General features: G+C 72.6%; 50 protein-coding genes and 1 pseudogene (1 of these 51 cut by a window edge). 41 read left to right on the forward strand and 10 right to left on the reverse strand.

Going from position 1 to position 57,018, the window contains the following annotated elements; translation table 11 throughout:
- Positions 1-227: 227 nt before the first annotated feature.
- Complete coding sequence (locus tag ACF061_RS02000) at positions 228-1,835, reverse strand: regulator (protein WP_392264834.1); 1,608 nt, start codon at positions 1,833-1,835, stop codon at positions 228-230.
- 200 nt (positions 1,836-2,035) lie between these two features.
- On the opposite strand from ACF061_RS02000, the gene lipB reads away from it, so the two are divergent.
- The 4 genes from lipB to ACF061_RS02020 all read left to right on the forward strand — a co-directional run bounded on the left by lipB (position 2,036) and on the right by ACF061_RS02020 (position 5,304).
- The gene (gene lipB / locus ACF061_RS02005; RefSeq protein WP_392264835.1) at positions 2,036-2,878 is read left to right on the forward strand and encodes a lipoyl(octanoyl) transferase LipB; all 843 of its coding nucleotides are present in this window, start codon (positions 2,036-2,038) and stop codon (positions 2,876-2,878) included.
- Between the two features lie 139 nt (positions 2,879-3,017).
- Positions 3,018-3,983 (forward strand): lipoyl synthase, encoded by a 966-nt coding sequence (lipA, locus tag ACF061_RS02010; RefSeq protein ID WP_392264836.1) that lies wholly within the window; start codon positions 3,018-3,020, stop codon positions 3,981-3,983.
- Between the two features lie 266 nt (positions 3,984-4,249).
- Positions 4,250-4,450 carry a hypothetical protein gene (locus tag ACF061_RS02015; RefSeq protein ID WP_392264837.1) on the forward strand — a complete coding sequence of 67 codons (201 nt, stop codon included), beginning with the start codon at positions 4,250-4,252 and terminating at the stop codon, positions 4,448-4,450.
- 152 nt (positions 4,451-4,602) lie between these two features.
- Positions 4,603-5,304: a DUF4191 domain-containing protein gene (locus ACF061_RS02020; protein WP_392264838.1), complete on the forward strand. Its 702-nt coding sequence runs from the start codon at positions 4,603-4,605 to the stop codon at positions 5,302-5,304.
- Between the two features lie 479 nt (positions 5,305-5,783).
- On the opposite strand, the gene ACF061_RS02025 is transcribed toward ACF061_RS02020, so the two are convergent.
- Positions 5,784-6,251 (reverse strand): RDD family protein, encoded by a 468-nt coding sequence (locus ACF061_RS02025; protein WP_392264839.1) that lies wholly within the window; start codon positions 6,249-6,251, stop codon positions 5,784-5,786.
- A 207-nt stretch (positions 6,252-6,458) separates the two neighbouring features.
- Between ACF061_RS02025 and glnA (ACF061_RS02030) the strand changes: the two genes are divergently transcribed.
- A complete protein-coding gene (glnA, locus tag ACF061_RS02030; protein ID WP_392264840.1) occupies positions 6,459-7,868 on the forward strand; it encodes a type I glutamate--ammonia ligase in 1,410 nt (469 codons plus the stop codon).
- 102 nt (positions 7,869-7,970) lie between these two features.
- Here glnA (ACF061_RS02030) and ACF061_RS02035 read toward each other — a convergent pair whose 3' ends face one another.
- The gene (locus ACF061_RS02035; protein ID WP_392264841.1) at positions 7,971-8,237 is read right to left on the reverse strand and encodes a hypothetical protein; all 267 of its coding nucleotides are present in this window, start codon (positions 8,235-8,237) and stop codon (positions 7,971-7,973) included.
- Between the two features lie 272 nt (positions 8,238-8,509).
- Between ACF061_RS02035 and ACF061_RS02040 the strand changes: the two genes are divergently transcribed.
- The 5 genes from ACF061_RS02040 (at position 8,510) to ACF061_RS02060 (ending at position 13,027) form a co-directional block, all read left to right on the forward strand.
- A complete protein-coding gene (locus tag ACF061_RS02040; RefSeq protein ID WP_392264842.1) occupies positions 8,510-8,767 on the forward strand; it encodes a hypothetical protein in 258 nt (85 codons plus the stop codon).
- Positions 8,768-9,123: 356 nt separating this feature from the next.
- Positions 9,124-10,047, forward strand: coding sequence for a zinc metalloprotease HtpX (gene htpX, locus ACF061_RS02045; protein WP_392264843.1), 924 nt, complete (start codon positions 9,124-9,126; stop codon positions 10,045-10,047).
- 2 nt (positions 10,048-10,049) lie between these two features.
- Positions 10,050-10,634: a hypothetical protein gene (locus ACF061_RS02050; protein ID WP_392264844.1), complete on the forward strand. Its 585-nt coding sequence runs from the start codon at positions 10,050-10,052 to the stop codon at positions 10,632-10,634.
- Positions 10,635-10,716: 82 nt separating this feature from the next.
- Entirely contained in the window at positions 10,717-11,460 is a 744-nt protein-coding gene (locus ACF061_RS02055; RefSeq protein ID WP_392264845.1) for an alpha/beta hydrolase, read from the forward strand.
- A 388-nt stretch (positions 11,461-11,848) separates the two neighbouring features.
- Positions 11,849-13,027 carry a winged helix DNA-binding domain-containing protein gene (locus ACF061_RS02060; protein ID WP_392264846.1) on the forward strand — a complete coding sequence of 393 codons (1,179 nt, stop codon included), beginning with the start codon at positions 11,849-11,851 and terminating at the stop codon, positions 13,025-13,027.
- Positions 13,028-13,258: 231 nt separating this feature from the next.
- Here ACF061_RS02060 and ACF061_RS02065 read toward each other — a convergent pair whose 3' ends face one another.
- Together ACF061_RS02065 and ACF061_RS02070 are read right to left on the reverse strand one after the other, a co-directional pair.
- The gene (locus ACF061_RS02065; protein ID WP_392264847.1) at positions 13,259-13,573 is read right to left on the reverse strand and encodes a hypothetical protein; all 315 of its coding nucleotides are present in this window, start codon (positions 13,571-13,573) and stop codon (positions 13,259-13,261) included.
- 196 nt (positions 13,574-13,769) lie between these two features.
- Positions 13,770-14,675, reverse strand: coding sequence for a polysaccharide deacetylase family protein (locus ACF061_RS02070; RefSeq protein WP_392264848.1), 906 nt, complete (start codon positions 14,673-14,675; stop codon positions 13,770-13,772).
- 95 nt (positions 14,676-14,770) lie between these two features.
- Between ACF061_RS02070 and ACF061_RS02075 the strand changes: the two genes are divergently transcribed.
- The 9 genes and pseudogenes from ACF061_RS02075 to ACF061_RS02115 all read left to right on the forward strand — a co-directional run bounded on the left by ACF061_RS02075 (position 14,771) and on the right by ACF061_RS02115 (position 23,582).
- Entirely contained in the window at positions 14,771-15,133 is a 363-nt protein-coding gene (locus ACF061_RS02075; protein ID WP_392264849.1) for an arsenate reductase family protein, read from the forward strand.
- Positions 15,134-15,709: 576 nt separating this feature from the next.
- The gene (gene glnII, locus ACF061_RS02080; RefSeq protein ID WP_392264850.1) at positions 15,710-16,738 is read left to right on the forward strand and encodes a glutamine synthetase; all 1,029 of its coding nucleotides are present in this window, start codon (positions 15,710-15,712) and stop codon (positions 16,736-16,738) included.
- Between the two features lie 226 nt (positions 16,739-16,964).
- Positions 16,965-17,087 (forward strand): hypothetical protein, encoded by a 123-nt coding sequence (locus ACF061_RS02085; RefSeq protein ID WP_392264851.1) that lies wholly within the window; start codon positions 16,965-16,967, stop codon positions 17,085-17,087.
- Positions 17,088-17,207: 120 nt separating this feature from the next.
- Positions 17,208-17,831: a winged helix-turn-helix domain-containing protein gene (locus ACF061_RS02090; RefSeq protein ID WP_392264852.1), complete on the forward strand. Its 624-nt coding sequence runs from the start codon at positions 17,208-17,210 to the stop codon at positions 17,829-17,831.
- A 298-nt stretch (positions 17,832-18,129) separates the two neighbouring features.
- Positions 18,130-19,401, forward strand: a complete 1,272-nt coding sequence (locus ACF061_RS02095) for a histidine kinase (protein WP_392265371.1) — start codon at positions 18,130-18,132, stop codon at positions 19,399-19,401.
- The gene (locus ACF061_RS02100; protein ID WP_392264853.1) at positions 19,386-20,039 is read left to right on the forward strand and encodes a response regulator; all 654 of its coding nucleotides are present in this window, start codon (positions 19,386-19,388) and stop codon (positions 20,037-20,039) included. Before ACF061_RS02095 ends, ACF061_RS02100 begins: the two co-directional genes overlap by 16 nt.
- 294 nt (positions 20,040-20,333) lie before the next feature.
- Positions 20,334-20,834, forward strand: coding sequence for a tetratricopeptide repeat protein (locus ACF061_RS02105; protein WP_392264854.1), 501 nt, complete (start codon positions 20,334-20,336; stop codon positions 20,832-20,834).
- Positions 20,835-20,884: 50 nt separating this feature from the next.
- Positions 20,885-22,801, forward strand: coding sequence for a hypothetical protein (locus ACF061_RS02110; protein WP_392264855.1), 1,917 nt, complete (start codon positions 20,885-20,887; stop codon positions 22,799-22,801).
- A 119-nt stretch (positions 22,802-22,920) separates the two neighbouring features.
- A pseudogene (locus tag ACF061_RS02115) lies at positions 22,921-23,582 on the forward strand (TetR/AcrR family transcriptional regulator).
- Between the two features lie 33 nt (positions 23,583-23,615).
- On the opposite strand, the gene ACF061_RS02120 reads toward ACF061_RS02115, so the two are convergent.
- On the reverse strand, positions 23,616-23,972 hold the full coding sequence (locus tag ACF061_RS02120; protein ID WP_392264856.1) for a 5-carboxymethyl-2-hydroxymuconate Delta-isomerase: 357 nt from the start codon (positions 23,970-23,972) through the stop codon (positions 23,616-23,618).
- 467 nt (positions 23,973-24,439) lie between these two features.
- Between ACF061_RS02120 and ACF061_RS02125 the strand changes: the two genes are divergently transcribed.
- From ACF061_RS02125 to ACF061_RS02155, 7 genes are all read left to right on the forward strand, one after another.
- A complete protein-coding gene (locus ACF061_RS02125; protein WP_392264857.1) occupies positions 24,440-25,393 on the forward strand; it encodes an urea transporter in 954 nt (317 codons plus the stop codon).
- A gap of 4 nt (positions 25,394-25,397) precedes the next feature.
- The gene (locus tag ACF061_RS02130; protein ID WP_392264858.1) at positions 25,398-25,703 is read left to right on the forward strand and encodes an urease subunit gamma; all 306 of its coding nucleotides are present in this window, start codon (positions 25,398-25,400) and stop codon (positions 25,701-25,703) included.
- A gap of 39 nt (positions 25,704-25,742) precedes the next feature.
- Positions 25,743-26,165, forward strand: a complete 423-nt coding sequence (locus tag ACF061_RS02135; protein WP_392264859.1) for an urease subunit beta — start codon at positions 25,743-25,745, stop codon at positions 26,163-26,165.
- Complete coding sequence (gene ureC / locus ACF061_RS02140; RefSeq protein ID WP_392264860.1) at positions 26,165-27,889, forward strand: urease subunit alpha; 1,725 nt, start codon at positions 26,165-26,167, stop codon at positions 27,887-27,889. Before ACF061_RS02135 ends, ureC begins: the two co-directional genes overlap by 1 nt.
- 119 nt (positions 27,890-28,008) lie before the next feature.
- Positions 28,009-28,695 carry an urease accessory protein UreF gene (locus ACF061_RS02145; protein ID WP_392265372.1) on the forward strand — a complete coding sequence of 229 codons (687 nt, stop codon included), beginning with the start codon at positions 28,009-28,011 and terminating at the stop codon, positions 28,693-28,695.
- A 49-nt stretch (positions 28,696-28,744) separates the two neighbouring features.
- Positions 28,745-29,452, forward strand: coding sequence for an urease accessory protein UreG (gene ureG / locus ACF061_RS02150; protein ID WP_392264861.1), 708 nt, complete (start codon positions 28,745-28,747; stop codon positions 29,450-29,452).
- A gap of 59 nt (positions 29,453-29,511) precedes the next feature.
- Positions 29,512-30,390, forward strand: a complete 879-nt coding sequence (locus tag ACF061_RS02155) for an urease accessory protein UreD (protein ID WP_392264862.1) — start codon at positions 29,512-29,514, stop codon at positions 30,388-30,390.
- A gap of 135 nt (positions 30,391-30,525) precedes the next feature.
- On the opposite strand, the gene pulA is transcribed toward ACF061_RS02155, so the two are convergent.
- Positions 30,526-35,970, reverse strand: a complete 5,445-nt coding sequence (pulA, locus tag ACF061_RS02160; protein ID WP_392264863.1) for a pullulanase-type alpha-1,6-glucosidase — start codon at positions 35,968-35,970, stop codon at positions 30,526-30,528.
- 634 nt (positions 35,971-36,604) lie between these two features.
- On the opposite strand from pulA, the gene ACF061_RS02165 reads away from it, so the two are divergent.
- The 6 genes from ACF061_RS02165 to ACF061_RS02190 all read left to right on the forward strand — a co-directional run bounded on the left by ACF061_RS02165 (position 36,605) and on the right by ACF061_RS02190 (position 43,766).
- A complete protein-coding gene (locus ACF061_RS02165) occupies positions 36,605-37,894 on the forward strand; it encodes an extracellular solute-binding protein (protein ID WP_392264864.1) in 1,290 nt (429 codons plus the stop codon).
- A gap of 129 nt (positions 37,895-38,023) precedes the next feature.
- Positions 38,024-39,028 (forward strand): carbohydrate ABC transporter permease, encoded by a 1,005-nt coding sequence (locus ACF061_RS02170; protein ID WP_392264865.1) that lies wholly within the window; start codon positions 38,024-38,026, stop codon positions 39,026-39,028.
- A 12-nt stretch (positions 39,029-39,040) separates the two neighbouring features.
- A complete protein-coding gene (locus tag ACF061_RS02175; RefSeq protein WP_392264866.1) occupies positions 39,041-39,958 on the forward strand; it encodes a sugar ABC transporter permease in 918 nt (305 codons plus the stop codon).
- A 92-nt stretch (positions 39,959-40,050) separates the two neighbouring features.
- Complete coding sequence (locus ACF061_RS02180) at positions 40,051-41,700, forward strand: glycoside hydrolase family 13 protein (protein WP_392264867.1); 1,650 nt, start codon at positions 40,051-40,053, stop codon at positions 41,698-41,700.
- Positions 41,701-41,725: 25 nt separating this feature from the next.
- Positions 41,726-42,757 carry a LacI family DNA-binding transcriptional regulator gene (locus ACF061_RS02185; RefSeq protein WP_392264868.1) on the forward strand — a complete coding sequence of 344 codons (1,032 nt, stop codon included), beginning with the start codon at positions 41,726-41,728 and terminating at the stop codon, positions 42,755-42,757.
- A gap of 169 nt (positions 42,758-42,926) precedes the next feature.
- Positions 42,927-43,766 (forward strand): phosphatase PAP2 family protein, encoded by an 840-nt coding sequence (locus ACF061_RS02190; RefSeq protein ID WP_392264869.1) that lies wholly within the window; start codon positions 42,927-42,929, stop codon positions 43,764-43,766.
- 115 nt (positions 43,767-43,881) lie between these two features.
- On the opposite strand, the gene ACF061_RS02195 is transcribed toward ACF061_RS02190, so the two are convergent.
- Complete coding sequence (locus ACF061_RS02195) at positions 43,882-46,887, reverse strand: bifunctional [glutamine synthetase] adenylyltransferase/[glutamine synthetase]-adenylyl-L-tyrosine phosphorylase (RefSeq protein WP_392264870.1); 3,006 nt, start codon at positions 46,885-46,887, stop codon at positions 43,882-43,884.
- A 402-nt stretch (positions 46,888-47,289) separates the two neighbouring features.
- Between ACF061_RS02195 and ACF061_RS02200 the strand changes: the two genes are divergently transcribed.
- Genes ACF061_RS02200 through ACF061_RS02220 form a run of 5 tightly spaced genes read left to right on the forward strand, consistent with a single transcriptional unit; the run spans position 47,290 to position 51,312 of the window.
- Positions 47,290-48,162 carry an alkaline phosphatase family protein gene (locus ACF061_RS02200; RefSeq protein WP_392265373.1) on the forward strand — a complete coding sequence of 291 codons (873 nt, stop codon included), beginning with the start codon at positions 47,290-47,292 and terminating at the stop codon, positions 48,160-48,162.
- A 1-nt stretch (position 48,163) separates the two neighbouring features.
- Positions 48,164-49,597: an MFS transporter gene (locus tag ACF061_RS02205; protein ID WP_392264871.1), complete on the forward strand. Its 1,434-nt coding sequence runs from the start codon at positions 48,164-48,166 to the stop codon at positions 49,595-49,597.
- Positions 49,594-50,613 carry a TolB family protein gene (locus tag ACF061_RS02210; RefSeq protein WP_392264872.1) on the forward strand — a complete coding sequence of 340 codons (1,020 nt, stop codon included), beginning with the start codon at positions 49,594-49,596 and terminating at the stop codon, positions 50,611-50,613. The genes ACF061_RS02205 and ACF061_RS02210 overlap by 4 nt, the downstream gene beginning before the upstream one ends.
- A 19-nt stretch (positions 50,614-50,632) precedes the next feature.
- Entirely contained in the window at positions 50,633-50,875 is a 243-nt protein-coding gene (locus ACF061_RS02215) for a type II toxin-antitoxin system Phd/YefM family antitoxin (RefSeq protein WP_392264873.1), read from the forward strand.
- On the forward strand, positions 50,872-51,312 hold the full coding sequence (locus ACF061_RS02220; RefSeq protein WP_392264874.1) for a PIN domain-containing protein: 441 nt from the start codon (positions 50,872-50,874) through the stop codon (positions 51,310-51,312). The genes ACF061_RS02215 and ACF061_RS02220 overlap by 4 nt, the downstream gene beginning before the upstream one ends.
- Before the next feature lie 108 nt (positions 51,313-51,420).
- Here the strand turns inward: ACF061_RS02220 and glnA (ACF061_RS02225) are convergent, their stop codons facing one another.
- Entirely contained in the window at positions 51,421-52,782 is a 1,362-nt protein-coding gene (gene glnA, locus ACF061_RS02225) for a type I glutamate--ammonia ligase (RefSeq protein ID WP_392264875.1), read from the reverse strand.
- 542 nt (positions 52,783-53,324) lie between these two features.
- Between glnA (ACF061_RS02225) and ACF061_RS02230 the strand changes: the two genes are divergently transcribed.
- The gene (locus tag ACF061_RS02230) at positions 53,325-54,518 is read left to right on the forward strand and encodes a globin domain-containing protein (RefSeq protein ID WP_392264876.1); all 1,194 of its coding nucleotides are present in this window, start codon (positions 53,325-53,327) and stop codon (positions 54,516-54,518) included.
- A gap of 167 nt (positions 54,519-54,685) precedes the next feature.
- Here ACF061_RS02230 and ACF061_RS02235 read toward each other — a convergent pair whose 3' ends face one another.
- Positions 54,686-55,129, reverse strand: coding sequence for an RrF2 family transcriptional regulator (locus ACF061_RS02235; protein ID WP_392264877.1), 444 nt, complete (start codon positions 55,127-55,129; stop codon positions 54,686-54,688).
- Positions 55,130-55,306: 177 nt separating this feature from the next.
- Here ACF061_RS02235 and ACF061_RS02240 point away from each other — a divergent pair, with 177 nt between their 5' ends.
- The 3 genes from ACF061_RS02240 to ACF061_RS02250 form a co-directional block, all read left to right on the forward strand.
- Complete coding sequence (locus ACF061_RS02240) at positions 55,307-55,996, forward strand: DUF3105 domain-containing protein (RefSeq protein ID WP_392264878.1); 690 nt, start codon at positions 55,307-55,309, stop codon at positions 55,994-55,996.
- Positions 55,993-56,628 carry a DUF305 domain-containing protein gene (locus ACF061_RS02245; protein WP_392264879.1) on the forward strand — a complete coding sequence of 212 codons (636 nt, stop codon included), beginning with the start codon at positions 55,993-55,995 and terminating at the stop codon, positions 56,626-56,628. Before ACF061_RS02240 ends, ACF061_RS02245 begins: the two co-directional genes overlap by 4 nt.
- Before the next feature lie 238 nt (positions 56,629-56,866).
- Positions 56,867-57,018 carry the 5' end (the start) of a protease pro-enzyme activation domain-containing protein gene (locus ACF061_RS02250; RefSeq protein WP_392264880.1) on the forward strand. It continues 1,789 nt past the right edge of the window, so only the first 152 of its 1,941 coding nucleotides appear in the window; it begins with the start codon at positions 56,867-56,869; its stop codon lies beyond the right edge, outside the window.

Below are 57,018 nucleotides of genomic sequence, written 5' to 3' on the forward strand. Positions count from 1 at the left end.
GGCCGGGGGGGGGGGGGGGGGGGGGTCCCGGGGGCCCCCCCCCCCCGGGCCGGGGGGGGGGGGGGGGGGGGGGGGGGGGGGGGGGCGGCCCCCCCCCCCCCCCCCCCCCCTCGCCGTCTCCGGTGACCCCCGGCCTGAGCATCGAGGTGAGCGACCCGGGAACCTCACCCCGTCCGCCCCCGCCGGGCCACGCCCCCGGTCCGACCGTCACGGTGCCGCCGACCGGGTCAGCCCAGTGCCGCGGTCCTGTCCCGGTAGGCGCGCGCCGGCGCCGTGTCCTTGTACGGCTCCAGGCGGCGTTCGAAGTCGCGGACGTACTCGTCAGCGCGGACCGAGCGCATCTCGGCGGCCTGGCCCGCCGCCTCGGCGCCCAGACGGCAGGCCTGGTCGAGGTCGCCGAGGCCGAGGCGGGCGGTGGCGAGGACGACGCGGCAGAACAGACGGCTGCGGGCGTACACCGGGGCGCGCAGTTGCAGCGAGCGCTCGGCGTACTGGGCGGCGGTGCGGTACTGCTGCAGGTCCCGGTGGCAGTGCCCGAACTCGTCGGCGAGCTGGGCCTCGTCGAAGAAGCGCGCCCAGAACGGCACCTCGTCGCCGGGCCGGGCGTTCTCCAGGGCGCGTTCGGCCCGCACCAGGGAGGCGGTGCAGGCGCGCACGTCGCCGAGCGTCGCGTGCCCGCGCGCCTCGGCGGCGTGCAGCAGCGCCTGGACGACGGGCGGAACCGAGGCGCCGACCCCCTGCTGCGCCACCCGCGCGAGCTGGACCGCCTCCCGTCCGTGCGCCAGGTAGACGGCCTGGCGGCTCATGGTGACCAGCACGTAGGCGCCGTAGGGCCGGTCCCCGGCGGCCTGGGCGAGCCGGAGCGCCTGGACGAAGTAGCGCTGGGCGAGCCCGTGCGCGGCGATGTCGTACGACGTCCAGCCGACGAGGCGGGTCAGGTCGGCGGCCGCCGCGAACAGGCGGCGGCCCGTCTGCTCGCCGTAGCCGCCGCGCAGCATCGGCTCGCACTCGTGCTCCAGGTAGCGCACCAGGGCCTGACGGGCGTGGCCGCCGCCGTACATGTCGTCGAGCGTGCGGAACAGCTCCCCGACCGAGCGCAGCGCGGCGATGTCGCCCGCGGTGACCCGCTGGCCCGGCTCGCGCTCGGTGCGGCCGCGGTCGCCGCGGCCCCGCTGCCGGGGAACCCCGCCCGCGGGGTTCCCGGCAGCGGGTTGCCCGGCTGCCGGCCGCCCGGCTCCGGCCGACGACGGCCCCGCGGCCGGAACGCCGCTTACGCCCTGGCCCGCGGGTACGCCCTGGCCCGCGAGCGTGCCCTGGCCGGCGTGGGCGCCCTGTGCTCCCTGGCTTCCCTGGGCGGGCAGCCGGACGGCGGGCGTCTCTCCGCGGGCGACCCGGTCGTCGGCGCGCCCGATCAGCCAGTCCCGGCTGGGCACCACCAGACCGGCCGGGGTGAAGGCGATCTTGCGCAGCTCGGCGTGGCTGCCGGAGTCCTTGCGCCACAGCCCGCTGACGATGTCGACGGCCTCCTCCGGGGCGGCGGCGAACTCCAGCCCGGCGTACACCGGGGCGCAGGCGTCGAGGCCGAGGTCCTGGGCGGTCAGCCGACGGCCGAGGCGCCGGGTGAAGACCTCCGCGATCAGGGCGGGCGTGGTCCCGCGCGGCTGCTGGCCGCGCAGCCAGCGGGTGACCGAGGTCTTGTCGTATCTCAGGTCCAGCCCGTGTTCGAGACCGAGCTGGTCCACGCGGCGGGCCAATCCCGCGTTGGAGAATCCCGCTTCTGCGATGAGCGCGGCGAGCTGGCGGTTGGGAGTGCGCTGCGCGGGTCGTTCCGTCATCTGCGGTGCGGTCTCCTGCCTTTCGGGCGCCCGCGCGGCCGCGTGGACGCCCGGATTGCCTGTGAGCAGCCCTTATGGCCCTGTGAACGGCGCGAATGTAGCGGAGAGTGAGCACCCGACCGCGGTCTTCGTCCAGCATTCATCCGATCGTGTGAGGATTCCCCGCGCGGCTGACGTTCGACGGCCGGACGTACAGTGGCGTGGGCACGCTACGTGCCTTACGACTCTCCAGGGAGGCGCTTGCCGTGAGTGAGCTGCGGTTCGTCCGCATGGGATTCGGTGCCGAGGCCGTGGACTACCAGGAGGCCTGGGACGAGCAGCGCCGGGTGCACGCCGCCCGGTTCACGGACGAGGTCCCCGACACCGTGCTGCTCCTCGAGCACCCGCCGGTCTACACCGCCGGCCGGCGTACCCAGGACAGTGAGCGGCCGCTCGACGGCACGCCCGTCATCGACGTGGACCGCGGCGGCAAGATCACCTGGCACGGTCCCGGCCAGCTGGTCGGCTACCCGATCCAGAAGCTGCCCCGCCCGGTGGACGTCGTGGCACACGTGCGACGCCTGGAGGAGGCGCTGATCCGCAGTTGCGCGGAGTTCGGCCTGGAGACCACCCGGGTCGAGGGCCGCAGCGGAGTGTGGGTGCTCGGCGACCCGGTCGAGCGGCGGCCCGCGCTGGGCGGACTGTCCCTCGACTTCGACCCGCGGCTGACCGACGAGGAGTTCGACCCCCGGCTCAACGGCCCGGAGTACGCCCCCTCCAACGCCGGCCAGCGACGCGAGGACCGGAAGCTGGCGCAGATCGGCATCCGGGTGGCCAAGGGCGTCACGATGCACGGTTTCTCGCTCAATGTGAATCCGGACACCACCTGGTTCGACCGGATCATCCCGTGCGGCATCCGGGACGCGGGCGTCACCTCGATCGCCCACGAGCTCGGCCGGGACGTCACCATCGCCGAGGTGCTGCCCGTCGTCGAGCGGCATCTGCGGGAGATCCTGGAGAACGCCGAGCCGAAGCCGCGCGAGATCGAGCGGCTGACCGCCTGACCGGGGCCGGGGACGGCCGGGCCGGGCCCCGGGGGAATGATCCCCGCCCCCCGCGGGTTGGCCTCACCGGCAGGGCAGGGCGCACACAACACGGGCGTACGCTGGGTACGCCGAAGAATCGAAGCTACAGGGAGCCGACGTGTCCGCAGTCGCACCCGACGGACGCAAGATGCTGCGCCTGGAGGTCCGCAACAGCCAGACCCCCATCGAGCGCAAGCCCGAGTGGATCAAGACCCGGGCGAAAATGGGTCCCGAGTACACGAAGATGCAGAACCTCGTGAAGAGCGAGGGCCTGCACACGGTCTGCCAGGAAGCCGGCTGCCCGAACATCTACGAATGCTGGGAGGACCGCGAGGCGACCTTCCTCATCGGCGGCGACCAGTGCACCCGGCGCTGCGACTTCTGCCAGATCGACACCGGCAAGCCCGAGGCGCTGGACCGCGACGAGCCGCGCCGCGTCGGCGAGTCCGTGGTCACCATGGACCTGAACTACGCCACCATCACCGGCGTCGCCCGCGACGACCTGGCGGACGGCGGCGCCTGGCTGTACGCCGAGACCGTGCGCCAGATCCACCAGCAGACGGCGGGGCGCGAGGGCGGCCGGACGAAGGTGGAACTGCTCGCCCCCGACTTCAACGCCGTCCCCGAGCAGCTGGCGGAGGTCTTCGCCGCCCGTCCCGAGGTCTTCGCGCACAACGTCGAGACGGTGCCGCGGATCTTCAAGCGCATCCGCCCCGGTTTCCGCTACGAGCGCTCCCTGAAGGTCATCACCGAGGCCCGCGACTACGGCCTGGTGACCAAGTCCAACCTCATCCTCGGCATGGGCGAGACCCGCGAGGAGGTCAGCGACGCGCTGAAGCAGCTGCACGAGGCCGGCTGCGAACTGGTCACCATCACCCAGTACCTGCGGCCGAGCGTGCGCCACCACCCGGTCGAGCGCTGGGTGAAGCCGCAGGAGTTCGTCGAGCTGAAGGAGGAGGCCGAGCAGATCGGCTTCTCGGGCGTGATGTCCGGACCGCTGGTACGGTCCTCCTACCGCGCCGGGCGCCTGTACCGGATGGCCGTCGAGAAGCGCGGCTCCTTCGTCGCCTCCCAGGCGGTCTGAGACACCGTCAGCCTCCGTGCCCCGCACGGGCCGGGGCCGCGTGTGAATTCGCGCACAAGAACCTACTGTCAAGTAGTGGCCGATACGACGCGGCCCCGACCGTCGCCGCAGATGAGGGCGCCCATCGGGGCCGCGTCACCCTTTTGGCCTGCGACGTCGGCACTTCATGGGCGTTTGACCGGTCGGTCATCCCCTGGTAACACCAATCAGTGACCCTGGACTCACGCCACGTACACCCGGAGCCGTTTCGAGGGGGGACCTCCACCATGCAGGCCGCGCCCGTCCGCGCCACAGCCATCCCGTCCTTCACCGGCGCGCTGCGCGCCGTCGAGTCGCTGCTGATGAGCGGCGGCCAGCGCACCGCCCGCCGCAACGCCTGGACCTCCGTCCTGGAGGACCGCCGCCGCGCCAAGGACCGGGTCGAGGCCCAGCGCGTCCTCGACCAGTTCCCCGCCGTCCGCCCCTGAGCGGACCCGCCGACCAGTTCCCCGCCGTCCATCCCTGAGGGAACCCCGTCCGTCTCTGAGCGGACCCGCCGTCCGGCACCGCTCGCCGCTCCCGCGGCCCGCGCGGGCACTGCCGTCGTCGGCCGCTTCCTCGGCCACGTAGACTTCGTGGCATGGCGAGGAAGGAACCCGCAGCCGAGGCTGCCAACTCGGGGCGACTGAAGCAGATCGCTCTGACGTACAAGATGACTCGCAAGGCCGATCCCAAGATCGGACTTGTACTCGCGGCTGTCGGCATCGTCACGTTCGGTGTCCTCCTCGGGATCGGCTTCCTGATCGGCCACCCGGTCTACCTCGGCATCCTGGGCCTCCTGCTCGCCCTCCTGGCGATGGCCGTCGTGTTCGGGCGCCGGGCCGAGCGGGCCGCCTTCGGACAGATGGAGGGCCAGCCGGGCGCGGCCGCGGCGGTGCTGGACAACATCGGCCGCGGGTGGACCACCACTCCGGCGGTCGCCATGAACCGCAGTCAGGACGTGGTGCACCGCGCGGTCGGCAAGGCCGGCATCGTGCTGGTCGGCGAGGGCAATCCCAACCGGGTGAAGTCCCTGCTCGCCGCCGAGAAGAAGAAGATGTCCCGGATCGTGGCCGACGTCCCGGTGCACGACGTGATCGTCGGCAACGGCGAGGGCCAGGTGGAGCTGAAGAAGCTCCGCACCACGATGCTGAAGTACCCGCGCGTGCTGAGCGGCCCGCAGGTCACCGCGACCAACGACCGGCTGCGCGCCCTGGGCGACCTGATGAGCAACATGCCGCTGCCGAAGGGGCCGATGCCCAAGGGCATGCGGATGCCTCGGGGCGGTCCGCGGACCCGCTGACACCACCGTACGAAGCACCGTACCGAAGCCTGTGCCGAAGGGGCGCCCGGAGTGGACCGGGCGCCCCTTCGGCACAGGAACGCCGGCGGTGGGGACGTCGGCCGGCGACGCCGCCGATGCCCTGGGCCCCGGGCAGGCCGTCCCCCGCGGGGGTCGCGCCCGCCCCTGCCGGGTGTGTGCCCACAACCGAAGACACTTACGGGCCGAGTGCTCTCGCACCTCTCAGATGAGCGTCACGAGGACATGCATCGCCTGAGTGTCCTCGGTTTCCGGCACGCATACCCCCCGGCGGCGACCTCCACGGACGGCGGACGCCCCACGCGTGAAGCCGGGCCCTGCACGCGCAGGCGGGACGTACGGGGGAAGGTGGCACGCCTCGTACGGACACGCGGGACGTACGCGGGACGTACGCGGGACGTACGCGGGCGAGCGGGTCGCACACAGGCGCACCCGCGGTCCCGGGATCACCGCGGAGCGGTCTAGCCGCGCACCTCCACGGTGCCCGCCAGCCGGTCGTGCAGACCACGGCCGTCGCGGTCCCAGATCAGCGCCGGGATGGCGACGCACAGCAGGACCGTGCGCAGCAGGGCGCGCAGCGGCTGCACCCCGCCGGTGCGCAGGGCGACCACACGCAGACCGAAGAGGCGCTTGCCGGGGGTGCAGCCGACGGTGCCGACGGTGAGGACGCCGAGCACGAAGAAGATGAGCAGCGCCCAGTTGCCGGTCGCCTGGTCGTAGCCGTGGGTGATGAGACCGTACGCGATCAGCATGCACAGGGCCCAGTCGACGGCGACGGCGCCCAGCCGCCGCCCGGGTCGGGCGATCGAGCCCGGTCCCTGCTCCGGCAGCCCCAGCCGTTCGCCCCGGTAACCGAGGTCGGCGCCGGCGTCCTCCATGGCCGCGCGCGGCCCGGAGAGCCACGATCCCACTGCTTGCCTGTTGTCCACCCGACCACGGTACTGCGAGGCTGGAGGGAGGCAGGCCGCCGGGGTGTCCACGGACGTGACCCCACCCGGGTCGGTTAACTTCTGCGAAACAAATGGGTCACGCCCGAGAAATCACCCGTCCCTAGGGTCGAGGGAGCGTGTGCCACCGCACTGGCCGCACGAACGATCTACCACCCCGGCGGGACGGTCGGGAGTAGGAGGAGCTGGATGTTCCAGAACGCCGACGAGGCCAAGAAGTACATCGCGGACGAGGACGTCAAGTTCATCGACGTCCGCTTCTGCGACCTGCCGGGCGTCATGCAGCACTTCACGTTGCCCGCCGAGGCGTTCGACCCCGACGAGGAGCAGGCGTTCGACGGGTCCTCGATCCGCGGCTTCCAGGCCATCCACGAGTCCGACATGTCCCTGCGCGCCGACCTGTCCACCGCGCGCGTGGACCCGTTCCGCCGGGACAAGACCCTCAACATCAACTTCTTCATCCACGACCCGATCACGGGCGAGCAGTACTCCCGTGACCCGCGCAACGTGGCGAAGAAGGCCGAGGCGTACCTGGCGTCCACCGGGATCGCCGACACCGCGTTCTTCGGTCCCGAGGCCGAGTTCTACGTCTTCGACAACGTCCGGTTCCGGACCGCCGAGAACGAGGCGTTCTACCACATCGACTCCGAGGCCGGAGCCTGGAACACCGGTGCGCTCGAGGACAACCGCGGTTACAAGGTCCGCTACAAGGGCGGCTACTTCCCGGTCCCGCCGGTCGACCACTTCGCCGACCTGCGCGCGGAGATCTCCCTGGAGCTGGCCAAGGCCGGTCTGAAGGTGGAGCGCCAGCACCACGAGGTGGGCACCGCCGGCCAGGCCGAGATCAACTACAAGTTCAACACGCTGCTCGCCGCCGCGGACGACCTGCAGCTGTTCAAGTACATCGTGAAGAACGTCGCCTGGCGCAACGGCAAGACGGCGACCTTCATGCCGAAGCCGATCTTCGGCGACAACGGCTCGGGCATGCACGTGCACCAGTCGCTGTGGAGCAACGGCGACCCGCTCTTCTACGACGAGGCCGGTTACGCGGGCCTGTCGGACACCGCCCGCTACTACATCGGCGGCATCCTCAAGCACGCGCCGTCGCTGCTGGCCTTCACCAACCCGACGGTGAACTCCTACCACCGCCTGGTGCCGGGCTTCGAGGCGCCGGTGAACCTGGTGTACTCGCAGCGCAACCGCTCCGCCGCGATGCGTATCCCGATCACCGGTTCGAACCCGAAGGCCAAGCGCGTCGAGTTCCGCGCCCCGGACGCCTCCGGCAACCCGTACCTGGCCTTCTCGGCGCTGCTGCTGGCGGGCCTGGACGGCATCAAGAACAAGATCGAGCCGGCCGAGCCGATCGACAAGGACCTCTACGAGCTGGCTCCCGAGGAGCACGCCAACGTCGCGCAGGTCCCGACCTCCCTCGGCGCCGTCCTCGACCGCCTCGAGGCCGACCACGAGTTCCTCCTCCAGGGCGACGTCTTCACGCCCGACCTGATCGAGACGTGGATCGACTTCAAGCGCACCAACGAGATCGCCCCGCTGCAGCTGCGTCCGCACCCGCACGAGTTCGAGCTGTACTTCGACGTGTGATCGACGCGCCTCACCAGCGTTTCGGTCCGCCCCCCGTGCGATGCACGGGGGGCGGACCTCGCTCGTCGTGGGCTACGGGCCCACCGCCGTCGCCGGACGGCGTCAGAGCACGATCACGACGACGGCGCCCTGGTTGCCGAAGCCGTAGCCGTACCCGTACCCGGGTCCGTAGAAGGTTCCACGGCCGCCCCGGTCGCCGTAGCCGCAGCCACCGTTCCACCCGTGACCGCAGCCATGACTCGTGACGGTCGGTGCCTTGGGCGGTGTGACCGCCGCGGCCGTACCCGCCGTGCCGATCGCCGCGCCGCCCGCCAGCAGAACACCGGCGGTGGACAGTGCGAAGAGACGCCTCGCGCGTGGTGTTTTCATGGAAAACCTTCCTTCCACCCACTCGTGCAGCTTCTCGGGGAACGTGACGGAAGGCCGCGGCCGCAGCGCGATCACTCCCAATCGAGGCTAACCGTCACCCCGCGACTCGGCATCCTGGGCCGTTCGGGGGACGACCTCGGGCCGCAGCGGACACGGACACCGCGGAGCGCGGTCCGGGCTCCCGGTGACGTGCAACCTTCCGGCGTCTCGTGTGTCTCCTAGTGACGGGAGATGATCCCTCGTCGACATACAGGAGCGGAAGGGTAACGGGGATGACGGAACACGATGATTTCCCGAGCGAGTTCGATCACAAGTGGGCGAACGCCGCCGAGCACAAGGAGCCCTCCGCCCGGGCCCGGATGCTCGCCGCCCGCTGGAAGGACAACCCGCCGGGCCCGGTCCCCTTCCGCGGCGACCCCGACCCGGTCGCCCCCCGCCGCTCCTCGTGGATATCCACGGCCGTGGTCCTCGGCTGCGTCGCCGCCGTGATCCTGCTCATCGGGTACGCCCAGACCCGCGCACTGTACTGAGCGGCACCCCGCGATCCCCGCGCCGGCCCGCCCGCGCCCGGTGTCGTGCCCCCCGGGACGACCGTGAACCCGCCGCCCCCGTCACCCGCCGCCCCCGTCACCCGTCGCGCCGTCCGGCCGTACAGGGCCGGACGCGCTACCGGCGGGTCCCGAGGACCGGCTGCCGGCCCGGGCCGGGTGGCGTGGGTGGGCGAGCCGCTGGACCGGGTCGCCTCGCGCGGCGGCCGGCTCCGATCCGTACCGGTTCCACCGCGACCGGCTCCGGACCGTACCGGTTCGGATCCGCGCCGGTCCGGGAGGGTCGGCAGGTGCACACTGGATGTCGGGACGAGTGCCTGACTGCGGGGTGATGCAAAATGCAGAGCCGCTTCCGGAGCGACCGGCGGCTGACCGTGCGCATGGGGGTCACGCTGTTCCTGCTCGGGTTGCTGTACGTGGCGTTCGTGGCGGCGCTGATCGTGCTGCTCAAGTCGTGGGTGCTGGTCGTGGTGATCGCGGCGGCCGTGCTCATCGCCCAGTACTGGTTCTCCGACCGGATCGCGCTGTTCGCGATGCACGGCCGGGTGGTGGAACGGGAGGAGTTCCCGGAACTGCACGCGGTGGTCGACCGACTGTGCGCCATCGCCGACATGCCCAAACCGGTGGTCGCCGTGTCCACCCTGGACATGCCGAACGCATTCGCGACCGGGCGGAACCCGGACAACGCCGTGGTGTGCGTGACGACCGGTCTCCTGCGACGGCTGGAACCGGCAGAGCTGGAGGGCGTGCTCGCGCACGAGCTGTCGCACGTGGCGCACAAGGACGTCGCCGTGATCACGGTCGCGTCCTTCCTCGGCGTCATCGCGGGGCTGGTCGTGCGGTTCGCCTTCTACTCCGAGATCTTCGGCGGCCGGGGCCGCAAGGACCAGAACACCCTGGCCGTGTTCGCCATGGTCATGGCGGTGTCGGCGGCGGTGTACGCGATCAGCTTCCTGCTGATCAGGGCCCTGTCCCGGTACCGGGAACTCGCCGCGGACCGTGCTGCGGCCCTGCTGACCGGGCGGCCCTCCGCACTGGCCTCCGCACTCACCAAGGTCACCGGCGACATCGCCCGGATCCCCTCCGAGGACCTGCGCACGGCCCAGGCGTTCAACGCCTTCTACTTCACACCGGCGCTGGGCTCCGAGCCCGGCGTCTCCCGGCTCTTCTCCACCCACCCGAGCCTGGAGCAGCGGCTGGCACAGCTCGGGCGGATCTCCGCCGAGCTGGGCGAGGCCGCGACGCCGGGGAAGGCCGGCTGAGCATGGGGCTGCTGGACATCCTGCTCGGCCGTACGAAACCCGCCCTGCCCGATCTCGACCAGTTGTTCGGGCTGCCGTCGGCGGCGGTGACGCTGCAGGCGGCGGCCGGCTTCACCCCGACCGGGCAGGGCGCGGTGTGCTTCGCGACGGTCGAGGGCGCCGCCTTCGAGCAGACGCACCGCGAGGTCCAGGCGCTGCTGGACGCCGACGCCGGCCGCACGGGTCCGCCGGTGGAGCTGACCCAGGACTCCTACGGGTACTCCTGGCTGGTCTCCCGTCGCTCCCCCGACCAGTTGCCGGAACTCGTCAACGACCTGCACGCCGTCAACAGCGCCATGGAGGTCAACGGCTTCGGCCCCCAGCTCCTGTGCTCGCTGGCCGCCTTCGGTGACGACACCGGCCGCCGCCTCGCCCTGGTGTACCTGTACAAGCGCGGCACGTTCTATCCGTTCGCGCCGCTGCCCGGCCAGGCGCAGCGACGCGACAACGCCCTGGAACTCCGGGTGAAGGCCGCCCTCGTGAACGACCTGCGCGTAGAGGAGGACCTGGGCCGCTGGTTCCCCGTCTGGGGGGCGCCCGGCCTGTAGGACCGCTCGTCACGACCATGCCGGGCTCGCGGAGTCCGGCATCGACCGTACGAAGGCACCGCGGCCGTGAGTGAATGGCGGCATGAACGCGTCCCCGCCCTTCACACCCTTCACGCTCGAGTACGACGGCGAACGGCTCAGCGGTGTGCGCGACGACGGCGGCACGGGCTTCGAAGGGCGCACCGCCGTCCTGCTGCACGGTGCCGGCAACGGCGGCAAGGAACAGCTGCTCCCGCTGCTCGCCGAGTTCACCGCCCGTGGCTGCGGGGGCATCGCGTTCGACTTCTCGGGGCACGGCGACAGCAGTGGCTCGCTGCGCGAGCTGAGCCTGCGCCGCCGTCTCGAGCAGGCGGTGGCGGTGATCGACGGGCACGTGCCGCCCGGCGGGCCGCTGGTGCTGGTGGGATTCAGCATGAGCGGGCAGACCGTGGCCGACCTGGTCGGGCACTACGGGGAGCGGGTGGCGGCCCTCGGTCTGTGCGCTCCGGCGGTGTACGCCGGTGAGGCGTGGGACGTGCCGTTCGGCGACGGGAAGGGACCCTTCAGCGAGATCATCCGCCGTCCCGGCGGCTGGCGCACGGCCCCCGCACTCGACCTCCTACGGGCGTACCGGGGCCGGGCGGTGCTGGCCGTGCCCGGCACGGACGCCGTCATCCCGCCCGCCGTCACCGAGGCCGTCCAGGACGCCCTTTCCACCGGTGCGCGGTTCACCCGACTCGACCTGCCCGACGCGGATCACAAGCTGGGCCGGTGGCTCTACGAACGCCCCGCGGAGCGGCGGCTCTTCGTCAAGGCGGTGCTGGCGGGAGCGGGCGACCGCGGCTGAACGGCGACGAAGGCGTGGGGGCGAAGCGACTGCCGCCGGGGCGCGCGGTCAGCCGTACCGGTCGGCCACGCGGCGGCCGGAACTCCCACGAGGCCGGGGGCGGACGCCCCCGGCCGACGGCCCCTGCCCTCTGTACCGGCGGCTGCTCGACGCCCTGCGCCACTGCCCCGACACGGCGGAGCGCGCCGGTCCGTGGCGCGGCCTCGGCCGCCGGCCGCACGCCCGGGGTGCTGGGCGCCCGGCTGGAGGGGTGTGTGGCCGGGCTGCCGGAACGCCACGGCTGAGGGCCGGTTGTCAGTGGCGTCGGCGAGGATCGCCTCCGGGCGGCCACGTCGTGGGAGTGCCCGCGAGGCGCGTACGGCCGCGGACGGCGACGGGTGGAGGACGCATGGGACGGCGGCACATCGACGTGGCGGAGCGGCGGGCCAGGCTGGCCCTGCGGCACCGGCTGGCGGCGCGGGCGCGGGCGGCGAGTCCGGAGGAGGTCGCGGACTCCCTGGTGGCGCTGCACGGCACGGATCCGGCGACGGTGTACCTGGGGGTGGGCGCGCGTCTGGCGGAGCCGGCGAGGACGGTGCCGGAGACCGAGCGGGCACTGTACGAGGACCGCACGCTGGTGCGGATGCACGGCATGCGGCACACGGTCTTCGTGTTCCCGGCAGAGCTGACGGCCGTGGTGCACGCCTCGACCGGCGTCGCCGTCGCCGCCCGGGCCCGGGCCGCGTTGATCAAGGACATGGCGAAGGCGGGCGCGCCGGACGCGGCCTGGCTGGCGGAGGTGGAGGAGTCGGCGCTAGCGGCGCTGGCCCGGCGCGGTCAGGCCACGGCGGCCGAACTCGCCGAGGACGAGCCGCGGCTGCGCGAGCAGTTCGTGTACGCGGCCGGAAAGCGCTACCAGGGCGTGCACACGGTCTCCTCACGGCTGCTGCGGGTGCTGGGGGTGGAGGGCAAGGTGGTACGCGGGCGGCCGCTGGGTTCCTGGACGTCCACGCAGTTCCGCTGGGCCCTGTCGCCCGAGCATCCCGAACTGGATGTCGCGGGCGCCCAGGCGGACTTGCTGCGGCGCTGGCTCACGACCTGCGGCCCGGCCACCGAGGCCGACCTGAAGTGGTGGACGGGATGGCGGGTGACGGAGGTACGGCGGGCGCTGACGGCGACGGGAGCCCGGGAGGTGTCCCTCGACGAGGGCACGGCGTACGTGGTCGCCGATGACACCGACCCGGTGGCCGGGCCCGCGGAGCCGTGGGCGGCCCTGCTGCCCGGTCTCGACCCGACGGCCATGGGCTGGCAGCAGCGCGACTGGTACCTGGCACCGGGGCTGCGGCCCCGGCTGTTCGACGGCAGTGGCAACGTGGGCCCGACGGTGTGGTGGGACGGCCGGGTGGTCGGCGGGTGGGCCCAGCGTCCCGACGGCGAGATCGTCTGGCGGCTCCTGGAGCGGGAGGGAGTGGGGCGTGACGCGGAGGCGGCGGTCGCCGAGCAGGCGGAGCGCCTGCGCGACCGGCTGGGGCCGACCAGGGTGACGCCGCGCTTCCGCACGCCCCTGGAGAAGGAGCTGACGGCGTAGGCGCCCCGGGGCCCCGCGCCGGGCGGCTCGTCCGCGTCCGGAACCGTGTCCGTGTCCCGGAGACGGCGCTTCCCGGAGGCCCCGTGACCGGACCACCCGCGTCCCGGACCCGCATCCCGGACGCCCCGCGACCGGACCCGCGGACCCGCGGACCCGATGCCGGGTGCTGGGTGCCGGGTGCCGGGTGCCGGGTGCCCCCCAGCTCTCCTGGTGAGGCACCCGGCCGCGGAGTCAGCGCGAGTAGCGCATCAGCGCCCGCACCATGTGGCACGTGGTGTCCGACGGCGGGTGCACGCCGATGAGTTCGGCCGCGCTCCGTATCGTCTCGTTGCGGGCCTGACCCGGCAGGTGGACCCCGGAGTCGAGCAGGGCGATGGCGAGCCGCATCGCCTTCAGACGGCGGTTGTGCGTGACGTACCACTCGCGCGGCCGGCCGGCCGGCAACGGCCGTTTGGCCACGGGCTCGTACGGCAGGTCGAGCGGGACGGGACGCTTCGCGGTGGACTGGGTCGGCAACGGCTTCGGCTTCAGTGCGGCAGCGGGCACAGGCATCCTCCTGGCGCGGTGGGGGCGCCGCCCGGAGACCCTGACGACACCCTCGAACACTGCTTCCATTCTACTGCCGGGCACTGACATCCGGGAGCTCTGAAGACGCACAAAAGCCCAGGTGGAAGAGGTACGTGTCGATGCGTCACCCCGGATGCGCATGATGCGTCCGGGACGGCAGAAAATCGAACACCCGCTATCGGGCCGGTGCTTCGATGTAGTCCTCCAGGCGGGCCACGGCGAAGCCCTGTTCCCCTATGCGCCGGAGCAGGTTGGCGAACATCCGGGTCATCGTGGTGCCCTTGAGCTCGCTCGGCCCGCGGAAGTGGGCCAGGATGATGTCGCCGGGGCGCAGCTTCCGGTCCGCCGTCTGGTACTGCATGTTCTTGATCTGCATGGTCTCCCGCCACCAGACGATCGCCCGGGGCCCGCATTCGCCCACCGCGGTCCTGGTCCCGGTGTCGTACGCGCCGTAGGGCGGACGGAACAGCAGCGGCGCGGTGCCGTACCGCTCGGTGAGGACCTTCTGGCCGCCGCACACCTCCTCCTTCTGGCGGGCGAGCGGGAGGGTGTTCATCGCGGGGTGGTGCAGGGTGTGGTTCTGGATGTGGTTGCCCATCGCCCGGAGCGGCTCGAAGTACGCGTAGTCCGATTTGACCGCGTCGTTCGTCAGGAACATCGTGATCGGCACCTTCAGGTCCCGCATCATCTCTATGAACCTGGGGTCTTTCTCCTGTCCGTCGTCGACGGTGATGAAGACGATCTTCCGCGGGGTGGGTATGTGCGCGAGCACGGGAACGGTCCCGGTGGCGGAGAGCTTGACGGGCTTGTCCGCCGGGGGCTCCGGGGGCGCGGGCAGCGGCTTGAGACCCCACTTGTGCCAGGCCGCCGCGGTGGCGCCCGGCGCTGTCCCGCGGGGGCCGCCCGCGGCGGTGGACGACGGGGGGCCGCCGACGGCGCCGGTCCGGCCGCCGCCCCCGCCGCCGTCTCCCGCACCGGCGCCGCCCCCACCGCATCCGCCGGCCGTCAGGGCCACCGCTGCCATGCACGCCACCACCCCGTGAAACCCGTACGACCTGTCGCGCCCGCTGTGCCGGCTCATCCCTCGGTCCCCCCTGTGACTGAGCTGTGGATGTCGATCATGGGGAACGGTACGCGCCCGCGTGGGACAGGCGTTCGGTGGCTACCGTGGACGGCATGGAGATCTGGATCAACCCGGCCTGTTCCAAGTGCCGCAGCGCCATCAGCCTGCTCGACGCCGAGGGCGCCGACTACACCGTCCGCCGCTATCTGGAGGACGTCCCGACCGAGGACGAGATCCGGGCGGTGCTGGACCGGCTCGGACTGGAGCCGTGGGACATCACCCGCACCCAGGAGACCGCCGCGAAGGAGCTCGGGCTGGCGCAGTGGCCGCGGGACGCCGGCGCGCGCGACCGCTGGGTCACCGCACTGGCCGAGCACCCGAAGCTGATCCAGCGTCCGATCATCACGGCCGACGACGGCACGGCGGTGGTGGCGCGGTCGGAGGAGGCGGTGCGGGACGCGCTCGGGCGAGGCTGAACGGCGCCCGACCCGCCTGTGGCACGGGCTGCCCGGGCCGCGTTCCGCGGGTCGGGCAGCGGGGCGGGGTCCCGGTCCGGCACACGGGGACCGGGCAGCCGGGGTACGGCCCGGCCGGGGCCGTCGAGACGGCGACGGAGCCCGCCCCACCCCGCGGTTCCCGGGGCCCGCTGTTCCCGGCCGGGAGCGGCGCGCCACCCACGGGCCGGGAGCGGGGGCCACGGACCGCGAACGGCGGGCCCGCCCAAGGGCCGGGGGGCGGCCGTCCACGGTTGCCGCGAACGGCAGGCCCACCCGCGAACAGGGACGGCAGGCCCACCCGCGAACAGGGACGGCAGGCCCACCCGCGAACAGGGACGGCGGACCACCACGGGCCGCGAACGGCGGGCCCGCCCGCACCGCCTCGGCGGCACCGCGTGAGACGTGCCACAGCCGGGGCAGGTAACACGGGGTTCACACTCGGGCAACGGCCGGGAAACCGGCCGTTGACAGGCTTCGGGCATCCACCGCGACGCCCCAGTGCCGCAGCGCCGCAGCACCCGCAAGTGCGCCCGAGCTAGACCGAAGGATGGCCCCGTGAGCTTCAAGGCTGAGTACATCTGGATCGACGGCACCGAGCCGACGGCCAAGCTGCGCTCCAAGACGAAGATCCTCGCCGACGACGCCAAGGGTGCCGAGCTGCCGATCTGGGGCTTCGACGGGTCCTCCACCAACCAGGCCGAGGGGCACGCCTCCGACCGTGTGCTCAAGCCGGTCTTCACCTGCCCCGACCCGATCCGCGGCGGCGACGACATCCTCGTGCTGTGCGAGGTCCTGAACATCGACATGACGCCGCACGAGTCCAACACCCGTGCCGCGCTCGTCGAGGTGGCCGAGCGGTTCGCGGCGCAGGAGCCGATCTTCGGCATCGAGCAGGAGTACACCTTCTTCAAGGGCTCGCGCCCGCTGGGCTTCCCCGAGGGCGGTTTCCCGGCCGCGCAGGGCGGCTACTACTGCGGTGTCGGCTCGGACGAGATCTTCGGACGTGACGTCGTCGAGGCGCACCTGGACAACTGCCTCGACGCGGGCCTGGGCATCTCCGGCATCAACGCCGAGGTCATGCCGGGCCAGTGGGAGTTCCAGGTCGGCCCGCTCGCCCCGGTGACGGTCGCCGACCAGCTGTGGGTGGCCCGCTGGCTGCTCTACCGCACGGCCGAGGACTTCGACATCTCCGCCACCCTCGACCCCAAGCCGGTCAAGGGCGACTGGAACGGCGCCGGCGCGCACACCAACTTCTCCACCAAGGCGATGCGCGAGGGCTACGACGCGATCATCACCGCGTGCGAGGCGCTCGGCGAGGGCTCCAAGCCGATGGACCACGTCAAGAACTACGGCGCCGGCATCGACGACCGCCTCACCGGCCTGCACGAGACCGCCCCGTGGAACGAGTACTCCTACGGCGTCTCCGACCGGGGCGCGTCGGTCCGCATCCCCTGGCAGGTCGAGGAGGACGGCAAGGGCTACATCGAGGACCGCCGCCCGAACGCCAACGTCGACCCGTACGTGGTGACGCGGCTGCTGGTCGACACCTGCTGCACCGCGCTGGAGAAGGCCGGCCAGGTCTGATCCGCACCCGACCGCCCGAGGGGCGTCCACCGTCACGGTGGACGCCCCTCTCGTCGTCGGCGGGGCCCGTCACCGTGAGGGCGTGGGGATCGCGGACGGGATCGCCGTCGAGGCTCGGCGGACGGCGGACGACGGACGGGCGTACCGGCCGACTCCACGTCAGGAAGGGCGTCCAAGCAGTGAGAGGAGGGTCCTCGCCGGGCGCGGTCTCTGCTTCAATGGGGGCATGGCCGGTTTCCAGAAGCAGCACGCGACGGGTCGTCATGACCTCGAGCCGTTCTGGCCGTCCCGTCAGCACCACGACTTCGACCGGGTGTGTTGCCGCGCGGTGAACGCGCGGGCCCTCTAAAGCCGTACACCCCGGCCTTCGGCCAGCGCGAAACGACGTACGTCCCGCGGCGCGCCCGACCACGAACTCGCGGCCGCCGCTCCTTCCGACGAACCCCTCGCGCGAAAGAGCTGACCTCTCATGGCGACCACCCGTTCCCTGACCACCGCCGCCCTCACCGCCCCGGACCCGTCGTCCTCCGCCCCGCCCGCCGCCCCGCGGCACCGGCTGCGGGCCGTGGACCGGGACGAGGTCGTCGACGTGCCGGACCTCGACGTGGCGGACCTCCTGCCGCCGGGCGCCACCTGGCTGCCCGCTCCCCAGCACACCCTGCCCGCCCTGCCGGGCCGGCCGCCGATGATCGGCTACCTGGTGCTCGTCCCGGCCGACCAGCAGCCGCACCTCCCGCCCGTCGTCGCGGTGCCCGACCCGGCCGCGGCCGGGCCCGACGGGTCCGGCGCCGAGGACGGCGACCCGCTCGTACGCATCGACACGGCACGGCGCACGGCGGTGGTGTCGGGACGCCAACTGGACCTGACCTACCTGGAGTTCGAGCTACTCGCCCATCTCGTCGCGCATCCGCACCGGGTGCACACCCGCGACCAGCTGGTCACCACGGTCTGGGGTTACGGCCACGTGGGCGACGGCCGCACCGTCGACGTCCACATCGCCCGGCTGCGCCGCAAACTGGGCGCCGAGCACCGCGCGGCGATCCAGACGGTGCGCCGTGTGGGCTACAAGTACACGCCCCCGGTGGCCGGCTGACCGGCCGCCGGCTCCCGTCCGGCGGCGGATCCCGGTTCCCTCCGGCCGCCGGACGGCGCTCGGTCACCGGCATGGGACTCGTGGTGCCGGACGGTACGGAGGCCGCGGGACGGACCGCCGCCGAGGCGGCGGCCGGGCGCCGCCGGGACGTGACGGTCCCGACGAGGCGAAGGCGCTCGGCCGCTGAACGGCCGGGCGGGAGGTGGTGCCAGGTACACCCGCGGACCGGGTGCTGATCCCCCTGCCCCGCGCCGCCGCGCCCGGCAGACTGGTCCCCGGACCGGGAGGGGTGGGGGCCATGGACGGGGCACGGGTGAGGGACGCGCTGGTGGCGGGTGCGCGCGGGCTGGCGCTGTCGCTGACGGGCTGGACCGTGTCGCTCTGGCTCTCCCTGGCGGCCACCTTGTCGATCGCGTTCATCCCGCTGGGGGTCGGCGTGCTGACCACTCCGCCGGTCCTGCTCGCGGTGCGGGCGCACGCGGACCGGCGGCGGCTGCGGGCCGAGCGGTGGGCGGGGATCCACGTCCCCGCCGCGCCGTACCGGCCGCTCGCCCCCTCGCGCGGCCGGCTCATGGGCCGGGCCGGTCTCACCCGGCGTCTGCTGGCGGACCCGGCGACCTGGCGGGACCTGCGCTGGCTGGTCGTGGACGCGACCGCCGGCGCGGCCGTCGCCGCCCTCGCTCCCGGCATGCTCGCGGAGGGCCTGTTCGGCGTGCTGCTGGCGGCGGGGCTGTGGCGGCCGGTCACCGCCGCCTCCGACGGCTCGTACTGGTACGAGTTCGTCCCGGTCTCCGGACAGGGCACCGCGCTGGTCGCGGGCGCGGTCGGCTGTCTGTGGTTCGCGGCCGCCGTGCTGTGGAACCCGACGCTGGTCCGCGCCCACTTCCGGCTCACCCGTGCCCGGCTGGCCCCGACGGCCGAGGCCGAGCTCGCCCGCAGGGTGGTGAGGCTGACCGAGACCCGCCGCGACGCCGTCGACGCCTCCGCCGCCGAACTGCGCCGCATCGAACGGGACCTGCACGACGGGGCGCAGGCCCGGCTGGTCGCCATGGGCATGGACCTGGGCACCGTGGAGGCGCTCCTCGACAAGGACCCGGAGCAGGCCAGGCGGCTCCTCGCGCAGGCCCGCCGGAACTCGGCCGAGGCCCTCGGCGAACTGCGCGACCTGGTGCGCGGCATCCATCCGCCGGTGCTGGCAGAGCGCGGACTGGGCGACGCCGTACGGGCGCTGGCGCTGCGGCTGCCGCTCGCCGCGGAGGTGACCGTGGACCTCCACGGGCGCGCCGACGCTCCGGTGGAGTCGGCGGCGTACTTCGCGGTCAGCGAGGTGCTGGCCAACGCCGCCAAGCACTCCGGCGCGGAGCGCCTGTGGATCGACCTGCACCACGCCGACGGCATGCTGCGCGTCTCGGTCACCGACGACGGCCGGGGCGGGGCGGTGATCGGCGCCGGCTCAGGACTGGCCGGGGTGGAGCGGCGGCTGGGTACATTCGACGGTGTCCTGGCCGTCAGCAGCCCCGCGGGCGGCCCTACCGTCGTCACGATGGAGATGCCGTGCGCGTTGTCCTAGCCGAGGACCTGTTCCTGCTGCGGGACGGGCTGGTCCGGCTGCTGGAGGCCCACGGTTTCGAGATCGCGGCGGCCGTCGGGTCCGGCCCCGAACTGGCCCGGGCGCTCGCGGAGTCGGACCCGGACGTCGCGGTGATCGACGTACGCCTGCCGCCCACGCACACCGACGAGGGGCTGCAGTGCGCGCTGCGGGCCCGCCGGGAGCGGCCGGGCCTGCCGGTGCTGATCCTCTCGCAGCACGTGGAGCAGCTCTACGCGCGCGAGCTGCTGGCCGACGGCAGCGGCGCGGTCGGGTACCTGCTCAAGGACCGGGTGTTCGACGCGGCGCAGTTCGTGGACGCCGTGCGCCGGGTCGCGGCCGGCGGCACGGCGATGGATCCGCAGGTCATCCAGCAGTTGCTGGCCCGCCGCGCGGGTCCGGACCGGCGGCTGGCGCGGCTGTCGCCGCGCGAGCTGGAGGTGCTGGAGCTGATGGCGCAGGGGCGCTCGAACACGGCGATCGCCGACCGGCTCGTCGTCACGGAGCGGGCGGTCGCCAAGCACACCTCCAACATCTTCACCAAGCTGGGTCTCGAGGTCTCGGACGACGACAACCGGCGCGTACTGGCCGTACTGGCCCACCTCGACCGCGACCGCTGAGGCGGCGGCGAGGTCCCGGGCCCGGGGGGGGCAGCCGGTGTGCGCCTGGTGGCCGGCGCCGGTCTCCACGTCACCGCCGAGGAGGCCGCGCGGCGCGTGGACCACGTCGCTGTCGCCGACGGCGACCCGCTTGCGGCCGACGAGGCAGGAACCGCCGTGATCCTCGGCCTCGTCGATCCACTCCCGCCGGCCCCGGTCGGTGGAGAAGGTGGGCCCGGCCCTCCATACGGCTGTGCGGCGCGGGCATCCCTCGATTCCCGTGCCGCGCAAGCACACGTGTGCGAAAGTGAGCCGGTGAACCAGGACTGGGAAGACCGCGTGGCCGCTGCCTGGGCCCGCTTCGGCGACTACCCCGAGCACCGGGCCGGCGAGTTCCGGACGCTGATCGACGCCCTCGTCGCCGAGTTGCCGCCGGGCAGCCCCCTCGCCCCCTTCGAGCGGGCCTGCGCGTGGGACTCCACCGGCCACTCGGACCGGGCCGTGCCGCTGTACCGCCAGGCGCTGGCCGGCGGGCTGGACGGCTACCGGGGCCGCCGGGCGAAGATCCAGCTCGCCAGCTCGCTGCGCAACACCGGGCAGCCGGAAGAGGGCGTGGAACTGCTCACGCCGGAACTGGACGCTCCGTCCGACGAGCTGGACGACGCCGTGCGCGCCTGCCTCGCCCTGTGCCTGTCGAGCCTCGGCCGCGACCGCGAGGGCCTGTCCCTGGTCCTCGGCGCCCTCGCTGCCCACCTGCCCCGCTACCAGCGCTCGATGGCCGACTACGCCCGACTGCTGGTGGAGCCGGAGGACTGACCGCGCCGGGGCGGTGGTGACCAACCGCCGGACCGCTCGTTCTGCTGAACGTGCAGTCACAGGATGTCGCCCCGCGCCCCCCGTCCGCCTCCGCGCCGGTGCTCGACGTCGGGCAGGCCGAAGCCGCTCTCGTCGAGCACTACCCGCGGCTCGTCCGGCTCGCCTATCTGGTTCTGCCGCCGGGCCTCGGCCGCGGCCGCCGTGTCCTCACCGCCCACGCCCTCGCCCAGCGCGCGCTGCCCCGGGGCCGGCCCTCGGCGCCCGTGTCACCGGGCCTGCCGGCCGACGGCGGCGCCGACCCGGCCTACGCCTTCCTCCGCCTGAAGGTGGTCCGTACGGCGCTGGCGGCTGACCCGGCGCGCAGGCGCACGCCGCGCTCCCGGCGCGCCCAGCTGCCGCCGCTGCTCCCCCAGGTGTGGGGCCTCAAGCTCTTCCCGCGCTCCGGCGGCGCCGACGAACTCGCCCTGGACCAGCAGCTCGCGACCCTGTCCGGCCCGGCCCGCGCCGCCTACGTCCTGCGCGGCCTGGAGCAGCTCCCGGACGACGCCGTGCGGCAGGTGCTGACCGCCGCGGGCGTGGGCGACCCCGCAGCCGCGCTGAGCCAGGCCGACCGGGTTCCCGCCCGGTACGCGCTGCTGGACGCCGCCGAGTTCGACCCCTGTTCACTACAGGTCCGGCCCACCGACCTGCTGCGGCGCAGGCAGCGCGGCAAGGCCGTGCTCGCCGCCGCCGCGGCCCTCGCGGTGTGCGGGACGCTGGCCGCGCTGCCCGGCGGCGGCTGGGGCCCGGACGGCGCCGCCGCCCCCGTATACGCGCGCAACGCCGCCGCCGAGGCCGCCCTCGACCCGGCACGGCTGACCAGCGTCGCCCCCACCGCCTGGCGAACCTCCACGCGCCTCGACTTCGCCGCGTGGCCCGCGCGCGGCGACCGCACCGGCGACACGGCCCTGCTGCGCCGCGCCCTCGCCGTCTGGGCCCGCCCCGGCTCCTCGGTCCGGGTCTCGGCCACTCCCGGCACCGCCACCGGCGGCCCCGCCGGACCGCCACAACTCCTCTACGCCGGCGACGTCGACGACGCCCACGTGGTGGTCCTCTACGACGGCCTGCGCATCGCCCGCTACGCCGAACCGAAGGGCTCCACGGCCGCCGCCGCGCTCGACCTCGCCCGCGTCGACGGCGCGACCCAGGCGGAGGCCGCCGCGGTGGTGCTGGACCGCGGCGACGGCAACGTCCGTTATCTGACGGCGCCCTGGGTGACCAAGGCCGCCCAGCGCGATCTGCTGAAGCCCGGGTCCGAGCCGCTGGACCTCGGGCTGAGGAACGGCGTCACCGGGCCGCTGGCGAGCCCCGCCCGACGCACCGGCGGCTGCACCTCCTGGCAGGTCCTCCAGCTCACCGGCGACTCGGGCGCGCACCTGCTCGGCGACCTGGGCGAGCTGGTCCCCGCCCGGCTCACCACGGGGCGCCCCTCCGCCCCGCACGAGGTGTCGAGCGCGTCGGCGCGGCGCTCCTGGGCGCCGTTCGTCTGCTCGCTGGCCCTCGTGCGCTCGCAGGGCGTGCGGTCGGTCGACGCCTGGCAGTACGCCCGCCAGCCGATGCCGGACGACAGCGGCACGGCCACCTGGGTGTGCACCCGGGCGGAGACCTGGCGCGGCACCGGCTCCCGGGTGCTGGCCCAGCTCCGGGTCCCCGAGGGCGAGTACGGGGCGGTCGTGGCGAAGGCCGACGACGTCCCCGCCTGCGGCCCCCGGGATCCGCACGTGCTGGCCGGGGTGCTGTGGAAGTCGAAGGCGGGCTCCTGGTATCTGCTCGCCGCCGGCAGCTCGCACGTGCGGTCGATCACCGCGTCCGGCGCGGTCGAGACGACCGTCGAGGACAGGCTGCTCGCCGTGGCGGCCAAGCAGGGCGCGCGGCCGAAGCTGAAGGCCACGCTGGACGACGGCCGGCCCCTGGGCACGCTGCGCTAGTGCGGCGGCAGGCGGGGTTCACCCCGTCGCGACGCCCCGTCACGCCTCTGCGGTCGGGACCGATCGGGGTCGGATCCCGTCGGTAGGGTGTTCGTGCGACTACCGGGGTCCGACGCAGAATGGGAGTCGAGGAACGGCGACAGCAGTTGATCGGCGTCGCCCTCGAACTGTTCGGCCGCCGTTCGCCCGACGACGTCTCCATCGACGAGATCGCGGCGGCCGCCGGTATCTGTCGTCCGCTGGTCTACCACTACTTCCCCGGGTCAGCCTCTACGAGGCCGCGTCGCGGCGTGCCTCGGAGGACCTGGCCGACCGGTTCGTGGAGCCGCGCGAGGGCCCGCTCGGGGCGCGGCTGCTGCGGGTGATGCGCCGGTTCTTCGACTTCGTGGACGAGCACGGGCCCGGCTTCTCGGCCCTGACGCGCGGTGGTCCGGCGGTCGGCTCGACGACCACCGACGCGCTCGTCGACGCCGTCCGGCAGGCCGCGTACGACCAGATGCTCGCCCATCTGCGCGTCGAGGACCCGCCCGCGCGACTGGATCTGGTCGTCCGCTCGTGGATCTCGCTCGCGGAGTCGACGGCGCTGATCTGGCTGGACGGCCGGCGCATCCCGCGCGCCGAGCTGGAGGTCCAGCTGGTGCGCGACTTCGCCGCGCTCACCGCGGTGGCCGCCGCCCACGACGAGGAGCTGGGCGTGCTGCTGCGCGGGGTCTTCGAGGACGAGCCGGGCGACGGGCCGTTCGGCGGCCTGGTCGACCGGCCGGCCGCCCTCGCGTCCTGAGACCCGGCCCCGGCCGGACCCGGACGGGAGACCTCAGCCCTCGAACTTCCGGTACGACGGGTCGAGATCGCTCACCACGGCGGAGGCGTGCAGCGCCACACCCGCACCGGGCTTCACATAGCGGCGCAGCAGTCCCAGGGCCGCTTCGGTCAGCTCGGCCTTGGTCTCCTCGGTGCGCCCGGCCAGCAGGGCGATGTGGACGTGCACGATCGCCTGGCCCTCGCTGTCCTCGCCGACCACGCTGTCCTCGGTCCGGCGGAACTGCGTCTTGCACGCGGCCGACGAGGCGGCGGCGATCTCGACGGTGGCCGCGTGCAGCGCGCGGGCGAAGCCGGGCCGGTCGAAGTCGTCCGCCAGCTCGGCGGAGTAGTCGACGGTGATCTGCGGCATGGACACTCCAGCTCTGGTCGGACGGCGTCGGACTCACCCTAGCTCGCCACCCGGCCCGTCCGGCGGGGCGCCGGAGGGCGAGCCCCCTGTCGTCCGTCGTTCCGCCACGGGTGTCGCGCGGGCCGTGCGGACGTGGCAAGTCACAGACCGGGTGCTCCCGTGGCCCGGCGAGCTCCAGGGGCGTTCGGGGGCTCCCGGTCCCCCACTCTTTGGTCGTCTTTTCACCTCGAACAGTCCAAGGGCTCACCAAGGTTTCGGATTCAAGATCAAGATCTCGCCGTGTCCGGCCGTCCGCGCCCCCCGTTCAGCAGCGGTGATCCCGGTGCGTGACGGATAGCTCACCCATCGCGTCCGGGTATCGCCCGGAAAGTGCGGGCGTAGCCTTCAACAAGATGTTGATCAAGCAGCATCTCGTCGCGCGTCAGCGGGTGTTGGCGCCTCCAGGCGTTCCCGGACAAGGAGAAGGCATGCCTGCACAGGGGCGGGTGGAACGGCGCGGGAGCCGGGTTCCCGCCGAGGTGGGACTGACGCAACTGCGGGGGATCGCGCAGGTCGCCCTCAGCTCCAGTCCGTGGACCGGGTTGCTGTTCACCGTGGGCCTGTTCGCGGACTCCTGGCGGATCGGTGTGTACGGACTGCTCGGCGCGGCGGCGTCCGCCCTGGCCGCGGCGGTGCTGGGCGCCGACCGGCGGGGCCTGGCCAACGGGCTCGAGGGGTACTGCGGTTGCCTGACCGCCATCGCCGTCGTCGTCCGGCTCGGCGCCTCGTGGCGGACCGCGGTGCTCGCCGTGCTCGCCGCAGCGGTCTGCGCGGTGGTGAGCGCCGCGGCCGGCCGTCTGCTGGGCCGGGCCGGGCTCCCCGCGCTGACCGCCCCGTTCTGCCTGGTGGCCGGAGCGCTGGCGATCGCGCTGCCGCCCGCGGCCGCCGCCGCCGCGCCGCCGGCCGCCACGGACCGGTTCACCACCCTGTCGGCCACGCAACTCGGCCACGCCTTCTGCAACGGCGTCGGCCAGGTCTTCTTCCTCGACAAGTGGTACGCGGGCCTGATCCTGCTGGCCGGGCTGCTGGTCGCGTCCCGGACCGCCGCCGTCGCCGCCGCCTGCGGCAGCGCCGTGGCGATCCTCACCGCCTGCTCCTTGGGCCTGCCCGCGGACCGGATCAGCGCGGGCCTGTACGGCTACAACGCGGTGCTCGTCGCGATCGCGCTGGGCGCCACCTTCCTGACCCTCACCCCGTGGACCGCCGGGTACGCAACGCTCGCCGCCGTCGCCTCGGTCCCCTTCACCGCCGCCTGGCAGGCCTTCGCCCAGCCCTCCGGCGGATCCCCCTTCACCTGGCCGTTCGTCGTGACGACCTGGCTCTTCCTCGCGGCCGCTCCAGCGCTGGACCGGCCCGGCATCTCATTCGAGAAAGCGAAGTGACGCCATGAACCTCTCACCGCGCGAGATCGACAAACTCCACGTGTACGTCGTGGCCGACCTGGCCCGCCGCCGCAGGGCGCGGGGCACGAAGCTCAACTACAGCGAAGCGGCCGCCCTGATCACCGAGGCCGTCCTGGAGGCCGCCCGCGACGGCCACACGGTGGCCGAGTGCATGGAGCTGGGCCGCAAGGTCGTCACCGCCGACGACGTCATGCCCGGGGTGCGCGAGATGCTCACCGTCCTGCAGGTGGAGACGGCGTTCGTCGACGGGACGAAGCTGGTCACCTGCCACGACCCCATCAGCGCCTGAAAGACCGCCGGAATCACCGCCTGGAACTAGGAGACAACGATGTCGGGTGGAGCCCACTACCTCTACGGGGACGACCCCGTGGAGATCAACTCCGGCCGGGCCAGGGTCGCGCTGACCGTCGCCAACACCGGTGACCGCGCCGTCCAGATCGGCTCCCACTACCACTTCTTCGAGGTCAACCGCGCACTGCGGTTCGACCGCGAGTCCGCGTACGGCATGCACCTGGACATCCCGTCCGGCACCGCCGTGCGCTTCGAGCCCGGCGACACCCGCGAGGTGGAGCTGGTCGCCTTCGGCGGAACCCGGCGGCTCGTCGGCTTCGCCGGACTCGTCAACGGCGGCCTGAACGCCGACGACACCCGCCGCGCCGCGCTGCGCCGCGCCGAGCAGCTGGGATTCGCCACCACCGGCGCCGACACCGCCGGCGACGCCGGCACCGAGAACGAAGGGGCGGACAACTGATGGCGATCATTCCGCGCAAGCAGTACACGGACCTGTTCGGCCCCACCGTGGGCGACCGGTTCCACCTCGCCGACACCAATCTGGTGGTCGAGGTCGAGTACGACCACAACGCCGGCTCCTACGGGGACGAGGCCGTCTACGGCGGCGGCAAGGCCATCCGCGACGGCATGGCCCAGGACCCCGCCGCGCTCAACCGCGAGGGCGCCCTGGACCTGGTGATCACCAACGTGGTGGTGCTCGATCCGGTGCTGGGCGTCGTCAAGGGCGACATCGGCGTCCGCGACGGTCTGATCGTCGGGGTCGGCAAGGCCGGCAACCCGCACGTGCAGAACGGGGTGGACCCCAAGCTGGTCATCGGCCCGGGCACCGAGGTGATCTCCGGCGAGCACCTGATCGCCACCGCCGGCGGCGTCGACACCCACATCCACTTCATCTCGCCCCAGCAGGCCCAGGAGGGTCTGTCCAACGGCATCACCACCTTCTTCGGCGGCGGCACCGGACCGACCGACGGCAGCAACGGCACCACCTGCACCCCCGGCCCGTGGAACATCCACCGGATGCTGGAGGCCGTCGAGGACCTGCCGGTCAACGTGGGTCTGCTCGGCAAGGGCAACGGCAGCCTGCCCGAGGCGCTGCGCGAGCAGGTCGAGGCGGGCGTGGCCGGACTGAAGGTGCACGAGGACTGGGGCGCCACCCCCGCCACCATCGACACCGCGCTGCGCGTCGCCGACGAGTACGACGTGCAGATGGCCATCCACACCGACACCCTGAACGAGGGCGGCTTCTTCGAGGACACCCTGTCCGCGATCGACGGCCGGACCATCCACACCTTCCACACCGAGGGCGCCGGCGGCGGTCACGCCCCCGACATCATGCGGGTCTCCGGCGAGCCCAACGTCCTGCCGGCCTCCACCAACCCCACCCTGCCGTACACCATCAACTCGGTGGACGAGCTGCTGGACATGGTGATGGTCTGCCACCACCTGTCCCGCGACATCCCCGAGGACGTGTCGTTCGCCGACAGCCGGGTGCGCGCCGAGACCATCGCGGCCGAGACGGTGCTGCACGACCTCGGCGTGATCAGCATCTTCTCCTCCGACTCCCAGGCCATGGGCCGGGTCGGCGAGTCCTTCGCCCGCGCCTTCCAGACGGCGCACCACTGCAAGGAGATGCGGGGCGCGCTGGCCGAGGACAGCTCCCGCAACGACAACGCCCGGGTGCTGCGGTACCTGGCGAAGCTCACCATCAACCCGGCGATCGCGGTGGGCGCCGCCGATGTGATCGGCTCGCTGGAGCCCGGCAAGCTCGCCGACATCGTGCTCTGGCCGATCAACTCGTTCGCCGCCAAGCCCAAGCTGATCATCAAGGGCGGCATGGTGAACTGGGCGCTCATGGGCGACCCCAACGCCTCCCTGCCGACGCCGCAGCCCGTGTACTACCGCCCGATGTTCGGCAGTCACGGCCGGGCCCGGCAGCGTACCTCGGTCACCTTCATGTCCCAGGCGTCCATCGCCGCCGGAGTCCCCGGCGAGCTGGGGCTCGGGCGGCGGATCGAGCCGGTGCGGCGCTGCCGGACCGTCGGCAAGCAGCACATGGTCCGCAACGACGCGCTGCCGCGCATCGAGGTGGACCCGGAGACGTACAAGGTCACCGTGGACGGCGAACCCGCCACCATCGAGCCGGCCGAGCGCCTCCCGCTCAACCAGCTCTTCTACATCGCCTGACGCACCCTGGCACACATCCCCGCGAGTCCGCGGGGCGCCGCGCGCGCCCCGCGGCCCGTCCGGCCGGACGGCGACGGACGGCCACCAGGCAGGAGAGGACACCCGGCGTGAACGACCCGATGCCGATCCCGGCGCTGCTGACCGGGCTCCAGCTCACCGACTCGGCCTTCCCCAGCGGCTACTACACCCTCTCCCACGGGCTGGAGGGTTTCCAGCAGGCCCGCGCGGTCACCCCGCGCGGCCTGCCCGCGCTCCTGCACGACCTGCTCCGCCACAGCGCGGGGCCGTCGGACGCCACCGCCCTCGCCCTCACCCACCGCGCGGTGGGCGCGGGCGACTGGGACGAGGTGGTGGCCGTGGAGCGCCGGCTGCACGCCACCAAACTGGGCCGGGAGGCCCGGCAGGCCGCCGTACGCACCGGACGGCAACTGCTCGACCTGGCCGGCGAGGTCTACGGCACCGCGCCGATCGAGCGCTACCGGACGCTGTACCGGGACGGCTCGGTGCGCGGCTGCCAGCCGGTCGTCGCCGGCGTCGTCCACGCCGGCAACGGCCTCACCGCGCGGCAGGCCGTCACCTGCGAGCTGTTCGCCTTCGCGGCCAGCTTCGTCGGGGCCGCCCTGCGGCTGCGGCTCACCGACCACCGCCGGGCCCAGGTCGTCCTGCACGGCGCCGCGCCCGTGATCGAGGAGACCGTGACCGCGGCCCTCGACCGGGACCTGGCCGACCTCGGCGGGTGCGTGCCGGTGGCCGACGTCATGTCCGGCCGTCACGAGCGCGCCGAGGCGCGGCTCTTCGCGAGCTGACGCCGGGCCCCACCACCGTCGAGAAACCCCACTGAGGACAAGGATCACCATGCACGACCCCACACAGGTCCGAGGCTCCCACCACCACGACCACGACGAGTTCGCCCGGCGTCCCGCGGACGGCGTCCTGCGCGTCGGCGTCGCCGGACCGGTCGGCTCCGGCAAGACCGCGCTGATCGAGGCGCTCGTCCCGGTACTGATCGGACGCGGCCGGACCCCCGCCGTGATCACCAACGACATCTACACCTCCGAGGACGCCGCGCACGTGCGGCGCACCCTCGACGGCATCCTGGCCGCGGACCGCATCGTCGGCGTGGAGACCGGGGCGTGCCCGCACACCGCGGTCCGGGACGACCCGACGATGAACCAGGCCGCGGCCGACGAGATCCTGGAGCGCTTCCCCGAGGTGGACACGCTGCTCTTCGAGAGCGGCGGCGACAACCTGACCCTCACCTTCAGCCCCGCGCTCGTCGACCTCTTCCTGTTCGTCCTGGACACCGCCGAGGGCGACAAGATGCCCCGCAAACGGGGCCCGGGCATCACCGAGTGCGAACTCCTCGTCATCAACAAGATCGACATCGCCCAGTACGTGCGGTGCGACCTGGACCGGATGGAGTCCGACGCCCACCAGGTCCGGCAGGGGCGGCCGGTGGTGCTCACCAACTCCCTGACCGGCGAGGGCCTGGACACCATCGCCGACTTCCTGCTGGCCCACGACGCCGCCCAGCGGACCGGAACGCCGGCGGCGTCCGCGTGAGCCGGGCGCCCGCGCGGCTGGACCCCGCACACTACGAACCCCGGCGGGTGCCGGCCCGGATGCTCGACCTGACCGGCACCGCGGACACCCTGGCCGCCGGGCGCCCCGGCAAGGTCGGCCTGCTCGAACTGCGCTACGCCCGGGCCGGCGACCGCACCGAACTCGTCGACCGCTACCAGAAGTCGCCGTTGCAGATCATGCGGCCGCTCTACGTGGACCCGGGGCGGCCCGACATGCCGGTGACCTACCTGATGTCCACCGGTGGCGGCATCGTCCAGGCCGACCGCAACCGTGTCGACATCGACTGCGGTCCCTCGACCGCCGTGCACCTGACGACCCAGGCCGCCACGAAGCTCCACCGCATGGAGTTCGACCACGCCACCCAGGTCGTCCACCTCACCGCCGGAGCCGGCAGCTACGTCGAGTACCTGCCCGACCCGCTGATCCCGTACCGGGACGCGCGCTTCTACCAGCAGACCCGGGTGACGGCCGACCCCACGGCCACCGTCCTGCTGGGCGAGACGATCGCGGCCGGCCGGCTGGCCCGCGGCGAACGGCACGCCTACCGCCTGTTGTTCAGCGATCTGGAGATCGCTCGTCCGGACGGCGAGCCGCTCGTGGTGGACACCGTCCGCCTGGATCCGGGCGAGCCCGGCTCGGTGACCGGGCCGGCGGTCTTCGCCGGGCACGATCTGATGGCCACGCTCTACGCGGTCACCGGGCTCGCCCCGGCGGCGCAGGTCGCCGACACCCTGCACGAGGCCCTGCTCACCACCGGATCGGCGTTCGGCGTGAGCGTGCTGCCCGACGACTGCGGAGCGTGGGCGCGGATCCTGGGCAGCGACTCCCCCGCCATGGCCCGCGCCATGCGCACCGCCTGGGACGCGCTGCGCCGCCTGCTCATCGGCGTCCCCGCCCCCGACCTGCGCAAGACCTGACGCGAGGGGTCCGGCGGACCTGTCGCTCCCGCCCTCCGGTCGAGAGGACGGGGGTGCGACTGCGGGGTCCGGCCGGCGACGACGCGGAGGGGGGCGGGCCGTCCCACGGCCCGCCCCCCTCTTCGCCTCGTCCGCTCAGGCGCCCCGGGTGAACACCGCCACCGTGCGCGCCGGAACGGTGAACGTGCCGGTCCTCGCCGTGTAGGAGGAGGTCTTCACGACCGGGTCCGCGCCCGATGCCTGCACGGGGTGCAGGCGGTAGCCGGTCCCCGCGAGCGCGGCGACGCGCTGCTGCTGCCGCTCGGGCGTCGCGTTGAACACCACGACCAGGTCACCGAGGGTCATGGTGATCACGCCGGGCGTCTCGTCGGCGCCGGACAGCGGGAAGGACAGCGCCGACTGCACCTGCGCCGCCGTGGCGAGGGAGAAGGCCTTCTCCGTCGTACGGATCCGCAGCAGGTCCTGGTAGGCGGCCGTGGTGGCCCGGATCTGCGGGCAGCCCACCTTCACGGTGGTCAGCAGCGGTGCGGCGTAGGGCCACTTGGCCTGGTTGGCCGCCGCGACGGGCAGGCCGCGGCCGAAGCCGTTGCCGTCCGCGCAGTTCCAGTGGATGGCGTTGAACCAGTCGCCGCTGTCGAACGAGTCGCGGTCGAGCGACTTCGAGCGCAGCAGGTCGGTGCCGGCCTGGGAGAGCGCCGGTCCCTGCGAGAGCGCCGCGGTGGCCATCGCCAGCACCTGCATCCGGGCCCGGTCGGCCGCGGAGGTGTCCTTGGGCAGCTTGTAGGCGAGGGTGTCGAACAGCGTCTCGTTGTCGTGCGCGTCCACGTAGGCGAGGGCGTCGCCCGGCGCGTGGGCGTATCCCGCGGGTGCGCCGTTGTAGTCGATCTCGGCGCCGGTGACCTCCTTGCCGTCGGTGTCCGTGAACCGGTACTCGGCCAGGCTGCCGGTCAGACCGACCTTGACCAGGTCCTGGTAGTGCAGCAGGCGGGCCTTCTGCTCGGCCTCGGTGCCGTTGGCGGTGGAGGCGTCGGGGTCGGTGTAGAGGCCGGAGGCGAAGCCCTGCACCCCGGGGTCGGCGTCGAAGGGGCTGCCGCCGCGCACCGCGTCCCGGGCCCGGTCGGAGAAGGTGGCGATGCCGGTGCCGGCCATGTTCTTCTGGGTGGCCTGCACGAACCGGGCGTCGTCGGCGACCTCGCCGAAGTTCCAGCCCTCCCCGTACAGGACGATCTTCCTGCCGTCCACGCCGTCCTTGTCGAGGGTGAGCGCGTCGAGCGCCTTCCGGACGGCGAGGATGTTGGCCTTGGGGTGGTGGCCCATGAGGTCGAAGCGGAAGCCGTCGACCTTGTACTCCTTGGCCCAGGTGACGATGGAGTCGACGACCAGCTTGCCCATCATGGTGTTCTCGGGCGCGGTGTTGGCGCAGCAGGTGCTGTTGGCCACCGAGCCGTCGGCCAGGAGCCGCTGGTAGTAGCCGGGCACGACCTTGTCGAGGACGGAGGTGTCCGCCTGCCCGGCGGCCTTGGTGTGGTTGTAGACCACGTCCATGACGACGCGCAGGCCGTCCTGGTTGAGCGCCTGGACCATCCGCCGGAACTGGACGGTACGGGCCGTGCCGTCCGGGTCGGTGGCGTAGGAGCCCTCGGGGACCGTGTAGTGGTACGGGTCGTAGCCCCAGTTGTAGGCGTCCTTCGCGGCGGTCTTCGCCACGCAGGTCTGCTGCTGCTCGGAGTCGGCCGGGTAGGAGGCCAGGTCGCAGTCGGGGACGGCCTGGTCGGCCTTCTTCTCGGGGACCGAGGCGATGTCGAAGGCGGGCAGGAGGTGCACGTAGGACGTGCCCGCCTTCGACAGCTCCCGCAGGTGCCTGGAGCCGTCGCTGTTCTTGTCGGTGAAGGCCAGGTAGGTGCCCCGGTCCGCGGCCGGGACGGTCTTGTCGGCGACCGAGAAGTCGCGGATGTGCAGTTCCTGGATCTGCGCGTCCCTCAGCGGCACGGCCTTGGGCTTGGCCAGGTGCGACCAGCCGCCGGGGGCGAGGCCCTTGTCGGCCAGGTCGACGACGAGGCTGCGCTCGCTGTCGGCGGTCAGGGCGAGCGAGTAGGGGTCGGTGACCTTGTTGGTGACGATCTCGCGGACGCTCGGCGCCCACACCTTCACCACGTACCGGTAGGGCTTGCTCTTCCAGGACGCCGGGCCGGTGACGGACCAGACGCCGGTGGTGTCGTCGCGGCGCATGGCGACCGTCCTGCCGTCCACTTCCAGCGCCACGCTCTGCGCGGTCGGCGCCCACACGCTCAGGCTGGGCCGGCCGTGGTGGAAGACCGGGCCGAGCTGTGCCTTGGCGGCGGCGGTGCCGTACACGTCGTCGAGCACGCCGGCGAGCTGGACTCCCGTCGCCGCGAGCACGGCGCCGTTCGCGGCCCGCTGGGAGGCGACGACCTGTCCGCGCAGGGCCTCGCCGACCCGGCCGCGGTCGCGCGGGTCGACCGTCCAGGCGGTGTAGTCCTTCAGGTGCGGGAACTTCGCTTTCTGCGCGTCGGTCAGCGTGGTCTTCTCCAGCCGCAGCCAGCGCTCGTCGTCGCTGGTCAGCGTCCCGCCCTCGACGGTGATCGAGCCGTCGTGGGAGTAGACGAGCTGGGTGGAGGCGACGCCGTCGGCGCCGTTGAGGGCCACCGTGTCCCGGTCGATCCAGACCGCCTTGGAGGTGGACAGGTCGAGGGCGGCGGCGCCGCCCACGGGCTGCGGCAGCAGGGGCTCGTCCTGGCCGCTCACCAGCCACGCCTCGTGGCCGTTCGCCGTCTTGAGGTCGAGGGACCGGTCGTTGGGCAGGTCCTTCTCGTCGCCCTTGTGGATGATGTAGCTGAGACTGCCGGCACCGTCGGTGAGCGGTACCTCGAAGACCGCGCCATAGGCGTCGGTCCTCACCGGCGTCAGGGGTTTCGACCAGTCGGTGGGCTCGGCGGCGCCGCTCCACACGTGCAGGCCCCAGCCGTCGTAGTTCCCGTCGGCGCGGTGGTAGTGGATCACCGCCTTGGAGGTGTCCGGTGCGGGGTAGTCGGCCGGCCGGGTGGTCAGCACGGTGTCCTTGCCCTGTTCGATCCACACCTCGCCGGTCTTGGTGAGGTCGATGGACCGGTCGGCGGAGACGTCCTTGTCGCCGTCCTTGTCGATGACGAGGAAGCCGACGTCGGAGGCGCCGGGCCTCAGTTTGACGTAGGCGAAGGCGCCGTAGGCGTCCCGCCCGGTGAAGGGGTGGGAGGCGGGCCAGGTGGTCGCCTCGCCGTCGGCGAGGTCGCCCCAGGCGTACAGGCCCCAGTCCGTGTAGTCGCCGTCGGTGCGCTTGTAGTGGACGATCGCGTAGTCGCGGGAGGAGGCGGTGGGGACCGCGGGGGCCGGCGGGGTGCCGGTGGTGGTGGCCGCGGTGGCGCTCGCCGTCCGGCCGGCCGAGTCGACGACGACCGCCTTGTAGCGCAGGGCGGTGCCGGCCGGGACGGTCGGGGCGATGGTCTGGGTGACCTTGTAGGGCGCGTGGTCGGCGGAGCCGAGCACCTGCCAGGGGCCGTTGCCGACCTGGGCGGCGAAGACGACCCGGTCGAGCTGCCCGCCGGTGACGTCGGCGCTCAGGCCGACGGTGCCGGTGGCCCCGGCGGCGGGGGCGGTCAGCGTGACGGCGGGCTTGGCCGCGGGCCGCTGGAGCGGGCCGGCCGCCTTGAGGACGACCGCGGACCCGGCCGGGACGGTGACGGTGACCCGGCGGTCGGCGTCGGAGGTCACGGTGGCCCTGGTGCCGTGGATCCCGCGGTAGGTCATGTGCGCCGAGCCGGTGGCGAAGGTCGCGCTCCTGGCGTCGTCGGCGTTGTTGACGGCGACGACGTACTCGGCGCCGCTCCCGGCGTCCGTACGGGTGAAGGCGTAGACGCCGGCGCCGTCGGCCGCGTACCGCTCGGTCTGGACGCCGTCCGTGAGGGCCGGGTTGTCCTTGCGCAGCTCGGCCAGCTCGGCGATCTGCCGGTAGAGCGGTGCGGCGGTGTCGTAGGAGTCGCTCGCGTGGGTGCGGTCGGTGCCGATCTCGTCGTCGTCGAGGTAGTCGGCGACCTTGGAGGCGAACATGGTCTGGCGGGCGTCCTTGTCGCCGCCGGCGCCGGTGAAGCCCTGTTCGTCGCCGTAGTAGACGACCGGGTTGCCGCGGCTGAGGAACATCAGCTCGTTGGCGAGCCGGTCCTTGCGCAGGAGTTCGGCGTCGGAGGCCTTGGGGTCGTCCTGCTTCAGGAAGTACCCGATGCGGCCCATGTCGTGGTTGCCGAGGAAGGTGACCTGCTCGTACGCGTTGGACCTGCCGGTCGTGTACTTGTAGTCGTCGCCGAAGACGCTCGCCAGGCCCTTGGCGCTGCCGCCCTGGGAGACGTAGGCGCGGGCCGCGTTCTGGAAGGGGAAGTCGAGCGTGGCGTCGAGGCGGCCCTGGGTGACGTACGGGGACGTCACGGAGGTGTCGGAGGAGAGGATCTCGCCGAACATGAAGAAGTTCTCACGGCCGTGCCGCGCGGCGTAGGCGTCGAGTGCCGTGGCCCACTGGGTCCAGAACTCCATGCCGACCTGCTTGACGGTGTCGATGCGGAAACCGTCGACGGCGAAGTCCTTCACCCAGCGCTCGTAGATCTTCTCCATCCCGCTGACGACCTCGGGGCGCTCGGTCCACAGGTCGTCCAGGCCGGTGTGGTCGCCGTAGAGGGCGCTCTCGCCGACGAAGGTGGAGTCGCCCCGGTTGTGGTACATCGTCGGGTCGTTGAGCCACGCCGGGACCTTGGCGTTCTTCTCGGCGGCCGCGACGGTCGGGGTGCGCGGGAAGGAGGAGGCGCCGACGGCGGGGAACTTCTTCGTGCCGTCCGCGTAGTCGGTGTCGTCGAAGGGCCGGCCGTCCTCGGTGAGGTAGGGGAAGGCGCCCTTGGACAGGTACTCCTGCGACTGGCCGCCGAAGTTCACGACGTCGGCGGTGTGGTTGGTGATGACGTCGAAGAAGACCTTCATCCCCTTGGCGTGCGCCTTGGAGATGAGGGTCGTCAGGTCCTTGTTGGTGCCGAAGTGCGGGTCGACCTGGGTGAAGTCGGTGATCCAGTAGCCGTGGTACCCGGCGGAGGCGGCGGCGCCGGTGCCCTGCACGGGCCGGTTCTTGAAGATCGGCGCCAGCCAGATGGCCGTCGTGCCGAGGCCCTTGATGTAGTCGAGCCGCTGGGTCAGCCCCTTGAGGTCGCCGCCCTGGTAGAAGCCCTTGTCGGTGGGGTCGTAGCCGGTGGCGAGGCGGGAGCCGGTCAGCCCGCCCCGGTCGTTGGACGCGTCCCCGTTGGCGAAGCGGTCCGGCATGACGAAGTAGAACTGCTCGCGCGTGGCGTCGTGCCGGGCGGGCTGCGCGGCGAGCCGCGCGTCCGACGGGGGAGCGGGCGGCGTGGCGGCCTTCGCCGCGAGGGGCTGGACGAGGGCGGCGGCGAGCGCGGCGACGGCGACGGCCGCGACCCGCCTGCTCCGTCTGCCCGTTCCGCCCTGTCTGCCTTGGAAACGACGCTTCGGGGGCGCCGGCCATCTCGGTATCACAGGCGTGAACTCCTTGCGATTACGGCTCGATCGGGTCCGTGCTCGCGCCGCCGACGACATGGTCTGTGGCTTCGTGGCCGGACGCCGGCGGCGACCGTACCGTCATCGAAACGCTTTCAGCAAGGGTCTTGAAATTCATAGCAAGGACTTTCACGAACCGGCGGCGGCACGGCACTTGAGACGTGCGCACGCCCCGCGCCCGGACGGCGACCGGAGCGCGGGACGCACTCCCGGCCCACCGCGCCCCCACCCGGCCGCCCCCCTCGACCCGGCGCCGGAACCGGCGTCGCGCCGGTCCGGACGGCGCCGCGTCCCCCGCCACGCCGACGCCGGGCCGGGCACACCGCCGCGGCGGCCGGCCGCTCGCGTTCGCCTCGTCACCGAAGGGGTCCGTCCGGCCCCGGGGCGGCTATGGTGCGGTTCAGTCAGTGAGCGCCGGGCGACGGATATCGACACCCGCCGGTAACGGAAACGTCACGCTTGCGGGATCTTGCGGAAATTTTCTTGCAACATCTTTCGCAAGGGATTGCAGCCTTGCTACGTTCCTCCCGCGCCCGGCGGCCGTCGAACAGGGACAGACGGCACCCGCGGTCCTCCCAAGGGATGATCCGGGCACCCTCACCTAGGAGTTCATATGCGACGTGGCATAGCGCTCGCCGCCGCGGTCACCGTGGTCGCCCTCACCGCCTCGGCCTGCGGGGGCTCGGACAGCGACTCGTCCAGCAAGCCGAAGGACCCCAAGGACATCTCCGGGACGATCACGTACTGGGACACCTCCGACGCGGCGACCGAGGCTCCGACGTACAAGGCCCTGGTCAAGCAGTTCGAGGCCAAGTACCCGAAGATCAAGGTGAACTTCCAGAGCGTCCCCTTCACCGACGTCGAGCAGAAGTTCAAGTCGGCCGCCAAGAGCGGCAAGGGCGCGCCGGACGTCGTGCGCACCGACGTGGGTCTGATGGCCGAGTACGCCTCCCTGGGCTACATCGCCCCGCTCGACGGCACCGCTGCGCTGAAGGACACCTCGGACTTCAACGCCACTCCGCTGAACACCGCCAAGTACAACGGCAAGACCTACGGCGTGCCGTCGGTCACCGACACCCTGGGCCTGCTGTACAACAAGAAGCTCCTCAAGAAGGCCGGCATCGCCAAGCCGCCGGCCACCTGGGACGAGTTCGTCGCCGACTCGAAGACCATCAAGCAGAAGACCGGGGCGTTCGGGACCTATGTGAACCCCGACTCCTACTTCCTGCTCCCGCTGCTCTACAGCAACGGCGCGGACCTGGCCGACCCGAGCGGCAAGAAGGTCACGATCAGCAACGCGGCCGCCGTCACGGCGCTCACCACCGCGAAGAAGATCAGCGACGAGGCCTCGATGAAGGTCGACTTCGCGAACGCCTACCAGAACATGCAGACCGCGTTCAAGAACGGCAAGGTCGCCATGCTGATCCAGGGTCCCTGGTCGGTCAGCGACGACCTGACCGGCTCGGCCTTCAAGAACGACGAGGCCAACCTCGGCTACGCCAACGTCCCGGCCGGCGCCGGCGGCAAGGCGCAGGCCCCGACCGGCGGCCACAACCTCGCGGTCTACCAGGGCTCCCGCAACCTCGACGCCAGCTACCTGTTCACGCAGTTCATGACGTCCACGGAGAGCCAGGTCACCATCGCCAAGGCGACCGGCACCCTGCCGACCCGCAAGTCGGCCTACACCACCGAGGTCACCGCCAACTCCAAGATCGCGGGCTTCAAGCCGATCCTGGAGCAGACCGCCCGGCCGCGCGTGGCCCTGCCGCAGGTCGGTTCGCTGTTCACCCCGCTGCAGCAGAACTACGTGAAGATCCTCCAGGGCGACGAGTCGGTCAAGAACGGCCTCGACACCACCGCCAAGGAGTTCCAGAAGCTCCTGCCCGGCTACACCATCGGCTGACCCGGCGGCCGGCAGTAGCCGAACGGTAACCGAAGGACACGCAGCCCCGGGGACGACTTCCCCGCTGCCGCCCCTACCGGGGCTCCCCCGGGGCTGCGGAACCACCCGACTTCGTCCGCGAAAGAGCCGATGAGTATGACGACCGCAGCGAGTACCGGAAAAACGAACAAGACAGCGCGCGGTGACCGGTCCCCGCGCCCCGCACGCGTCTCGGCGCTCAGGCGTTCCTGGGACAAGTACTGGTACGCCTGGGCCATGGTGGCCCCGGTCGCCATCGTCATCACCGTACTGGTCCTGTATCCGCTGGGCTACGGCTTCTACCAGTCGCTGACCAACGCCAACGAGTCGAACGTCGCCACCACCATCGGCGCCTTCCACCGCCCGGCGACGTACGACTTCGTCGGCCTCGACAACTACTGGCACGTCCTGTCGGGCGCGGACGGCGACTTCTACCCGCGACTGGTGTGGACGATCCTCTGGACGGTGTCCTGCGTCGTGCTCCAGGTCGGCCTCGGCATGGCGCTCGCGGTGCTGCTCAACCGCGAGATGCGGCTGCGGGGCTTCTACCGCGGCATGCTGATCCTGCCCTGGGCCGTCCCGTCGTTCATCGGCGTCTTCGCCTGGCGGCTGATGCTCAACTCCCAGTACGGCGTCTTCAACGACATCATCACGGCGTTCGGCCTGCCGGCGCAGAACTGGCTCGGCACCCCGCTGGCCCAGAAGATCGCCGTCATCATGGTCAACGTCTGGATCGGCATCCCGTTCAACATGGTCGCGCTGCTCGGCGGGCTCCAGTCGATCCCGAAGGAGCTCTACGAGGCCGCCGAGATGGACGGCGCCTCGCCCTGGCAGCGCTTCGTCAACGTGACGCTGCCCGGCCTGAAGCCGGTGTCGAACACGGTGGTCCTGCTGGGCTGCATCTGGACGTTCAACATGTTCAACGTCATCTACCTGCTGCTGGGCAACAACACCACCGGTGACACCGACATCCTCGTCACCTTCGCCTTCCACAAGGCCTTCAACGGGATCTCGGACTACGCGGGAGCGGCGACCTACGGCATCATCATCCTCGCTCTCCTGCTGGCCTTCTCGACCTTCTACCGCCGCAACACCCTGAAGTCCGAGCAGGCGTAAGGAGCCATCGTCATGACCGCAGCAACGCACGAGACGGGCGCCGTCACGCCCGCCGCCCCCGCGCGTCCCGTGCCCGCCGCCACGCGCCCCCGCAAGGTGCGCGGCCGCGAGCAGCGCAGCCCGTGGGCCTCCGTCGCCCTGCACTGCACGCTGATCCTCGCCACCGTGATCGCGGCCTTCCCCGTGGTGTGGATCCTGTTCATCTCGCTGGGCCCGAAGAACGCCTGGCAGCAGCCGAGCGAGGTGCTGAAGCACCTCAGCCTGCACAACTACAGCGACGTACTGGCCCATTCGGACCTGGCGAAGTGGTTCCTGAACACCGTCATCGTGGCGGGCGGCACCACGCTGCTGGGCGTCTTCCTGGCGTCCACCGCGGGCTACGCCGTGTCCCGGATGAAGTTCCCGGGCAGCCGGCAGCTGATGTGGACGTTCCTGGTCACCCAGATGTTCCCCAGTATCGTACTGATCGTGCCGTTGTACCTGCTGATGTCCGAGTTGCACCTGCTCGACAACTACCTCGGGCTGATCCTGGCGTACGCGACCACGGCGGTGCCGTTCTGCGCCTGGATGATGAAGGGCTACTTCGACACCATCCCCAAGGAGATAGACGAGGCGGGCCGGGTGGACGGCCTCACCCCGATCGGCACGTTCTGGCGGCTGATCGTGCCGCTGGCCCGGCCGGGCCTGGCGGTGACCGCGTTCTACAGCTTCCTCACCGCCTGGGGCGAGGTCGCGTACGCGACGCAGTTCATGCAGTCCGACCACTACACGCTCGCCGTCGGCATCCGCACCTTCGCCCAGGACCAGCGCCCCGACTGGGCGTGGACCTCGGCCACCGCGATCATCATCACCATTCCGGCGGCCATCGTGTTCATGCTGGTGCAGCGCAGCCTGGTCTCCGGTCTGACGGCCGGCGGCACCAAGTCCTGAGCGCCGGCCCGAGCGGCCGGCCGGAGACCCCGGCCGGCCCCGCCCACACAGCAAGCGCTTCCGTCTCTCCCCCCGCACCCTTAAGGGAACCCATGACCCAGCACGTCACCGACACAGTCCCCACCGAAGCTGCCGCCGCCGCCTCCGGGCGCCGGGAGTGGTGGCGCGACGCGGTCATCTACCAGGTCTACCCGCGCAGTTTCGCCGACGGCAACGGCGACGGCATGGGCGACCTGCCCGGCATCCGCGCGCGACTGCCGTACCTGAGGAAGCTCGGTGTCGACGCCGTCTGGCTGTCCCCGTTCTACGCCTCCCCGCAGGCCGACGCCGGCTACGACGTCGCCGACTACCGGGCCATCGATCCGATGTTCGGCACCCTCACGGACGCCGACGACCTGGTCCGCGACGCCCACGCGCTGGGCCTCAGGGTCATCGTCGACGTGGTCCCCAACCACTGCTCCGACCAGCACGAGTGGTTCAAGCAGGCGCTGCGCGAGGGCCCCGGCTCACCGCTGCGCGAGCGCTTCCACTTCCGTCCCGGCAAGGGCGTTGACGGCGAACTGCCGCCCAACGACTGGGAGTCCATCTTCGGCGGGCCGGCCTGGACCCGGGTGGCAGACGGCGAGTGGTACCTTCACCTGTTCGCGCCCGAGCAGCCCGACTTCAACTGGGACCACCCGGCCGTGCACGACGAGTTCCGCTCCATCCTGCGGTTCTGGCTGGACCTGGGCATCGACGGCTTCCGCATCGACGTGGCGCACGGCCTGGTCAAGGCGGCCGGCCTGCCCGACATCGGCCACGACGAGCAGGTCAAGCTGCTCGGCACGCAGGCCGTGCCGTACTTCGACCAGGACGGCGTGCACGAGATCTACCGCAGCTGGCGGCGCATCCTCGACGAGTACACCGGCGAGAGGATCGCGGTGGCCGAGGCGTGGACGCCCACCGTGGAGCGCAGCGCCCTGTACCTGCGCCCCGACGAGCTCCACCAGGCCTTCAACTTCTCGTACCTGACCACCGGGTGGAACGCGCCCGACCTGCGCGACGTCATCGACCGCTCGCTGCAGGCCATGAACGCCGTGCACGCGCCGGCCACCTGGGTGCTGTCCAACCACGACGTCGTACGGCACTCCACGCGCCTGGCGGAAGGGGACGAGGCACGGGGTCTGCGCCGGGCCCGGGCGGCGACCCTGCTGATGCTGGCCCTGCCCGGCTCGGCCTACCTCTACCAGGGCGAGGAGCTCGGCCTGCCCGAGGTCGTGGACCTGCCCGACGAGGTGCGTCAGGACCCGGCGTTCTTCCGTTCCTCCGGCCAGGACGGCACCCGCGACGGCTGCCGGGTGCCGCTGCCGTGGTCCGGCCAGGCCGCTCCGTTCGGCTTCGGTCCCGTCGAGGGCGGCCCGAGCTGGCTGCCACAGCCCGCCGACTGGAAGCACCTGACCGTCGAGGCGCAGGAGGGCGACCCGACCTCGACGCTGGAGTTCTACCGCAGCGCCCTGGCCGTCCGCCGCGAGCACCCGGCGCTGGGCGCCGGCCGCCAGATCAGCTGGCTGGACGCTCCCGAGGGCGTGCTGGTCTTCCGCCGCGACACCGACGAGGGCTCCTTCGTCTGCACGGTCAACCTCACCGGCACGGCCGTCACGCTGGCCACTCCCGGCACCGTGCTGCTCTCCAGCGCCGACTTCGAAGCGGGCGCCGAGACCACCGAACTGCCCGGGGACACCGCCGTCTGGTGGGCAGTCTGACATGCAACCGGTACAGTCCACTCCTGTGACCACACGGCTTGCCGACATCGCTGCCCAGGCGGGGGTGAGCGAAGCGACCGTCAGCCGGGTCCTCAACGGGAAACCGGGCGTCGCCGCCACCACCCGCCAGTCCGTGCTGGCAGCCCTCGACGTCCTGGGCTACGAGCGCCCGGTACGGCTGCGCCAGCGCAGCGAGGGCCTGGTGGGCCTGATCACCCCGGAGCTGGAGAACCCGATATTCCCGGCGCTGGCCCAGGTCATCGGCCAGGCCCTGACCAGACAGGGCTACACGCCGGTGCTCGCCACCCAGACCCCCGGCGGGTCCACGGAGGACGAGCTGACCGAGATGCTGGTGGACCGCGGGGTCGCGGGCATCATCTACGTCTCCGGCCTGCACGCGGACACCACGGCCGACATGGAGCGCTACGAGCGGCTGCGTGCCCAGGGCGTGCCGTTCGTCCTGGTCGACGGCTTCTCCCCGAAGGTGCAGGCGCCGTTCATCTCGCCCGACGACCGGGCGGCCATGACCCTCGCGGTCACCCACCTGGTCTCCCTGGGCCACACCCGCGTCGGCCTGGCCCTCGGCCCGAAGCGCTTCGTGCCGGTGCAGCGCAAGATCGAGGGCTTCGTCCGGGCGGTGCAGGACCAGCTGGGCCTGGCTCCGGACGTCGTGGAGGCGGAGCTCGTCCAGCACTCCCTGTACACCCTGGAGGGCGGCCAGGCCGCCGCCACGGCGCTCATAGAGCGCGACTGCACGGCCATCGTCTGCGCCAGCGACATGATGGCGCTCGGCGCGATACGCGCGGCCCGGCAGCGCGGCCTGGAGGTCCCCCGGGACTTCTCCGTCGTCGGCTTCGACGACTCCCCGCTGATCGCCTTCACCGACCCGCCCCTGACCACGGTCCGCAAGCCGGTGCCGGCCATGGGTCAGGCGGCGGTGCGCACGCTCCTGGAGGAGATCGGCGGGACCCCCGCACCGCACAGCGAGTTCGTGTTCATGCCGGAACTGGTGGTGCGCGGCTCGACGGCGTCGGCCCCGGGAGACCGCAACCGCTAGTGGGGGCCTGTCCTCCGGACCGCTCCGGACTCGCTCGCCGGGCCGGGCGCCACACCCTGGTCCGGCCTCGCCGCGACGAGGGCCCCCGGCCCGTCGCCGAGGCGCGGACGCAGCCGGGCCGGGGGAGGATCGACGGAAGACGGCGTCTCTTCTGGCAGACTCTGCGCCCATGGGTGATACGTCCGGAATGCGACCGGCAGGCCCCGGAACGGGGGTCCTTCCGCGCCCGGTCGGGGATGCCGGACGCCGCGTCCCGGTAGCGCGGCCGCGCGCCCCGCGCCGGCCCCGGCTGTGGTTCGAGGTCCTGCTGATCGGCGTGAGCTACTGGGCCTACGCGCTGATCCGCAACGCGGTCCCGGAACAGCGGGCCGAGGCCCTGCGCAACGCCGACCGGGTCTGGCACACCGAGCACCGGCTGGGCATCGCCGTCGAGCGTTCGGTCAACCATGTCGCCGACTCGGTGAATTGGCTGATCGTCGGCATGAACTACTACTACGCGACACTGCACTTCGTGGCCACCGTGGGTGTCCTGGTGTGGCTCTACCGCAGCCATCCCGGCCGCTACGCGGCGGCCCGCCTGACCCTCTTCGCGACCACGGGCGTGGCCCTGCTCGGCTACCACCTGTATCCCCTGGCCCCGCCGCGCCTGATGACCGGCGGCCACTTCGTCGACACCGTCCAGGCCCACCGCACCTGGGGTTCCATGGCCTCCGGCGACCTCAAGCACATGTCCAACCAGTACGCCGCGATGCCCTCGATGCACATCGGCTGGTCCCTGTGGTGCGGCCTGACCGTCCTCACCCTCACCACGATCCCGTGGGCCCGCGTCCTCGCCGCCCTCTACCCCGCCGCCACCCTCCTCGTCGTCGTCGCCACCGCCAACCACTTCTGGCTGGACGCGGTGGGCGGCGCCCTGTGCCTGGCCTTCGGCCTCACGGTGGCCCGGACCTGGTACGGGGCCCTGCCCCAGGCCCTCCCCCGGGCGGCCCTGCGGCCGGCGAGAGCGTAGCCCCGCACACCGCCGACGCGGCACGGCGGACGAGGACGGCGACGGCAACGGCAACGGCAACGGCAACGGCAACGGCAACGGCAACGGCAACGGCAACGGCAACGGCAACGAGACGCTACGCCCCGTAGAAAAGCTCCTCCACCACTCCCCGGGCGAGCCGGGCGGTCCGCCGGTAGGCGTCCAGCATGTCGCCCACGTGCCCCGGCCCGTACCCCAGGTACCGCCCCACCGCGGCCAGCTCGCGCGGCTCGGTGGGGAACGTGTCGCCCGCCCGTCCCCGCACGAGCATCACGGCGTTGCGCACCCGGCTCGCCAGCACCCACGCCTCGTCGAGCGTCGAGGCGTCCTCCTGCGACACCAGCCCGGCCGCCCGCGCCGCGGCCAGCGCCTCCCGCGTCCGGGTGGTCCGCAGCCCCGCTTCGTCCGCCCCGTGCCGCAATTGCAGCAACTGCACGGTCCACTCCACGTCGGAGAGCCCGCCCGGCCCCAGTTTGGTGTGCAGCTTGGGGTCGGCCCCGCGCGGCAGCCGCTCGGCCTCCATCCGCGCCTTCAGCCGCCGGATCTCCCGCACCGCGTCCTCGCCGAGCCCGCCCCGCGGGTACCGCAGCGGATCGACCAGCTCGATGAACCGCCGCCCCAGGTCCGCGTCCCCGGCCACCGGCTCGGCCCGCAGCAGCGCCTGCGACTCCCACACCAGCGACCACCGCCGGTAGTAGGCCCCGTACGAGGTGAGCGTGCGCACCAGCGGCCCGGACTTGCCCTCGGGCCGGAGATCCGCGTCGACCAGCAGCGGCGGATCCGCGCTCGGCACCTGGAGCAGCCGCCGCATCTCGGCGACGACCCGGCCGGCCGCCTGACCCGCCTCCCGCTCGTCCACGCCCTCCCGCGGCTCGTGCACGAACAGCACGTCCGCGTCCGAGCCGTAGCCCAGCTCGTGCCCCCCGAACCGCCCCATGCCGATGATCGCGAACCGGGTGGGCAGCGTGTCGCCCCACCCCTCGCGCACGACCGCCCGCAGCGTGCCCGCCAGCGTCGCCGCCGTCAGGTCCGACACCGCGCCGCCCACCCGGTCCACGAGCGCGCCCTGGTCGGCCTCGGCGGACTGGGCCTCGGTGCCGTAGGAGCCGACGATGTCGGCGGCGGCGGTACGGAACAGCTCCCTCCTGCGCACCCCTCGCGCGGCGGTGACGCCCTGCTCGGCGCTCTCGGCCCGCCCGACGGCGGCGAGGATCTCCTGCTCCAGCTGGGCCCGTCCACGCGGTCCGAGGCCGCCACCGTCCCCGCGCCCGTCGCCGAGCAGCGCGACCGCCTCGGGCGCCCGCATCAGCAGGTCGGGGGCGAGCCGGCCGGCCGACAGCACCCGGGCGAGGTTCTCGGCGGCGGCGCCCTCGTCGCGCAGCAGCCGCAGGTACCAGGGGGTCTTGCCGAGCGCGTCGGAGACCTTGCGGAAGTTGAGCAGCCCGGCGTCCGGGTCGGCGGAGTCGGCGAACCAGCCGAGCAGCACGGGCAGCAGCGTCCGCTGGATGGCGGCCTTGCGGGTGACGCCCGACGCGAGCGCCTCCAGGTGCCGCAGCGCCGCCGCGGGATCGGCGTACCCGAGCGCGACCAGCCGCTCCCTGGCCGCCTCGGGGCTCAACCGGGCCTCGCCCGGAGCAAGTTGGGCGACCGCGTCGAGCAGCGGCCGGTAGAACAGCTTCTCGTGCAGCCGCCGTACGACGCTGGTGTGCCGCTTCCACTCGCGGGTGAGCTCGGTGACCGGATCACCGCGCATCCCCAGGGAGCGTCCGAGGCGGCGCAGGTCGGTCTCGTCCTCGGGCAGGAGATGGGTGCGGCGCAGCCGGTAGAGCTGGATGCGGTGTTCCATGACGCGCAGGAACCGGTACGCCTCGTCGAGCTGCACGGCGTCCACGCGGCCGACGTAGCCGCCCGCGGCGAGGGCCTGCAACGCGTCGAGCGTGGTCCCGCTGCGCAGCGAGGCGTCGGCCCGCCCGTGCACCAGTTGCAGCAGCTGCACGGCGAACTCGACGTCGCGCAGTCCGCCGGGCCCGAGCTTCAGTTCGCGCTCGACCTCGGCGACCGGGATGTTCTCCACGACCCGGCGGCGCATCTTCTGCACGTCCGCGACGAAGTTGTCCCGTTCGGCGGCCTGCCAGACCAGCGGGGCGAGCGCGTCGACGTACTGCGCGCCGAGCCCGGCGTCCCCCGCCACCGGCCGGGCCTTGAGCAGCGCCTGGAACTCCCAGGTCTTGGCCCACCGCTGGTAGTAGGCGACATGGCTGCTGAGGGTGCGCACCAGCGGCCCGTTGCGCCCTTCGGGCCGCAGATTGGCGTCGACGGGCCAGATGCTGCCCTCGACGGTGGTCTCGGAGCAGATCCGCATCAGGTGCGAGGCGAGCCGGGTGGCGGCCCGCAGCGCCCCGGTCTCGTCGCCGCCGTCCTCGGCGGGCTCGCCGACGAAGATGACGTCGACGTCGGAGACGTAGTTCAGCTCGTGGCCGCCGCACTTGCCCATCGCGATCACGGCGAGCCGGCACAGCGCGGCGTCCTCGGGCGCGGCGGCGCGGGCGATGCGGAGCGCGGCGCGCAGGGTGGCGGTGGCCAGGTCGGCGAGTTCGGCGGCGGTCTCGGCGACGCCGGTGGTGCCGCACACGTCGCGGGCGGCGATGGACAGCAGGCAGCGCCGGTAGGCGACGCGCAGGGAGACCGGGTCGTCGGCCGCCGCCAGCCCGCGCTCGAACTCCTCCACCCCCGGGTGCAGGTCCCGCGGCTCGTAGGTGACGAGGGCGTGCCAGTCAGCGGCGTGCCGGGCGAGGTGGTCGCCGAGCGCCGCGGACGCGCCGAGCACCCCGAGCAGCCGGTCGCGCAGCGGTTTGGCCGCTATCAGGGTGTCGAGCAGCTCCCGCCGGGCGGTCGGCGCGGGCTGCGCCTCCAGGAGCCGGACCAGTCCGAGCAGCGCCAGGTCCGGATCGGCGGTCGCGCCCAGCGCCTCCAGCAGCACCGGGTCGTTCCGCACCGGGGCGAGTTCCGGACTGTCCAGCAGCCGCTCGGCGGCCGAGGCATCGGTGAAGCCGTGCCGCAGCAGCCGTGTGAAGGTACTGCTCCTGCGCCCCGGCGCCGTCATCCCGGCCTCCCGTCGGATCAAGGTCGTCCTGGCCAGAGCCTAGCCGCAGTGTCCCGCCGCGGCTGCGGGGCGTGGCGGGGCCGTGACCGTCCGGCCCCCGGAGACCGGACGGCCGCCCCGGGGCGGGCGGACACTTGACCCAGGCCGACACCCGCGAGCGGGCGGGACGCCGGACCGGGCGGGCGCGCGCCCCGGGCCGCCCCCGAGCCGAGGCCGCCCCCGACCTCAAGCGAGTCCGAGCCGGGCCCGGAGCCGGGACCCGGCGGCAGCAGTTCACCTGGTCTTCATCCGCCGGGCCGGGCGTGGTGGGCCGGGACTCCCTTGGCGTGTGCATGCTCTCCCCGCACCGCCGTCCCGCTCTCCCCACCGGAGGTTGATGTGTCCGGCAGTTCCGGCAAGTCAGTGCTGCGCCGCGGCCGTACCGCCCTGGCGTCCGCCGTCGCCCTGGCAGCCGCCGCCGTCGGTCTGTGGACCGGCCTCGGCTCCTCGTCCGCGCAGGCCGCGACCGGGGTGCCGACCCCGGACCACGTGGTCGTCGTGGTCTTCGAGAACCACGCCTACAGCCAGGTGATCGGCTCCTCCAGCGCCCCGTACATCAACTCGCTGAAGTCCGGCGGCGCCAACCTCGCCCAGGCCTACGCCGAGACCCACCCCAGCCAGCCGAACTACTTCGCCCTCTTCTCCGGCTCCACCCAGGGCATCACCGACGACAGCTGCTACACCCCCGGCTTCTCCTCGGCCCCGAACCTCGCCTCCGAGCAGCTCGCCGCCGGCCGCACCTGGGCCAGCTACAACGAGACGCTGCCCAGCCAGGGCTCCACCACGTGCAGCAGCGGCAAGTACGCCCGCAAGCACAACCCGTGGTTCGGCTTCAGCAACGTACCGACCTCGTCCGCGAAGACCTTCACGCAGTTCCCGACGGACTACTCGACGCTGCCGCAGCTCTCCTTCGTGGTCCCGAACCTGTGCAGCGACATGCACGACTGCTCGGTGTCGACCGGCGACACCTGGCTGAAGAACAACCTCGGCGCGTACGCGACCTGGGCCAAGACCCACAACAGCCTCCTCGTCGTCACCTTCGACGAGGACGACAAGCTCAGCGGCAACCGCATCCCCACCGTCCTGTACGGCCAGCCGGTCACCCCCGGGTCGTCCAGCTCCACCACCTACAACCACTACGACCTGCTGCGCACCCTGGAGGACACCCAGGGCCTGACCTCCCACGCGGGCAACGCGGCCAACGCCAAGGACATCACCGGCGTCTGGGCGTCCTGACATGTACGTAGCGGACAGCCGCGCGGGCACCCCCACGGGTGCCTCCGACGCGCCGGCGTCCGCGGACGGCGCCGCCCGGCTGGTCGCCGGGCGGCGCCGCGCCGCGATCGCCCCCACGGTCCTCGCCCTCGGCACGGTCAGCCTGATCACCGACGTGTCCTCGGAGATGGTGACGGCGGTGCTGCCGCTGTACCTGGTGGCGGGTCTCGGCCTGTCCCCGCTGGGCTTCGGCCTGCTCGACGGCGTCTACAACGGCTTCTCGGCCCTCGTCCGCCTGGCCGGCGGCCACCTCGCCGACCGGGGCGAGGGCGGCCACAAGCGGGTGGCGGCCCTGGGTTACGGCATCTCTGCCCTGTGCAAACCCCTGCTCCCGCTCGCGCACTCGCTCACCCCCATCGGTCTGGTGCTGGCGGCCGACCGCACCGGCAAGGGCCTGCGCACCGCCCCCCGCGACGCGCTCATCTCCCTGTCCAGCACTCCCGAGGCCCGGGGCCGTGCCTTCGGCGTGCACCGCGCGATGGACACCGCGGGCGCGCTGCTGGGCCCACTGGCGGCGTTCTGGATCCTGCGCGCGACGGTGGACGGCTACGACGCGGTGTTCACGGTGAGCTTCTGCGTGGCCGCGGTGGGCGTACTGGTCCTGCTCCTGTTCGTCCCGAGCGGCCGGACCCGCCAGGAACCCGGCGCACACCACGACACCGCGGCGCACCACGACACCGCGGCGCACCCCGACACCACCGCGCACCCCGACACCACCGCGCACCCCGACACCACCGCGCACCCCGACACCACCGCGCACCCCGGAACCGGCCCGCGCCCCGAGGCCGCCGCCCCGCGCCCCACCCTGCGCGCCGCCCTCGCCCTGCTGCGCCACCGCGACCTGCGCCGCATCACCGTCTGCGCCCTCCTGCTGGGCCTGGCCACGGTCAGCGACTCCTTCGTCTACCTCCTGCTGCAACGGCGCCTGGGCGTGCCCGACCGCTGGTTCGCACTGCTGCCGCTCGGCACGGCGGCGGCCTTCCTGCTGCTGGCGGTGCCGCTGGGCCGGCTGGCGGACCGGGTGGGCCGGTGGCGGGTCTTCCTGTCCGGCCACGGCGCCCTGCTCCTCGCCTACCTCCTTCTGCTCACCTCCTGGCACGGCACGGCGCTGCCGTATGCCGTGCTGCTCCTGCACGGCGGCTTCTACGCGGCGACGGACGGCGTGCTGATGGCGGCCGCCTCGGACGGCGTGCCGCCGCACCTGCGCTCCTCTGGTCTGGCCCTAATCCAGACGGGGCAGGCCCTGGCCCGCTTCGCCTGCTCGCTGGGCTTCGGAGCGGCCTGGACGGTGTGGGGCGACCGTACGGCGCTGCTGGCCTCGACGCTGGCGCTGGCGGTGTGCGCGGCCTTCTCGCTGACCCTGCGTCCGATCACGAAAGGCACGGCGACGCCATGACGGCACGCAACCGCATCCTGATCCTGCTGGCGGCGCTGGCCGCCCTGGCGGTGGTCGCCGTGACCTCCGTGCTGCACGCCACGGCCCGGGCCGAACGCCGCGACCGGCCCCAGGCGGGCGGCCCGCGCGTCGCACCGGGCGAGGTGCGTCTGACGGACCCCGGCCGCATGGTCTTCCGCAACATGGCGTGGGGCCCGCACCGCGACGAACTCACCACGGTCCCGGCCTCGGACCCCGCCGCCCCGCGCACCGCCTCGGGCGTCAAGTGCCTGCGCTTCTACGCGGCCTCGGGCACGGGAGTGTGCCTCCAGGCGGTGCGCGGCCCGGTCTCTGACACGTACCGCGCGGTGGTCCTGGACGCCCGCCTGAAGGTGACGGCCCGCTACGACGTCCCCGGCATACCCTCCCGCGCCCGAGTCTCCCCCAGCGGCCACTTCGCCGCGTGGACGGCGTTCGTGGGCGGCGACTCGTACGCCGGCACGAACTTCTCGACCCGGGCGGCGATCGTGGACGTGCGGACGGGTGCGCTGACCTCCACCCTGGAGACCTTCCGCATCGTCAAGGACGGCCGGGCCTACACCGCCCCCGACGTGAACCTCTGGGGCGTGACATTCGCACCGGACGACCGCACCTTCTACGCCACCCTGGCGACGAAGGGGAGGACATACCTGGTCAGGGGCGATCTGCGGAACAGGACGCTCACCACGGTGCACACGAACGTCGAGTGCCCGTCCCTCTCCCCCGACGGCACCCGCGTCGCCTTCAAGAAACGCGTCCCGGGCCTGCCCGAGGACGCCCCCTGGCGCCTGTACGTCCTCGACCTGCGCACGATGCGCGAGACCGCGCTCGCGGAGCCGAGGAGCGTCGACGACCAGGCGGTCTGGAAGGACTCCCGCACCCTGGTCTACGCCCTCCCGGGCGACTACGGCGCCGACCTCTACACGGTCCCCGCCGACGGCTCCGGTCACGCCCGCCGCATCAGCACGGCGGCGGTGTCCCCGGCGTTCGCGCAGTGATTGTAGTAACTTGTAGTACATGGAGATCACTGCCCGCGAGTTCAACCAGAGATCTTCCCAGATCCTCGCCGCGGCGGCGCGGGGCGAGACCGTCACGGTGACCAAGAACGGCGTCGCCGTTGCGAGGGTCGTGCCGATCACCGACGAAGACGTCCCCGCTTATCCCACGGACCCCATGGGCGACATAGGGCTCCCCGACCTCGGGCTGCCCGACCTGGACAACGACGAGATCGAGGAGACGCTCAGAGGGATGGGATCGTGATCGCCATCGCCGACACCAATGCGCTGTACCGGCTGCTGGACCCGAGACTGAGCGGCCACCAAGCGCACAGGAAGGCCCTGGCCTCCATCAGCCACCTCGTGATCTCGCCCATGGTCCTGGCCGAGCTGGACTACCTCGTCGCCGCGAGGGCCGGAGCCGAGAAGGCCGTCGTGGCCGCTCGGTTCGTGGAACGCAATGTGGCTACCCGACGGTTCGAGGTTCCGGCCGTGAGCGGCCACTTGAGCGCCGCGACCGCAGTCGCAGAGGGGTACCGGGACGCGGACGGAGGCAAGGGCGTCGGACTGACGGACGCGATGAACGTCGCACTCGCCGCCGCCTGTCGCACCGAGGTGATGTTCACGTCGGACCTCCACTTCCGCATGATCCGCCCGTTGACCGGGCACAAGGCGTTCCGCCTGTTGCCCGAAGACCTGTAGCGGCCAGTACCGAGGCCCGGCACGGGGCAGGAAGACACCATGGGGCGGGCAGCCCTCGACCGTCGGCCCCATGAGCCATCCGACGGCACCCCGCCCCGGCCTCCTCTCCTACAGCACCGGCAGGTGCTTTCGCAGCTCGTACGCGGTGACCTCGCTGCGGTACTCCTCCCACTCCTGCTTCTTGTTGCGCAGGAAGAAATCGAAGACGTGTTCGCCGAGGGTGTCGGCGACCAGGTCGCTGTTCTCCATGAGGGTCAGGGCCTCACCGAGGTTCTGCGGGAGGGGTTCGATGCCCATCGCGCGGCGTTCGGCGTTGGACAGGGCCCAGACGTCGTCCTCGGCGCCGGGCGGGAGCTCGTAGCCCTCCTCGATGCCCTTCAGGCCGGCGGCCAGCAGGACGGCGTAGGCCAGGTACGGGTTCGCGCCGGAGTCCAGGGAGCGGACCTCGACCCGGGCCGAGCCGGTCTTGCCGGGCTTGTACATCGGGACGCGGACCAGGGCCGAGCGGTTGTTGTGGCCCCAGCAGATGTAGCTGGGGGCCTCGCCGCCGGCGCCGGCGGTGCGCTCGGAGCCGCCCCAGATGCGCTTGTAGGAGTTGACCCACTGGTTGGTCACCGCGGAGATCTCGGCGGCGTGGCGCAGCAGGCCCGCGATGAAGGAGCGGCCCACCTTGGAGAGCTGGTACTCCGCGCCGGACTCGTAGAACGCGTTGCGGTCGCCCTCGAAGAGGGACAGGTGCGAGTGCATGCCGGAGCCCGGGTACTCCGAGAACGGCTTCGGCATGAAGGTCGCCTGCAGGCCCTGCTCCAGCGCGACCTGCTTCATGACCAGGCGGAAGGTCATGATGTTGTCGGCCGTGGAGAGCGCGTCGGCGTAGCGCAGGTCGATCTCCTGCTGGCCCGGGGCGCCCTCGTGGTGGGAGAACTCCACCGAGATGCCCATCGACTCCAGCATGGTGATCGCCTGGCGGCGGAAGTCCATGCCGATGGCCTGCGGGGTGTGGTCGAAGTACCCGGAGTTGTCGGCGGGGGTGGGGCGGGAGCCGTCCAGCGGGCGGTTCTTCAGCAGGAAGAACTCGATCTCCGGGTGGGTGTAGAAGGTGAAGCCCAGGTCGGAGGTGCGGGCCAGGGCCCGCTTCAGCACGTAGCGCGGGTCGGCGAAGGACGGGGAGCCGTCCGGCATCAGGATGTCGCAGAACATCCGGGCCGTGCCGGGCGCCTCCGCCCGCCAGGGCAGGATCTGGAAGGTGGACGGGTCCGGCTTGGCGATCATGTCGGACTCGTAGACCCGCGCGAAGCCCTCGATGGCGGAGCCGTCGAAACCGATGCCCTCGTCGAAGGCCTGTTCCAGTTCGGCGGGGGCCACGGCCACGGACTTGAGGAAGCCCAGCACGTCCGTGAACCACAGGCGTACGAACCGGATGTCGCGCTCCTCCAACGTCCGGAGCACGAACTCCTGCTGCTTGTCCATCTTCCGCTTCCCCATCCTTGCTGGTCAGGCCGCCTGTGTCCGTGCGTCGTCACGGGAGGCGGTCGGGCACCCGAGCATCACACCACAACAGCGTTTCACGTGCGTTGCGGACGGAGGCCCCTGGCGGGGTCCGGACCCGGGGCCGAGACCCGTCCGAGCCACGGTCCGGACCGGGGCCGAGACCCGTCCGAGCCCGGGCCGAGCCACGGTCCGGACCCGGGGCCGAGCCACGATCCGGGCCGGGCCCGGGGCGCGGTCCGACTCCGGGATCCGGTCCGGGCCGGGGTTCCGCGGTTCCCGGGCCGGGAGCCTGCGGGCCCGGGTCCGCCGGCGCCCCGGGGTCTGCCGGCCGCGAGCCCGCGTGCCGCGGTGTGCGTCTCTGCCGCCCATCTTGCCTCCTGAGCGACTCCCCCGTAATGGCCGGAGGCGGCCGTACGTGAGGGAGACCACGTCCGTTTAATTTGCATCTCAAATGCAAGTTTCAATAACGTTCCGATGGGTCGAGCGATCGAGCCATCCGATCGAGTCATCGAGGAGTCACGATGCTGTCCGAGCAGTCAGCGGCCACCGTACGCGCCACCCTGCCCGCCGTCGGCGCGGCCATCGGGGAGATCACCGAGCGCTTCTACGCCCGGCTGTTCGAGGCCCACCCCGCACTGCTGCGGGACCTGTTCAACCGCGGCAACCAGGCGTCCGGCGCCCAGAAGCAGGCGCTGGCCGGCTCCATCGCCGCCTTCGCCACCCACCTGGTGAACAACCCCGACCAGCGCCCCGACCTGATGCTGAACCGCATCGCCCACAAGCACGCCTCGCTGGGCATTGTCCCCGAGCAGTACCCGATCGTCCACGAGCACCTGTTCGCCGCCATCGCGGAGATCCTCGGCGACGCGGTCACCGAGGAGGTCGCCGCCGCCTGGACCGAGGTCTACTGGCTGATGGCCAACGCCCTCATAGCCATCGAGGAGCGGCTGTACGCGCAGAGCGAGCAGACCGGCTGGCGCGAGTGGAAGGTCGTCGAGCGGACCGAGGAGACCGCCGACGTGGCCTCCTTCAAGCTGCGCCCCGTCGACGACGGCCCCGTTCCCGGCTACCGCGCCGGCCAGTACGTCTCGGTCGGCGTCCCGCTCGCGGACGGCGCCCGCCAGATCCGCCAGTACAGCCTGACCGCGGCCCCCGGCTCGCCCGAGCGGCAGTTCGCCGTCAAGCGGGTGACCGGCGACGCCGCCACCCCCGACGGCGAGGTCTCCAACCACCTGCACGCCAGCGTGCGCGTGGGCGACGTCCTCCAGTTGTCCGCCCCTTACGGCGACCTGGTCCTCCAGGACACCGGCGCGCCGCTGCTGCTCGCCTCCGCGGGCATCGGCGTCACCCCGATGATCGCCATGCTGGAGCAGCTCGCCGACGCCGGCCACGGCGCCCCGGTGACCGTGGTGCACGCCGACCGCTCCCCCGAGAACCACGCGCTGCGCTCGGACCACGAGGCGTACGCGGCCAAGCTGGCCGACGCGCGGACGGCCTTCTTCTACGAGCAGGGCGCCGAGGGCGCCGGGCGGCCCGGCCTGGTCGACCTCGCCGACGTCGAGGTCGCCGCCGGCACCCAGGCCTACCTGTGCGGCCCGCTGCCGTTCATGCGCGCGGTGCGCGAGCAGCTCCTCGCCAAGGGCGTGGCCCCGGCCGACATCCACTACGAGGTCTTCGGCCCGGACCTGTGGCTGGCCCAGCCCGCGGCGGCCTGACGGCCGCCCCCTGACCGGCCCCGCGACCGCGCCCGACCCGACCCGGGGGGCGCGGTGCGCGGAGTCGAGTACCGGCCGGCCGGAGACGTTTCCCCCCACCGTCTCCGGCCGGCCTTCCGCATGCCCGCAGGCCGGCGCCGCACGGAGGGCCGACCGGCGGCGGTGGTTCAGGAAGCGCGGCGCGCGCTCGGCAGTCCCAGCAGCAGGGGACCGGTCGGGGCCGCGACCATGTCGGCGACCGTGAGGGGGTCGAGGGTGGCGTAGAACGCCTCCTGGGCCCGGCGCAGGGCGCCGCGCAGCCGGCAGTCGGAGTTCAGCGGGCAGGGGGTGGCGCCGGTGCAGTCGGCGACGTCGCCCTCGCCCTCCAGGGCGCGCACGATCGCGCCGACCGACGCGCCGCGGCCGGCCTCGGTGAGGCTCAGTCCGCCGCCACGGCCGCGACGGGCCGAGAGCAGTCCGCGGTGCTGGAGTTCGGCGACGATCTTGGCGGCATGCGTGTAGGGCACGCCCATGTCCGCCGCGACCTCCCGGGTCGTGGGGCTGGACTCGCCCGCGACGGCGAGCCGCATCAGGACGCGCAGCGCCATGTCGGTGGAGCGCAGCAGCCGCATACGGCCAGCGTAGATAATACGCATCCACGATTCAACTTATCGGCGGCCCGCCGCGGCCGTGCACCGCTCCCCCGCACCGGCTCCCCACCGTGTCCACTCGGCCCTCCCGCACGCCCCCCGGTCCCCACTACGATCAGCGCACCCGACCGTCCCTCTCCCACCCGGAGGACTCCCCCCATGGGCTCCGCCAACCAGTCCGGCACCACCGGCACCACCGGCAGCGACCAGCGCAGGGCTCGTATGGAGGAGATGCGCCGCGCCGAGCGGGCCCGGCAGCGGCGCAACCGGCTCCTCGCGATAACCGCCGGCGTGGTCGCCGTCGCGGCTCTGGTCGTGGGCGGCGTGGCGCTCGTCCACTCGCAGTCCGGGGACGACGAGCCGGCGGCGTCCAAGGACGGCAAGACCGGCGCCGGTCACTTCACCACGGGTGCGGACGGTGTGCGCACCTGGCAGGGCACCCTGGGTCGCACCCACACCGCCGCCGCCGTGACCTATCCGATGGAACCGCCGGTCGGCGGTGACCACAACCCGGTCTGGCAGAACTGCAACGGCGACGTCTACACCGAGCCGGTGAAGAACGTCCACGCCGTGCACTCCCTGGAGCACGGCGCGGTCTGGGTGACGTACAACGACAAGGCCCCCGAGGCCGACGTGGCCGCGCTGGCGGCGAAGGTGCGCGCGACGCCGTACACGCTGATGAGCCCCGTCGCGGACCAGAAGGACCCGATCATGCTGTCCGCGTGGGCGCACCAGCGCACGGTGACGGGCGCGAAGGACCCGAACGTCGACAAGTTCCTCGCCGCGTTCGTCCAGGGCTCCCAGACCCCGGAGCCCGGGGCGGCCTGCACGGGCGGCGTGGGCCGGTGAGGCCGGCCGGACTGATCGCCGGGGCCGCCGCGACCGCGCTGGTCGCGGCCGGGGCCATCACCTACGCGGTCGCCGAGGACGGCGGCGGGACGGCCGGCGCCTCCGCGGCCGCGCCGGCCGCCGACTCGGCGGACGCCGGTTTCGCCCGGGACATGGCCGTCCATCACCAGCAGGCGGTCGAGATGTCGTACGTCGTGCGCGACCGGACCCGCGACACCGAGGTGCGCCGTCTCGCCTACGACGTCGCGCAGACCCAGGCCAACCAACGGGGCATGCTGCTGGGCTGGCTCGACCTGTGGGGGCTGCCGAAGGTGTCGGCGGATCCGCCGATGACGTGGATGGGCATGGGGGACATGGCCGCCGGCAAGGACGGCGCGCTGATGCCGGGCATGGCGACCAACACCCAGATGAAGAAGCTCGGCGAACTCAGCGGCAAACAGGCCGAGATCTACTACCTCCGGCTGATGACGGCCCATCACAAGGGCGGCATCCACATGGCGGAGGGCTGTGTCGCCCGGTGCACGGTGGGGGTGGAGAAGAGACTGGCCCAGGGCATGGTCGAGGGCCAGCAGTCGGAGATCGAGCTGATGGCCGGCATGCTCGCCGCGCGGGGCGCGACGCCCGATTCCTGACACCGGTCCACCGGAATCCGGGGAACGAAGTCCTCAATTCACCTCCTATTCACCGCGCCTGACGGTTCCTTGGCCTTCTCTTGGCCTGCCCATGGCCCTGGCATGGACGGTTCATCGGGAAGAGTGACTTCTCGATCGTGTGATCCATTCATGGGCCCTACCGCCGCGGCCGTTGCGCGGGTCACGCGTGGTCCAACCACTCATTGCGTTACATGCGATCCGCATCGCAGGGGGTTCTATGAGATCCAACCGCGCCACCGTGCGCGCCGGAGTGAGCCTGGCAGCGGCGCTGCCGATGGTCGCCGGCGCGCTGGTGCTCGGCATTCCCGCGGCGCACGCCGCGGACCACTCGGGCCGAGGCGCGCTCGCGGGCACCAAGCCCGTGTGGGC

Origin of the sequence: Streptomyces sp. NPDC015220 (assembly GCF_043079345.1) — a bacterium.
GTDB lineage: Bacteria > Actinomycetota > Actinomycetes > Streptomycetales > Streptomycetaceae > Streptomyces.

What these genes read in the sequence shown, in the direction of transcription:
- glnA (WP_392264840.1), top strand. Translation starts at nt 6,459, where the DNA reads ATGTTCCAGAACGCCGACGAGGCCAAGAAGTACATCGCGGACGAGGAC.
- ACF061_RS02070 (WP_392264848.1), bottom strand. Translation starts at nt 14,675, where the DNA reads ATGAGCCGGCACAGCGGGCGCGACAGGTCGTACGGGTTTCACGGGGTG.
- ACF061_RS02145 (WP_392265372.1), top strand. Translation starts at nt 28,009, where the DNA reads ATGCCGATCCCGGCGCTGCTGACCGGGCTCCAGCTCACCGACTCGGCC.
- ACF061_RS02040 (WP_392264842.1), top strand. Translation starts at nt 8,510, where the DNA reads ATGACGGAACACGATGATTTCCCGAGCGAGTTCGATCACAAGTGGGCG.
- ACF061_RS02190 (WP_392264869.1), top strand. Translation starts at nt 42,927, where the DNA reads ATGGGTGATACGTCCGGAATGCGACCGGCAGGCCCCGGAACGGGGGTC.
- ACF061_RS02050 (WP_392264844.1), top strand. Translation starts at nt 10,050, where the DNA reads ATGGGGCTGCTGGACATCCTGCTCGGCCGTACGAAACCCGCCCTGCCC.
- ACF061_RS02240 (WP_392264878.1), top strand. Translation starts at nt 55,307, where the DNA reads ATGGGCTCCGCCAACCAGTCCGGCACCACCGGCACCACCGGCAGCGAC.
- ACF061_RS02095 (WP_392265371.1), top strand. Translation starts at nt 18,130, where the DNA reads ATGGACGGGGCACGGGTGAGGGACGCGCTGGTGGCGGGTGCGCGCGGG.
- ACF061_RS02170 (WP_392264865.1), top strand. Translation starts at nt 38,024, where the DNA reads ATGAGTATGACGACCGCAGCGAGTACCGGAAAAACGAACAAGACAGCG.
- ACF061_RS02090 (WP_392264852.1), top strand. Translation starts at nt 17,208, where the DNA reads ATGGCGACCACCCGTTCCCTGACCACCGCCGCCCTCACCGCCCCGGAC.
- ACF061_RS02135 (WP_392264859.1), top strand. Translation starts at nt 25,743, where the DNA reads ATGTCGGGTGGAGCCCACTACCTCTACGGGGACGACCCCGTGGAGATC.
- ACF061_RS02230 (WP_392264876.1), top strand. Translation starts at nt 53,325, where the DNA reads ATGCTGTCCGAGCAGTCAGCGGCCACCGTACGCGCCACCCTGCCCGCC.
- ACF061_RS02180 (WP_392264867.1), top strand. Translation starts at nt 40,051, where the DNA reads ATGACCCAGCACGTCACCGACACAGTCCCCACCGAAGCTGCCGCCGCC.
- htpX (WP_392264843.1), top strand. Translation starts at nt 9,124, where the DNA reads ATGCAGAGCCGCTTCCGGAGCGACCGGCGGCTGACCGTGCGCATGGGG.
- ACF061_RS02020 (WP_392264838.1), top strand. Translation starts at nt 4,603, where the DNA reads ATGGCGAGGAAGGAACCCGCAGCCGAGGCTGCCAACTCGGGGCGACTG.
- ACF061_RS02130 (WP_392264858.1), top strand. Translation starts at nt 25,398, where the DNA reads ATGAACCTCTCACCGCGCGAGATCGACAAACTCCACGTGTACGTCGTG.
- ureG (WP_392264861.1), top strand. Translation starts at nt 28,745, where the DNA reads ATGCACGACCCCACACAGGTCCGAGGCTCCCACCACCACGACCACGAC.
- ureC (WP_392264860.1), top strand. Translation starts at nt 26,165, where the DNA reads ATGGCGATCATTCCGCGCAAGCAGTACACGGACCTGTTCGGCCCCACC.
- ACF061_RS02125 (WP_392264857.1), top strand. Translation starts at nt 24,440, where the DNA reads ATGCCTGCACAGGGGCGGGTGGAACGGCGCGGGAGCCGGGTTCCCGCC.
- ACF061_RS02000 (WP_392264834.1), bottom strand. Translation starts at nt 1,835, where the DNA reads ATGACGGAACGACCCGCGCAGCGCACTCCCAACCGCCAGCTCGCCGCG.
- ACF061_RS02085 (WP_392264851.1), top strand. Translation starts at nt 16,965, where the DNA reads ATGGCCGGTTTCCAGAAGCAGCACGCGACGGGTCGTCATGACCTCGAG.
- ACF061_RS02215 (WP_392264873.1), top strand. Translation starts at nt 50,633, where the DNA reads ATGGAGATCACTGCCCGCGAGTTCAACCAGAGATCTTCCCAGATCCTC.
- ACF061_RS02035 (WP_392264841.1), bottom strand. Translation starts at nt 8,237, where the DNA reads ATGAAAACACCACGCGCGAGGCGTCTCTTCGCACTGTCCACCGCCGGT.
- ACF061_RS02195 (WP_392264870.1), bottom strand. Translation starts at nt 46,887, where the DNA reads ATGACGGCGCCGGGGCGCAGGAGCAGTACCTTCACACGGCTGCTGCGG.
- ACF061_RS02015 (WP_392264837.1), top strand. Translation starts at nt 4,250, where the DNA reads ATGCAGGCCGCGCCCGTCCGCGCCACAGCCATCCCGTCCTTCACCGGC.
- ACF061_RS02205 (WP_392264871.1), top strand. Translation starts at nt 48,164, where the DNA reads ATGTACGTAGCGGACAGCCGCGCGGGCACCCCCACGGGTGCCTCCGAC.
- ACF061_RS02075 (WP_392264849.1), top strand. Translation starts at nt 14,771, where the DNA reads ATGGAGATCTGGATCAACCCGGCCTGTTCCAAGTGCCGCAGCGCCATC.
- ACF061_RS02210 (WP_392264872.1), top strand. Translation starts at nt 49,594, where the DNA reads ATGACGGCACGCAACCGCATCCTGATCCTGCTGGCGGCGCTGGCCGCC.
- ACF061_RS02175 (WP_392264866.1), top strand. Translation starts at nt 39,041, where the DNA reads ATGACCGCAGCAACGCACGAGACGGGCGCCGTCACGCCCGCCGCCCCC.
- ACF061_RS02120 (WP_392264856.1), bottom strand. Translation starts at nt 23,972, where the DNA reads ATGCCGCAGATCACCGTCGACTACTCCGCCGAGCTGGCGGACGACTTC.
- ACF061_RS02055 (WP_392264845.1), top strand. Translation starts at nt 10,717, where the DNA reads ATGAACGCGTCCCCGCCCTTCACACCCTTCACGCTCGAGTACGACGGC.
- ACF061_RS02155 (WP_392264862.1), top strand. Translation starts at nt 29,512, where the DNA reads ATGCTCGACCTGACCGGCACCGCGGACACCCTGGCCGCCGGGCGCCCC.
- ACF061_RS02060 (WP_392264846.1), top strand. Translation starts at nt 11,849, where the DNA reads ATGGGACGGCGGCACATCGACGTGGCGGAGCGGCGGGCCAGGCTGGCC.
- ACF061_RS02165 (WP_392264864.1), top strand. Translation starts at nt 36,605, where the DNA reads ATGCGACGTGGCATAGCGCTCGCCGCCGCGGTCACCGTGGTCGCCCTC.
- glnA (WP_392264875.1), bottom strand. Translation starts at nt 52,782, where the DNA reads ATGGACAAGCAGCAGGAGTTCGTGCTCCGGACGTTGGAGGAGCGCGAC.
- ACF061_RS02235 (WP_392264877.1), bottom strand. Translation starts at nt 55,129, where the DNA reads ATGCGGCTGCTGCGCTCCACCGACATGGCGCTGCGCGTCCTGATGCGG.